This window comes from Pseudomonas sp. H1h (assembly GCF_000633255.1).
GTDB lineage: Bacteria > Pseudomonadota > Gammaproteobacteria > Pseudomonadales > Pseudomonadaceae > Aquipseudomonas.
Window position 1 is genome coordinate 1 of the sequence record NZ_AYMJ01000001.1, and the last position, 57671, is coordinate 57671.

General features: G+C 60.6%; 43 protein-coding genes. 18 read left to right on the forward strand and 25 right to left on the reverse strand.

Annotated features, from left to right (window positions below):
• Positions 1–562: 562 nt before the first annotated feature.
• Together U862_RS30715 and U862_RS0100010 are read right to left on the reverse strand one after the other, a co-directional pair.
• On the reverse strand, positions 563–862 hold the full coding sequence (locus U862_RS30715; RefSeq protein ID WP_157836046.1) for a hypothetical protein: 300 nt from the start codon (positions 860–862) through the stop codon (positions 563–565).
• A gap of 617 nt (positions 863–1479) precedes the next feature.
• Positions 1480–2148: a polysaccharide lyase family 7 protein gene (locus U862_RS0100010; RefSeq protein WP_025108517.1), complete on the reverse strand. Its 669-nt coding sequence runs from the start codon at positions 2146–2148 to the stop codon at positions 1480–1482.
• A gap of 335 nt (positions 2149–2483) precedes the next feature.
• On the opposite strand from U862_RS0100010, the gene U862_RS0100015 reads away from it, so the two are divergent.
• Genes U862_RS0100015 through U862_RS0100025 form a run of 3 tightly spaced genes read left to right on the forward strand, consistent with a single transcriptional unit; the run spans position 2484 to position 5459 of the window.
• Positions 2484–4607, forward strand: a complete 2124-nt coding sequence (locus tag U862_RS0100015; RefSeq protein WP_025108518.1) for a bifunctional diguanylate cyclase/phosphodiesterase — start codon at positions 2484–2486, stop codon at positions 4605–4607.
• Positions 4608–4650: 43 nt separating this feature from the next.
• Positions 4651–5142: a M48 family metallopeptidase gene (locus tag U862_RS0100020; RefSeq protein WP_003229006.1), complete on the forward strand. Its 492-nt coding sequence runs from the start codon at positions 4651–4653 to the stop codon at positions 5140–5142.
• 20 nt (positions 5143–5162) lie between these two features.
• Entirely contained in the window at positions 5163–5459 is a 297-nt protein-coding gene (locus U862_RS0100025) for a helix-turn-helix domain-containing protein (protein ID WP_025108519.1), read from the forward strand.
• Positions 5460–5556: 97 nt separating this feature from the next.
• On the opposite strand, the gene U862_RS0100030 is transcribed toward U862_RS0100025, so the two are convergent.
• Positions 5557–6009: a GNAT family N-acetyltransferase gene (locus tag U862_RS0100030; protein WP_025108520.1), complete on the reverse strand. Its 453-nt coding sequence runs from the start codon at positions 6007–6009 to the stop codon at positions 5557–5559.
• Positions 6010–6266: 257 nt separating this feature from the next.
• Here U862_RS0100030 and U862_RS0100035 point away from each other — a divergent pair, with 257 nt between their 5' ends.
• A complete protein-coding gene (locus tag U862_RS0100035) occupies positions 6267–7004 on the forward strand; it encodes an ABC transporter substrate-binding protein (RefSeq protein WP_025108521.1) in 738 nt (245 codons plus the stop codon).
• A 207-nt stretch (positions 7005–7211) separates the two neighbouring features.
• Here the strand turns inward: U862_RS0100035 and yccS are convergent, their stop codons facing one another.
• The 9 genes from yccS to betI form a co-directional block, all read right to left on the reverse strand.
• A complete protein-coding gene (yccS, locus tag U862_RS0100040; RefSeq protein ID WP_025108522.1) occupies positions 7212–9404 on the reverse strand; it encodes a YccS family putative transporter in 2193 nt (730 codons plus the stop codon).
• 226 nt (positions 9405–9630) lie between these two features.
• On the reverse strand, positions 9631–10809 hold the full coding sequence (locus U862_RS0100045; RefSeq protein WP_025108523.1) for an NAD(P)/FAD-dependent oxidoreductase: 1179 nt from the start codon (positions 10807–10809) through the stop codon (positions 9631–9633).
• Positions 10810–10962: 153 nt separating this feature from the next.
• Entirely contained in the window at positions 10963–12348 is a 1386-nt protein-coding gene (gene dbpA / locus U862_RS0100050) for an ATP-dependent RNA helicase DbpA (RefSeq protein WP_025108524.1), read from the reverse strand.
• Between the two features lie 80 nt (positions 12349–12428).
• Positions 12429–13856: a multidrug transporter subunit MdtD gene (mdtD, locus tag U862_RS0100055; RefSeq protein ID WP_025108525.1), complete on the reverse strand. Its 1428-nt coding sequence runs from the start codon at positions 13854–13856 to the stop codon at positions 12429–12431.
• 157 nt (positions 13857–14013) lie between these two features.
• The gene (locus tag U862_RS0100060; RefSeq protein WP_025108526.1) at positions 14014–15351 is read right to left on the reverse strand and encodes a TldD/PmbA family protein; all 1338 of its coding nucleotides are present in this window, start codon (positions 15349–15351) and stop codon (positions 14014–14016) included.
• Complete coding sequence (locus U862_RS0100065; RefSeq protein WP_025108527.1) at positions 15351–16793, reverse strand: TldD/PmbA family protein; 1443 nt, start codon at positions 16791–16793, stop codon at positions 15351–15353. The genes U862_RS0100060 and U862_RS0100065 overlap by 1 nt, the downstream gene beginning before the upstream one ends.
• Before the next feature lie 406 nt (positions 16794–17199).
• Positions 17200–18903, reverse strand: a complete 1704-nt coding sequence (betA, locus tag U862_RS0100070) for a choline dehydrogenase (protein WP_025108528.1) — start codon at positions 18901–18903, stop codon at positions 17200–17202.
• Positions 18904–19056: 153 nt separating this feature from the next.
• The gene (gene betB, locus U862_RS0100075; protein ID WP_025108529.1) at positions 19057–20529 is read right to left on the reverse strand and encodes a betaine-aldehyde dehydrogenase; all 1473 of its coding nucleotides are present in this window, start codon (positions 20527–20529) and stop codon (positions 19057–19059) included.
• 89 nt (positions 20530–20618) lie between these two features.
• Entirely contained in the window at positions 20619–21212 is a 594-nt protein-coding gene (gene betI, locus U862_RS0100080) for a transcriptional regulator BetI (protein WP_025108530.1), read from the reverse strand.
• Between the two features lie 425 nt (positions 21213–21637).
• On the opposite strand from betI, the gene betT reads away from it, so the two are divergent.
• Complete coding sequence (gene betT, locus U862_RS0100090; RefSeq protein WP_025108531.1) at positions 21638–23635, forward strand: choline BCCT transporter BetT; 1998 nt, start codon at positions 21638–21640, stop codon at positions 23633–23635.
• Between the two features lie 200 nt (positions 23636–23835).
• Here the strand turns inward: betT and choV are convergent, their stop codons facing one another.
• The 3 genes from choV to U862_RS0100105 all read right to left on the reverse strand — a co-directional run bounded on the left by choV (position 23836) and on the right by U862_RS0100105 (position 26870).
• Positions 23836–25014 (reverse strand): choline ABC transporter ATP-binding protein, encoded by a 1179-nt coding sequence (gene choV / locus U862_RS0100095; protein ID WP_025108532.1) that lies wholly within the window; start codon positions 25012–25014, stop codon positions 23836–23838.
• The gene (gene choW, locus U862_RS0100100; protein ID WP_007962645.1) at positions 25011–25856 is read right to left on the reverse strand and encodes a choline ABC transporter permease subunit; all 846 of its coding nucleotides are present in this window, start codon (positions 25854–25856) and stop codon (positions 25011–25013) included. The genes choV and choW overlap by 4 nt, the downstream gene beginning before the upstream one ends.
• A gap of 66 nt (positions 25857–25922) precedes the next feature.
• On the reverse strand, positions 25923–26870 hold the full coding sequence (locus U862_RS0100105) for a choline ABC transporter substrate-binding protein (RefSeq protein WP_025108533.1): 948 nt from the start codon (positions 26868–26870) through the stop codon (positions 25923–25925).
• Between the two features lie 434 nt (positions 26871–27304).
• Between U862_RS0100105 and U862_RS0100110 the strand changes: the two genes are divergently transcribed.
• Positions 27305–28681, forward strand: a complete 1377-nt coding sequence (locus tag U862_RS0100110) for an L-serine ammonia-lyase (protein ID WP_025108534.1) — start codon at positions 27305–27307, stop codon at positions 28679–28681.
• Positions 28682–29203: 522 nt separating this feature from the next.
• Complete coding sequence (locus U862_RS0100115; RefSeq protein ID WP_007949927.1) at positions 29204–30307, forward strand: GlxA family transcriptional regulator; 1104 nt, start codon at positions 29204–29206, stop codon at positions 30305–30307.
• 87 nt (positions 30308–30394) lie between these two features.
• Here U862_RS0100115 and U862_RS0100120 read toward each other — a convergent pair whose 3' ends face one another.
• The 6 genes from U862_RS0100120 to U862_RS0100145 all read right to left on the reverse strand — a co-directional run bounded on the left by U862_RS0100120 (position 30395) and on the right by U862_RS0100145 (position 35835).
• Entirely contained in the window at positions 30395–30658 is a 264-nt protein-coding gene (locus U862_RS0100120) for a hypothetical protein (protein ID WP_007962640.1), read from the reverse strand.
• 371 nt (positions 30659–31029) lie between these two features.
• Positions 31030–32193, reverse strand: coding sequence for a gamma-butyrobetaine dioxygenase (locus U862_RS0100125; protein ID WP_025108535.1), 1164 nt, complete (start codon positions 32191–32193; stop codon positions 31030–31032).
• A gap of 23 nt (positions 32194–32216) precedes the next feature.
• Positions 32217–32693 carry a thioesterase family protein gene (locus U862_RS0100130; protein WP_025108536.1) on the reverse strand — a complete coding sequence of 159 codons (477 nt, stop codon included), beginning with the start codon at positions 32691–32693 and terminating at the stop codon, positions 32217–32219.
• A gap of 128 nt (positions 32694–32821) precedes the next feature.
• Entirely contained in the window at positions 32822–33787 is a 966-nt protein-coding gene (locus U862_RS0100135) for an L-carnitine dehydrogenase (protein WP_025108537.1), read from the reverse strand.
• A 140-nt stretch (positions 33788–33927) separates the two neighbouring features.
• Positions 33928–34815, reverse strand: coding sequence for a 3-keto-5-aminohexanoate cleavage protein (locus U862_RS0100140; protein ID WP_025108538.1), 888 nt, complete (start codon positions 34813–34815; stop codon positions 33928–33930).
• 75 nt (positions 34816–34890) lie between these two features.
• Positions 34891–35835 (reverse strand): choline ABC transporter substrate-binding protein, encoded by a 945-nt coding sequence (locus U862_RS0100145; protein WP_025108539.1) that lies wholly within the window; start codon positions 35833–35835, stop codon positions 34891–34893.
• Between the two features lie 192 nt (positions 35836–36027).
• On the opposite strand from U862_RS0100145, the gene U862_RS0100150 reads away from it, so the two are divergent.
• Positions 36028–36972, forward strand: a complete 945-nt coding sequence (locus tag U862_RS0100150; protein ID WP_025108540.1) for a GlxA family transcriptional regulator — start codon at positions 36028–36030, stop codon at positions 36970–36972.
• 139 nt (positions 36973–37111) lie between these two features.
• Here U862_RS0100150 and U862_RS0100155 read toward each other — a convergent pair whose 3' ends face one another.
• Both U862_RS0100155 and U862_RS0100160 read right to left on the reverse strand, forming a co-directional pair.
• Positions 37112–37528 (reverse strand): DUF3010 family protein, encoded by a 417-nt coding sequence (locus U862_RS0100155; RefSeq protein WP_025108541.1) that lies wholly within the window; start codon positions 37526–37528, stop codon positions 37112–37114.
• Positions 37529–37576: 48 nt separating this feature from the next.
• Positions 37577–37978 (reverse strand): lysozyme inhibitor LprI family protein, encoded by a 402-nt coding sequence (locus U862_RS0100160; RefSeq protein WP_025108542.1) that lies wholly within the window; start codon positions 37976–37978, stop codon positions 37577–37579.
• Positions 37979–38212: 234 nt separating this feature from the next.
• On the opposite strand from U862_RS0100160, the gene U862_RS0100165 reads away from it, so the two are divergent.
• From U862_RS0100165 to U862_RS0100205, 9 genes are all read left to right on the forward strand, one after another.
• Positions 38213–39190 (forward strand): dipeptidase, encoded by a 978-nt coding sequence (locus U862_RS0100165; RefSeq protein ID WP_025108543.1) that lies wholly within the window; start codon positions 38213–38215, stop codon positions 39188–39190.
• Between the two features lie 106 nt (positions 39191–39296).
• Positions 39297–39827, forward strand: coding sequence for a DUF5943 domain-containing protein (locus U862_RS0100170; protein WP_025108544.1), 531 nt, complete (start codon positions 39297–39299; stop codon positions 39825–39827).
• A gap of 15 nt (positions 39828–39842) precedes the next feature.
• The gene (gene dgcA / locus U862_RS0100175; RefSeq protein ID WP_025108545.1) at positions 39843–41903 is read left to right on the forward strand and encodes a dimethylglycine demethylation protein DgcA; all 2061 of its coding nucleotides are present in this window, start codon (positions 39843–39845) and stop codon (positions 41901–41903) included.
• Positions 41904–42057: 154 nt separating this feature from the next.
• Positions 42058–44007, forward strand: a complete 1950-nt coding sequence (gene dgcB, locus U862_RS0100180; protein ID WP_025108546.1) for a dimethylglycine demethylation protein DgcB — start codon at positions 42058–42060, stop codon at positions 44005–44007.
• Positions 44007–45227: an electron transfer flavoprotein subunit alpha/FixB family protein gene (locus U862_RS0100185; RefSeq protein WP_025108547.1), complete on the forward strand. Its 1221-nt coding sequence runs from the start codon at positions 44007–44009 to the stop codon at positions 45225–45227. The genes dgcB and U862_RS0100185 overlap by 1 nt, the downstream gene beginning before the upstream one ends.
• A gap of 15 nt (positions 45228–45242) precedes the next feature.
• A complete protein-coding gene (locus tag U862_RS0100190) occupies positions 45243–46013 on the forward strand; it encodes an electron transfer flavoprotein subunit beta (protein WP_025108548.1) in 771 nt (256 codons plus the stop codon).
• 1069 nt (positions 46014–47082) lie between these two features.
• Entirely contained in the window at positions 47083–50535 is a 3453-nt protein-coding gene (locus U862_RS0100195; protein ID WP_025108549.1) for a GMC oxidoreductase, read from the forward strand.
• Positions 50536–50693: 158 nt separating this feature from the next.
• The gene (locus U862_RS0100200) at positions 50694–52562 is read left to right on the forward strand and encodes a hypothetical protein (protein ID WP_025108550.1); all 1869 of its coding nucleotides are present in this window, start codon (positions 50694–50696) and stop codon (positions 52560–52562) included.
• A gap of 25 nt (positions 52563–52587) precedes the next feature.
• The gene (locus tag U862_RS0100205) at positions 52588–53832 is read left to right on the forward strand and encodes a metallophosphoesterase (RefSeq protein ID WP_025108551.1); all 1245 of its coding nucleotides are present in this window, start codon (positions 52588–52590) and stop codon (positions 53830–53832) included.
• Between the two features lie 103 nt (positions 53833–53935).
• Here the strand turns inward: U862_RS0100205 and gbcA are convergent, their stop codons facing one another.
• A complete protein-coding gene (gene gbcA / locus U862_RS0100210; RefSeq protein ID WP_025108552.1) occupies positions 53936–55231 on the reverse strand; it encodes a glycine-betaine demethylase subunit GbcA in 1296 nt (431 codons plus the stop codon).
• Between the two features lie 295 nt (positions 55232–55526).
• On the opposite strand from gbcA, the gene gbcB reads away from it, so the two are divergent.
• Positions 55527–56627, forward strand: coding sequence for a glycine-betaine demethylase subunit GbcB (gbcB, locus tag U862_RS0100215; RefSeq protein ID WP_025108553.1), 1101 nt, complete (start codon positions 55527–55529; stop codon positions 56625–56627).
• Between the two features lie 121 nt (positions 56628–56748).
• On the opposite strand, the gene U862_RS0100220 is transcribed toward gbcB, so the two are convergent.
• The gene (locus U862_RS0100220) at positions 56749–57573 is read right to left on the reverse strand and encodes an NAD(P)-dependent oxidoreductase (RefSeq protein WP_025108554.1); all 825 of its coding nucleotides are present in this window, start codon (positions 57571–57573) and stop codon (positions 56749–56751) included.
• Positions 57574–57671: the final 98 nt, after the last annotated feature.

Consider the following 57671-nt stretch of genomic DNA (forward strand, 5'->3'; position numbering starts at 1 on the left):
CCGATGCAGTATCCGTAGTCTCGCAATGACCTCAATTTCATCGGTAAACTGCATACTGCCCGTCAGTTGACCAGGCTGAAGCGCATTTCTTGTCAACTTCAGATCCTGTGACGAACTAGCCTGGCCCATCAATTCAATGTGACGATCTCGCGTGCGGCCGGCGTCGGACCGACAGGTGTGCATTTATATCATTTGGAGTTGAATAGATCCGTCACCTTTATTTTTTGAATCACGTTGGTATATGCCGAATTTTTTCCCAGTGAGTAGCCGAGAATAAAGTTTATTAGTTAGTTGGGTTCGCGTTCAAGCCTGATGCCGGTGGCGAGGTGTTGCCGCGGCTTTATTCGTTTTTGAAAGGTAAATCTGCGCTATTTTTTATTGAGTAAGACTCACCATTACAAACCATGTTTTGCAAGGCTTGTAATGGAAGGTTTTAGATTGGGTGTTTTATAGCATCTCGGTTTAAAAATAGGAGTGCCACCTTTCTGTATCCGTGCCGCCACCTCCTGGGCCTTGGCTGCATGTTTGGGGTTGTCGATATAAGAGGGCTCACTTGATAGATCTAATTTTTATCATCGTTGGATTTATATGGCGTTGATGATGTTTCGAGATAACCTGTTTTGTTTAAGTAGTCTTGTGATGATCTAGAATTCTCAAGGGCTTCCTTTTCGACGGCTTCCTGTGCTTCCCTGTTTGCCGTGGCGATCGCAAGTTCTTTAGTATACTCCGTGGGGTTTAAAGGTCCTGCGAAGTAACCGCCGTTGCCGTAGCAGCCGCAAAAAACATAGTTAGGATCTTTATTGCATTGGCAATTTTTAGGGTGCCAAATCGATTCACTTTTCCAAGTGTATGAGCCAGGCATCTCGTTATTCCTTCTGATAATCGTGAAAGGGGACGGATTTTCTTATTGGAAATGTCCCGTTGTTTGGGTTTTCGTGATTGATATTGGGCTAGAGATGTTGGCTCGTCACCTGTAAAAGTTGACAGGTGTTGATGCCGTGTTGCGATATTGAAAGATCATAAAAGGAATAAGGGGCAGTTAAAAAATGGCGGCTGATCGAGTCGAAAATGGAACAAAGACGGGGGTATTGATCTATCGCTTTTTTTATTAAGTTTCACTTCGCAGGTCTATCTCTTGCCCCGATTCAATATCTTCAATCCGGTATCTCCTGGGTTTCACCTGAAGGGCTAATTGAACAACAAGGTCAACAAGCCTGAGCGTAAAGCTGCGTTGATGAAAAAAACGCCGAGAGACGGGTTTTTTATTCGGCGCAACGATCATTTTCAGAACACTTCTGAACCCCTGTAGGAGTGAGCCTGCTCGCGATGGCGGAGTGTCAGGCGTCCATGGTGCTGGATGTCAGAGCGCAATCGCGAGCAGGCTCACTCCTACAATCAGATCGTATACAGCTGCATGTCATCGGGTGGCGGTGAGGACGCCTTCGCTGGCAGGCCAGCTCCCACAGGGTTCTGCCTATGTCACTTGTCGTGATCAATATCCAGCTTGCTGAACGTCACCTGCCCACCTTCGCTGGTGTACCCGGTGTTGTCCTGCACATACACGCCTGCCTTGAAATACAGCGGCTTGTTGCGCCAGGTGGCGCTGATTTGTGAATCCCACTGATAACCCGCCGCGCTCACGCCCAGCGCGCCGCCGGGGCTTAAGTGGATGAGGTAGTTGAATTCGTTGTCCAGTCTGATTCCGGTGGCGAGGGTGATGACGCGGCTTTCCTTGTCGTCGGGGTGCATGCGGACTTTGATCACCAGGTTGCCGTTCCGGGTTTTTTCCTTGTACTGGTATTCAAGCTTGACCAACGGGCGCTGGCTTTCATAGGCGTGGATCTGGCCGATGACGATCTTGCCGGAGCTGGGCACCTTGTTCACTGCGAGGGTCGCACGCAGCAGGTTGTCGGCATCCGGGTAGTACCAGTTACGCAACGTACCGTTGCTGTAGGTTTCGCGCAGTTCGGTGCGCGGGTAGATGGCGTTTTCGGTTTTTGATCCGGTAACCGGCGACCAGAAAAACAAGGTGCCGGTGTCGGAATGGAAGTACTGATCCTTGAAGCCATCCACCAGTTTGGAGGTTTCGACGGTGTACGGCGGACTGCCGACGGGAACGCTGAGGTTCCAGGTTGCGAGATCGATCATGTCGGTTCTTCCACTCAATTCATCCTGAACGCGAGTGCCAGAAGCTCTAGCCCGCGCCTTTTCGGGCGGCCTTTATAAGCGTAGAGGACTTTTTTGTTAACGCCCGTTTGGCAGATGATTGGCGTCAACATCCTGTCGAAATGCCATCTGTCCCGGTTTTCGCGGGCTACAGGGGTTACCGTTAGTCGGTAAATCGCGGCTTTGGCCAAATGATGGCGGCGTGACAGCTTCTGCTTTTACAGATCCGGTACTAGAGTGATGACTCAGTAACTGTACGGTTTTCACGAGAAACCGGCCGATATCCCGAAAAGAGATGTCCCGACAAGAGAAGCAGCATGGAATGCGCGCAACCCCAGCCAGGTGAAGGCAGCTCTGTCCTTTTGATCGTTGATGATTACCCTGAAAACCTGATCAGTATGCGCGCGTTGTTGCAGCGTCAGGATTGGCTCGTCATGACCGCCGCCTCCGGTTTCGAGGCGCTCAATCTTTTGCTCGAACACGATGTCGACCTGGTGCTGCTGGACGTGCAGATGCCGGGCATGGACGGCTTCGAAGTCGCGCGACTGATGCGCGGCAGCCAGCGTACGCGGCTCACTCCAATCATTTTCCTCACCGCCAACGAGCAGTCCCAGGATGCAGTGATCAAGGGCTATGCCAGCGGCGCGGTGGATTATCTGTTCAAGCCGTTCGACCCGCAGATTCTCAAGCCCAAGGTGCAGGCGCTGCTCGAACATCAGCGCAACCGCCGCGCCTTGCAACGCCTGACCCATGACCTGGAAGTCGCTCGCGCCTTCAACGCCTCGGTGCTGGATAACGCGGCGGAGGGGATTCTGGTGCTCGGCGAGGACGGTTTGATCCGATTCGCCAATCCGGCGATTTCGCGCTTGCTCAATGCCCCGGTGAAGGAGCTTGAGGGCAAGGAGTTTCTCGATTTCCTGCAGAAACCGCACATTCCCCTCTGGGCCGATTCCGAGTTGTTTGCCGGTTATCGGCGCGGCGAAACCCTGCGTCTGCACGACGCGCTGCTGCGTACTGCACCAGGGCAACAGGTGCCGGTGGCGTTGTCATGCGCGCCGCTGCCGACCGAGCAACACGCGATGGTGGTGACGGTGCTGGATATGTCGGTGGTGCGCCACCTGCATCAGCAACTGGAGTTTCAGGCGGTGACCGATCCGCTGACCGGCCTGCTCAATCGGCGTGGTTTCTATCAGACGGTAGAGAATCTGCTGCTGCGCGGTGAACGCAGCGACAGTAGTTGGGTGCTGCTGTATCTCGACCTCGATGGTTTCAAGCGGGTCAACGATTCCCTCGGCCACGATGCCGGTGATCGGGTGCTGCGCTGGGTCTCCGAGCAGTTGAAGGCCTGCTTGCGGCCGTTCGACATTCTGGCGCGCATGGGCGGTGACGAGTTCACCGCGTTGCTCGATCTGGAGTTTCCCGAGCAAGCGGCCAAGATTGCCGAGAAGCTCATCGAGCGGGTGTCGATCTGTCAGCAGATCGAAGGGCTGGACATTGCATTGGGCGCGAGTATCGGCATCGCCACCTACCCGGACTGCGGTTCGAACCTCGACGGATTGCTGCGTGCGTCCGACATCGCCATGTACGAAGCCAAGCGTGCCGGGCGGCAGCAGTATCGTTTTTATGATCACGACATGAACGGTCGGGCACGCTCGCGCCTGATGCTCGAAGAAAGCGTGCGCGCAGCGATTGAAAACCGTGATTTCAATCTGGTGTATCAGCCACAGGTAGCGATCGACAGTGGGCAGATTCGTGGCTTCGAGGCCCTGTTGCGCTGGCAGCATCCGAGTGTCGGCGATGTACCGCCGGGGCTGTTTTTGCCGTTGCTGGAAGAGGCGCGGCTGATCAGCCGACTCGGCAGCTGGATCTATCATCGCGGTGCCGGTCAGCGCAAAGCCTGGGAAACCCTGTTTGCCGAAGATCTGGTACTCGGCGTGAGCCTGAGCAACACCCAGTTCGGCCTGCCGAATCTTGCCACTGAATTGCGTCAGGTGCTGGAGCGGCATGCCTTGCAGCCGCGGCAACTGGAAGTCGAAATTACCGAAGAGGCGCTGATGCACAACCCGGATGAAACCCGTAAGCAGTTGCGTCTGCTGCGCAATCTGGGGGTGCGGGTGGCGCTGGATGATTTCGGTTCGGGGCCATGTTCGCTGGCACATCTGCGTGATCTTGAGCTCGATACGCTCAAGCTTGATCGGCACCTGATCGCCCGACTGCCGGATTCGGCCCGGGACGCCTCGCTGGTGAGCACAGTGATCAGTTTGTGCAAACAATATGGTTTGCTGGTGATCGCCGAAGGTGTGGAAACCATTGAGCAGTACCAATGGCTGCAGGCCCATGGTTGCGAATACGTGCAAGGCTTCCTGGTAGCGCGGCCGATGATGGCCGATGCCGTCGCAAGCTTTGCCGAGCCGTTTGACTGGAGCGCGCTGCCCGGTTGAATTCGCTACACTGGCGCTCTTTTCGAACCGTGTTGCCGTGTCCATGACTGCGTTGAAATACCTCCAGGCCTATCCTGCGCAATTGCAGGATCAGGTGCGCCAACTGATCGCCGAACAGCGTCTGGGTGACTACCTGAGCCAACGCTATCCCGGGCGCCACGATGTGCAGAGCGACAAGGCGTTGTACAGCTACGCGCTGGACCTGAAGCAGGAATACCTGCGCAACGCCCCGGCCATCGACAAAGTGCTGTTCGACAACCGCCTCGACCTGACTCATCGCGCTCTGGGCCTGCACACCACGGTGTCGCGGGTACAGGGCGGCAAGCTCAAGGCCAAGAAGGAGATTCGCATTGCTTCGCTGTTCAAGGAAGCGGCGCCCGAGTTTCTGAAGATGATCGTCGTGCATGAGCTGGCGCACTTCAAAGAGTCGGACCACAACAAGGCTTTTTATAAATTGTGTGAACACATGCTGCCGGGGTATCACCAGGTCGAGTTTGACTTGCGGGTGTACCTGACGTGGCGGGATCTGCAATAGCCGCATCAAGGAGCGGGTGGATGGACGTCAGCAAGACCAAAAGCAGTTTCTACCGTCGCCTGTACGTGGCCTACCTGATCGACAGCGGCCTGGCCGCCAGCGTGCCGGCGCTGACCGAGGTCACCGGCATGCCCCGGCGCACGGCGCAGGACACCATCGCCGCGTTGGTGGATCTGGATATCGTCTGTGAATTCGAGCAGGAAGAGGGCGCACGCAACCATGCCGGGCGCTATCGGATTCGCGAGTGGGGGGCGATTGATCGTGGTTGGATCGAGCGCAATTTGCGGCAGATCAAGGCTGTGCTGGAATATCCCTGAGTCCTGCGTTGTCTGAGTTGACGCCTTCGCGAGCAAGCCCGCTCCCACAGGGCATTGCATTCCAGATGTGGGAGCGAGCCTGCTCGCGAAGGAGCCTTCAGGAACGACGCATCCCTATGTGCGGAATGTCATCCTCGAGGTATTCCTCACCCGCCACGACAAAGCCGTACCGGCCGTAATACCCCTGCAAATGCGCCTGCGCCGACAGATAGATCGGTACCTGCGGCCAATGCTTCTCGGCCTGTTTCAGCGCGTGTTCCATCATCGTGTGCCCCAGGCCTTTGCCCCGGCCTTGGGGTGCGATGATCACGCGGCCGATCACCACGTCACCGCCCTGGGACTCTGGGTCAAGCAGGCGCAGATAGGCGATCAACTGCTCATCTTCCCAGCCCATCAAGTGATGGGTGTCGCCGTCCAGATCCTGACCGTCGAGGTCCGGGTAGGCGCATTTCTGTTCGACCACGAACACCTCCGAGCGCAGCTTCAGCAGTGCGTACAACTGCTCTTTGCCCAGATCGCTGTGATGCTTGCAGATCCACTCTATTGTCATCTTGCGGCTCCTTGAACTCCGTCGCCCGATACTAAGCGCACAGGCTTCAGATGTCTGTATGGCGTAAGAGTCTGTGACAAAGGTCAAAATGCCATCATTCCTTTCTCGCGATGGCGGCTGCTTTGTGTAATCTGCTGGTAAGCGCTGTGCACGGGCTTCAATGAGCTACTGTTAGGGCCTGGGTTTCGCCGGTAAGGGGCCTTGGGGTTTTGACTGGAAAACACGCTGGGCAGCCTGCCCGCTAAGGATTTTCAAGCATGCCGCGACTGCATCGAGCCTTTGCTTTGATCGGATTGCTCTTGCTGGCCCAAACCGCCGCAGCGGACAAGTTGCGACTGGTGTTTGATATCTGGCCGCCTTTTACCGACGACACGCTGGTCAACGGCGGTCTGGCCACTGACATCGTCAGCACCGCATTGGCCCGGGCCGGCTACGCCAGCGACTATGAGCAGGTGCCATGGGCGCGGGCGCTGCTGGGGGTTGGCGAGGGGCGTTACGACGTGCTGGTCAATGCCTGGTACAACGACGAACGCACCAAACTCGGCCAGTTCTCTAGTGAATACCTGCTCAATCGCATCCGCTTTCTCAAGCGCAAGGACACACCACTGGACTACAGCAGTCTGGAGCAACTGCACACCTATCCGATCGCGGTGGTGCGCGGCTATGCCTATTCACAGGCGTTCGACGCCGACACCGCACTGCAGAAAGTCCCGGTGCACAACTTCGCCATGGCAGTGCGCATGCTGGCGGCGGATCGGGTCAAGTTGACACTGGAAGATGAATACGTCGCGCGGTATTACCTGGCGCGCGAATCACCCAAGGTGCGCAACGCCGTGGAGTTCCTGCCCAAGCCGCTGAGCGAGAACAGCCTGCACATTCTGGTGAGTCTGAAGAATCCTGAGCATGAGCAGATCGTGGCGGGGTTTGATAAGGCGATTGCGGCGATGAAGGCGGATGGCAGTTATGACCGGTTGATGCGGCAGCATGGGATGTAGGGGCTGATCCGCAAATTGCTGTGTGGCTGGTGGCCCTTTCGCGAGCAACCCGCTCCCACCTTGGAGTGCGTTCCCCTGTGGGGGGCATGGGATGTTGGGGGGGATCTGAAAATTGTTGTGTGGCTGGTGGCCCTTTCGCGAGCAAGCCCGCTCCCACCTTGGAGTGCGTTCCCCTGTGGGAGCGGGCTTGCTCGCGAAGGCGCCCTTTCAGCCAGCGCCAACCTCGCTGGTGTCCTTGATCAAGTGTGCCGCCAACGTACGCAACGGCCCCAGCTGCCGGCAGATCAGCGCCAGTTGTGTCTGCACCAGACGCTGTCCCTCATCGATCTCGTCGGCCATCTGCTCCAGCTCATTGGCCAGTGTTTCCTCTTCATCGCTCTGAATCGCTATCGGCTGCTTGTTCGCCAGGCCTTGGGCGATTTCGTCGATGCTGGCGGCCAGTTTCACCCCGGCGCCGTCGATCAGCTGTTCACGGACTTCCGCCGGCAGCTGGGTCTCGCGGTGCGCGCCCAGCCCGGACAAGTAACTGAGCAGAGTGTGTGAGAGCACCAGGAAGCGGAAACCGACATCCGCTTCCTTACGGAAATGCCCCGGCTCCATCAGCATGTTCGCCAGCGTCGTCGACAGCGCCGCGTCGGCGTTGTGCGCGTTGCGCCGGGCCAGGCGATAGGCGAGGTCGTCACTCTTGCCGGCGGCGTATTGCTGCATGATCTGGCGCAGGTAGATGCTGTTGCAGGTCAGGGTGTTGGCCAGCACCTTGTTCAGGCGCCGACCCTGCCAGTCGGGCAGGAACAAGATCACCGTAAGGCCGGCGATCAGGCTGCCGAGCAAGGTATCGAACAGGCGCGGCAGGAACAGCCCATAGCCATCGCCGATCTGGTTGAAGCAGAACAGCACCATGATCGTGATGGCTGCCGTCGCCACGGTGTAACGCGTAGTACGGTTGGTAAAGAACACCACCCCGGCGGCGATGGCGAAGCACGACTGCACCAGCGGGCTGGGGAACAGATCGAACAGCGCCCACGCCACGGTCAGGCCGATGGCGGTGCCGAGAATCCGCTGGCCGAGCTTGCGCCGGGTCGCGCCGTAGTTCGGCTGGCAGACGAACAGCGTGGTGAGGATGATCCAGTAACCTTGCGAGGGGTGAATCAAGTGCACCATGCCGTAGCCGATACTCAACGCCAACGGCAGGCGCAGGGCATGGCGGAACAGCAGGGAGGTCGGTGTCAGTTGGGTGCGCAGGCGAATCCACACGTCCTTGAGGTTGCGCGGCGAGCGGTCGAGCAGGCTGCTGTCGGTGGCGTCCGCCAGGGCATCCGGGTTGCTCGCGTCGCTGAGCAAGCGGTCGAGGGTGCCGAGGTTGGCCGCCAGTGCGCGCAGCGAGCGCAGCAGGCCGCGCCACGCCGGGTTGCTCTGGATGCGCAGGTGTTCGAGGGAGGCGTCGAGGTCAGTCAGCGCTTCGGCAAAACTGGCGTCGTAGATGAACGGCTGGCGCATCTGGATCGATTCGGCCAGTGCCCGGCAGGCCTTGCCCTGCTGGCGCAGCAAGCGCTGGCAGCGAAAGAGCACGTCGCTGTGGAAGAACGCATCAGCCAGCGCGTTGTACGGATAGTGTGACGAGCTGGCGCGTTCGTGGATGTCCTGAGCGAGGAAGTACAGCTTCAGATAGCGGCTGACTTTCGAGCCCGGGCGCCCGTTGCCGACCCGGTGCAGAATGATTTCCTTGGCGCTGTTCAGCGCCGCTACTACCCGACCGTTCTGCTGCGCCAGCTCCAGCCGCCGCGCTTCGACATCCAGTTGGCGGATCGGCTCGAACAGCGATGCCTTGAGTTTCAAATAGAAGCCCAGCTCGCGGAACAACCGGGCCAGACTCTGCTGCACCGGCTGGTTGGAAAACATCGCCTGCCACAACACCGAGAGCAAGCCGTACCACGCGGCGCCGGCCACCAGCAGCATCGGTTCGTGCCAGAAATCGGTGACGGCGCCACCGCGCTGATCAACACCGATCATGGTGTACACCGACAGAATCAACGTCGCCGACGCGATCGCGCCATAGCGCTCGCCGAGCGCACCGAGCATGGTCAGGCCGAAGCTGGCCAATGCCAGGGCGATGGCAAACACGATGGGGTAGGGGAAGAGCAGTTCCACCGACAGCGCGGCGATACTGAAACACACCAGTGTTACCGCCAGTGCGTTGAGACGGCCCTGCCAACTGTCGTCGGTCTCGGCCAGGGCGCTGGCGATAATTCCCAGGAACAACGGGATCAACAGGCCCATTTCATCCTGATACCAACACAGTGCCATGCTGCCGGTCAGGGCGATGAACACCCGCACGCTGTAGCTGAATTTATCCAGCGCCCACAGGCGCCGCAAAGACTGACGAAACGAGGTCGAGGACATGAAGTGCGAAGGCCTTCCGAGGCGATGCCGCTAAATTGAGCCAGTAATGACGCCGACGCAATGGCGCCGATCACATCTGACAGCAAAAAGTGTTCCTTACTGCATCACGCATAACCACTGTGTGAGGGGGCTGGCTCCCGAAAGCGGGGCCTCATTCAACATTGATGTCGACTGATCCAGCGCATTCGCGAGCAAGCCGGCTCCCACCGTTTTGATTTGCGTGGTATCAGACGTACTGCGCGGCGGCGTAACCCGAGGCCCAGGCCCACTGGAAGTTGAAACCGCCGAGGTGACCAGTGACGTCGAGCACTTCGCCAACGAAATACAGCCCCGGACTTTTCAGCGACTCCATGGTCTTGGACGACACTTCGCGGGTATCGACGCCACCCAGGGTGACCTCGGCGGTGCGATAGCCTTCGGTGCCGGCCGGGACGACTTTCCAGCTGCCCAGCTTGTCGGCGATCTGCGCCAGTTCGGCGTGGGTGTACTGCTTCATCGGTTTGGAAACGAACCAGCTGTCCGCCAGCAGGTTGGCCATCTTCTTGGTAAAGATTTCGCCGAGCAGGGTTTTCAGCTCGCTGTTCGGGCGTTCGGCCACTTGCTGTTGCAGCCATGTCGCCGTGTCGTGGTCTGGCAGCAGGTTGATCTCCACGGTGTCGCCCGGTTCCCAGAACGACGATATCTGCAAAATCGCCGGGCCGCTGAGGCCACGGTGAGTGAACAGGATGTTTTCGCGGAAGCTCTGCTCGTTGCAGCTGACCAGGCAATCAACCGACGTCCCGGACAGCTCGGTGCACAGTTCCTTGAGTTGATCGGTGATGGTGAACGGCACCAGGCCGGCGCGGGTTGGCAGCAGTTCATGGCCGAACTGCTTGGCCACCTGATAACCGAAACCGGTGGCGCCCAGCGTCGGGATCGACAGCCCGCCGGTGGCGATCACCAGCGACTGGCACTGGAGCTGGCCGAGGGTGGTGTCGAGCAGGTAACCGTTTTCGACCTTCTCGATGGTCTGGATCGAGGTGTCCAGGTGCAGTTCGACGCCGACCTGATCGCACTCCTCGAGCAGCATGCCGAGGATGTCGCTGGATTTGTTATCGCAGAACAGCTGGCCGAGTTTCTTCTCGTGGTACGGCACGCCATGCTTGGCGACCATGCCGATGAAATCCCACTGGGTGTAGCGCGCCAGTGCGGATTTGCAGAAATGCGGGTTATGCGAGAGAAAATTGCCCGGCTCGGTGTACATGTTGGTGAAATTGCAGCGGCCACCGCCGGACATCAGGATTTTCTTGCCGGCCTTGTTCGCATGATCAAGCAGCAACACTTCACGCCCACGCCCGGCGGCGGTCAGTGCACACATCAACCCTGCGGCGCCAGCGCCAATGATCACGACTTCGGTAGAGCGCAAAACGGTGTCCTCTTGGTGGATCGCTACAAAACAAACTGTGGGAGCGGGCTTGCTCGCGAAGACGGTGTGTCAGTTGACACAAAAGTCGCCTGAAACACCGCTTTCGCGAGCAAGCCCGCTCCCACAGGGGATCTCCTTTGAATGGAGGATCAGTTACAAAACACGCACGCGCAACGAACGACCCTTGATCTTGCCGTTGTTCAAACGCTGCAGCGCCTGCATGACCACGGTGCGTTCAACCGCCACATAGGACTGGAAGTCGAAGATCGCGATCTTGCCCACCTGGGCGCCCGGGATGCCGGCGTCGCCAGTCAGTGCGCCGAGGATATCGCCCGGACGCACCTTGTCTTTACGCCCGCCGGCGATGCACAGCGTGCTCATCGGTGGTTGCAGCGGGGCGCCGCCCTGGGACTTGAGGTTGTCCACCTGATCCCAGTTCAGCGGGGCTTTTTGCAGTTGTTCGATGGCTTGCGCGCGATGGGCTTCGGACGGTGCAACGAGGCTGACCGCGATGCCTTTCTCGCCAGCGCGACCGGTACGGCCAACGCGGTGAATGTGAATTTCCGAATCGCGAGCCAGTTCGACGTTGATCACCATGTCCAGCGCATCGATGTCCAGGCCACGGGCGGCGACGTCGGTGGCGACCAGTACCGAAGTACTGCGGTTGGCGAACATCGCCAGCACCTGATCGCGGTCACGCTGTTCCAGATCGCCGTGCAGGCCGACGGCGGAAATGCCTTTGGAGGTCAGGTGATCGACGGTTTCCTGCACTTGCTGCTTGGTGAAGCAGAACGCCACGGTGGAGGCCGGACGGAAGTGGTGCAGGACCTTGGTCACGGCGCTCATGCGCTCTTCCGGGGAGATCTCGTAGAAGCGCTGTTCGATCTGCGTGTCGTCGTGGAACGCTTCGGCTTTCACCGTTTGCGGGTCACGCATGAATTTCGAAGCCAGTTGCTTGATGCCCACCGGGTAAGTGGCAGAGAACAGCAAGGTCTGACGGCGCGCCGGGGTCTGCTCGATGATGTCTTCGATGGCATCGTAGAAACCCATGTCGAGCATGCGGTCGGCTTCGTCGAGGATCAGCGTGTTCAAGCCGTCGAGCACCAGCGAACCCTTGCGCAGGTGTTGCTGGATGCGCCCGGGAGTGCCGACGATGATGTGCGCGCCGTGCTCCAGCGAAGCGATCTGCGGGCCGAACGACACGCCGCCGCACAGGGTCAGGACCTTGATGTTGTCTTCGGCGCGGGCCAGACGACGGACTTCCTTGGCGACCTGGTCGGCCAGCTCACGGGTCGGACAGATCACCAGCGCCTGGCAACCGAAGTAGCGTGGGTTGATCGGGTTCAGCAGGCCGATGCCGAACGCGGCGGTCTTGCCGCTGCCGGTCTTGGCCTGGGCGATCAGGTCCATCCCCTTGAGGATCACCGGCAAGCTCTGCGCCTGGATCGGCGTCATCTGGGCATAACCGAGGGATTCGAGGTTAGCCAGCATGGCGGCGGACAGCGGCAGAGTATTAAAAGCGGTGGCGATGGTGGTCACGGGACTGGCCTGCAAAACAAAATGTCGCGCAGTGTAGCAGCCCCGTGCCACTTTCCTCGAAAGTTCTGGACGAACAGTGATTAATGTTCGATGTGTTCTTCCGGGCGCTTGGCTCGACGGCCGTCCTCTTTCGACAGTTGCGAGAAGATCGTCGCGGCCAGCATCGCCATGATCCCGACGGTGACGAAGGTCAGCTGGAACGCGCCCAGCACGGTTTCCACGCCATCATTGCCGATCTCTGCCGTGAAACCGCCGAGCAAGGCACCGGCGCAGGCCACCCCCAGACTTAACGACAATTGCGCCACCACCGACAGCAGGCTGTTGCCGCTGCTGGCGCTGGCGTCATCGAGGTCGATCAGGGTCACGGTGTTCATCGCGGTGAATTGCAGCGAGTTGATCGCGCCCAGAATCGCCAGCAGGCACAGCAACAGCCAGTACGGGGTCTGCTCGCTGACCAGGCCCATGCTCGCCAGCATGATCCCCAGCGCGAGGGTGTTGCCGGTGAGCACGATGCGATAACCGAGGCGTTCGATGAGCGGACGCGCCATCCACTTGGCAAACATCGCCGCAGCGGCCAGCGGCAGCATGCTCATCCCCGCTTGCGACGGCGAATAACCCAGCGCCACTTGCAGCAACAACGGCACCAGGAACGGCAGAGCGCCGCTGCCCAGACGGGCGAACAGGTTGCCGAGAATGCCGACGGCAAAGGTCCGGGTCTTGAACAGCGACGGGGCGAACAGCGGATTTTCGACGTGCCCGGCGCGCAGCCAGTACGCCGCCAGACAGGCCAGGCCGCCGAACAGCAGCAACATCACCCGCAGGTGCGGCAGGTGCAGTTCGCCAAGGCCTTCCATGGCGATGGTGATCAGGATCATCGCCGCGCCAAACAACAGGAAACCGAGGCTGTCGAAACGCGTGCGTTCAGTGCCGCGCAGGTCGGGGATGAATTTCCACACTGCGTAGCAGCCGAGCACGCCAACCGGCAGGTTGATCAGGAAAATCCAGTGCCACGTCAGGTATTGCACCATCCAGCCGCCCATGGTCGGGCCGATCAACGGACCGAGCAGGCCGGGAATGGTGATGAAACCCATAATCCGCACCAGTTCCGAGCGCGGGTAGGCGCGCAGCACCACCAAGCGTCCGACCGGCAGCATCAGCGCACCGCCCAGGCCCTGAATCACCCGCGCGCCGACCAGCATGGTCAGGCTGCTGGACAAGGCGCAGAGTAGCGAGCCGAAACTGAACAGCAGGATCGCGCCGAAGAAGATCTTCTTGGTGCCGAAGCGGTCGGCGATCCAGCCCGAGGCCGGAATCAGCAGCGCCACGGTGAGCATGTAGGCGATGACTACGCCTTGCATGCGCAACGGGTTTTCGGCCAGATCCCGGGCCATGGCCGGCAGGGCGGTGTTGAGGATGGTCCCGTCGAGGGACTGCATGAAGAAAGCGATGGCGACGACCCACGGCAACCAGCGGGCGGTGATGGCGTCGAGAGGCGGGCGAGTGGGCATGGAACCTCTTGTGTCTGGGGTTAATGCACAGGCTTTTGGTGGGAGCGGGCTTGCTCGCGAATGCGGTGAATCAGTCGATGTTGTTGGTGACTGACACGACGCCTTCGCGAGCAAGCCCGCTCCCACAGTAGACCTCCAGGTTCTGGAGATCCTGGTCTTACAGGGTCAAGGTCAAACGGCTCACCAGCGCCCCCGGCAGCAAGGCCGACGAGGTATTGCGCTGGCTGTACGTGCTCGCCGACAACAGCAACTCGCGTTCGGCGGTCAGTGCTTCCAGCTGCGAACCCAGCAGGCTGTAGGCGCTGTCGTCGAAACGCATGGTGCTGACCGGCGCCTGAATCTCGCCGTTCTCGACCCAGAACGTGGCAAACCGGGTCATGCCGGTCAGGCGTGCTGCCGGCTGATCGGAGAAGTTCAGGTACCACAGGTTGCTGATGTACAGCCCGGTGCCCAGCTGCTTGAGAATATCGGCCTGCGACAGACTCCCGGCCGCCATGCTCAGCGCGCTCGGCGATTCGCCACCGCTGGCGCCGTTGGCGGTCAGGCCGTATTCGGCGGCACTGCGTGAGCCGACCAGTTGATCGCCGGCCTTGCCTTCGATGACCAGGCGCAGATCGCTGCGCGGATACCCTTCGCCGGAAAACGCCGGGCTCAGCGAGCCGCTGACTTGCTCATCCAGCGAAACCAGCGGACTGAACGCCTGATCGCCGACATACAGTTTCTGCAGCGGGCTGCTCTTGCTGGCGATCGACTGCGCGGAGAACCCGCCCCAGCTCAGCATGCCCATGATTTCTTCCAGCGCGGCCGGGGCCAGATACGCCCGGTATTGCCCCGGTGCCAGCGTGCGCAGTGGACGACCGAGAAACGCCAGTTGCTCGCGCGCCTGATGGAAGCGTCGGGCGAAGCCTTCGCTGCTCCATTCGTGGCCGGCATAGCTGGCTTTTACCGCTTCGCCGTTCTCGTGGAACAGGCTGAAGTCGAAGTTGAAGCTGTTGGCCTGATGCCAGCCAAACGCCCCTGAGGAGCTGGCGAAACCACGGCTGATGGGGCCTGCGGCATAGAAACCGACCAAGTCCAGACCTTCAGCCGCAGCGCAGATTTCTTCAACCACCTGTTCGGTGTCCGGCAGCGGATGTTCCTGCACGTTGTTGCTCTGCCAGCCGTTGTGGTTGAGCAGCAGGTACGGATCCTGCGGCAACAGCGGCAAGGTTTCGCGCAGTTGTTGCAGGCCTTCGGCGAGGCGTTGCAGGTCGGCTTCCTGATCACCGGAGAGGGTGATGTGCAGGTCGGCGTGGCGGCCGTCATTGATCAGCTTCAGCCCGACATCGGCCTGTTGCACCTGACCGGCCTGACGCACCTTGGCGTGGTTGAACCGCACGAATGCCGAGGATTCGGCGGCATAGCTGAGGGTGAATTGTTCCGGCTCGCGCACACTGTCGCGCAGCCAATTGACCATGACCTTGAAGGCGTCGGACTGACTCTTCGAAATGCTCATCAGGCGTCTCCCCCAAACACATCAACGTTGCTGAATACGCAGGCCGGCGAAGCGTGGCCGACGCGGATCACCTGGTTCGGCTCGCCCTTGCCGCAGTTTGGCGTGCCCAGCACCATACGGGTGCCGGCATCGCCGACCGCGCGCAGACTCTTCCAGAAGTGCGCGGAAATGCCCCGGTAGTTCGGATTTTTCACCACACCTTTAAGTTCACCGTTCTCGATCAACTGACCCCACTCGCAACCGAACTGGAATTTGTTGCGTGCATCGTCAATCGACCACGAGCGGTTGGTGCTCATCAGAATGCCGTGCTCGATGCCGCTGATCAGTTGCGTCAGCGACTGATCGCCCGGCTCGATGTTGAGGTTGGCCATGCGGTCGATCGGCGGCCGGTTCCAGCCACAGGCGCGACTGTTGGCAACACCGTCGAGACCGGCGCGGAACTGCGACAGCGCGCCGCCCAATGGCCGCAGCAGCAAGCCTTCGCGAATCAGGAACTGCTTGCTGGCTTTTGTACCGTCGTCATCGTGGCCGTAACTCGCCAGCTCTTCGGGAATGTCCGGATCGAAGGTCACGTTGAGCAGCTTCGAGCCGTATTGCAGGCTGCCGAAGTCGCTGGTTTTGACGAAGCTGGTGCCGGCGTAATTACGCTCGTCACCGAGGATGCGGTCGAGTTCCAGCGGGTGCCCGATGGACTCGTGGATCTGCAGCATCATCTGGTCAGGCATCAGCAACAGGTCGCGCGGACCTTGCGGGGTGTTCGGTGCGAGCAGCAGTTGCAGAGCCTGATCGGCCACCTGCGGGCCGGCGCCGACCAGGCCGCAACGGCTGATCACGTCCGCGCCACCCTGCTGGCCGAAGTTCTCGCGGCCGAGGCTGCGGGTCTGGCTGTCGTTGCCGTCGTAGGCAGTGACGTCGAGACCCGGGTAGACGAAGCGCTGGGCCTGGCGCAATTCGGCGCCGGCGCTGCTCAGGTAGATCTGCTCGACGTGAGTGATGCCGATGCTCGCTTCCCAATTTACCAGGCGCTCATCCTTTGGCACCGAGGCGGACTCCGCGCCGAGCAGCTCGAAGCATTCGCTCAGGGACGGGAAGGGTTGCGCAAAATTGGGCGAAAAGTAATCAGCGCGGTCGCTCGACACCGGCTGATCACGCAGGTCGAGCAAGGCGTGTGGCTTGAGTCGCCGGGCCTGCTGTTCGGCGCGTTCAAGGGCGGTTTGCAGGCCTTGCTGCGACAGGTCGTTGGTGGCGGCGTAAGCCTCGACACCGTTGACCCGCACGGTGAGCATCGCGCCTTCGTCACGGCTCAGGCTCGGCGGCTCGGCGACGTTCTTGCGCACCGACAGGTACTGGCCGGACTCGCGTACATACCGCAGGGAAAAAAACTCGGCGCCCGTGCGCAAGGCAGCGAAGCGCTGCTTGAGCTGGGGGTGGAAATCGAACATTCGGGAACCTCCTTGTTATGGAGTTGCGGGGTGAGGCGATTCGGCGGGGAGGGGTGAAACGATTGCGCGAGGACTAGAGTAGGCCTGCGTGGGGGTAGGATCAAGTGAAGAGGGGGTGTAGGAGGATTTACTTGAAGCAGAGGGATTTGTGCTGAATGTGAGGTCCCTTCGCGAGCAGGCTCGCTCCCACAATGGATCTCCAGTGAACACAAAATTTGTGAGCACCCAAAAAACAATGTGGGAGCGAGCCTGCTCGCGAAGGCCGCGCCTCGGTATTACTCAAGGGCCTCATCGCGAGCAGGCTCACTCCTACAAGGATCTCCAGTGAACACAACTTCTGTGAACACTGGAGATTAACTGTAGGAGTGAGCCTGCTCGCGATCAGCCTTGACGCGGTGTTGCTGAATTACTGAGCAACAGGCGTGATATCACGCATTGGCTTGCCCTTCACCGGCGCATTGCCAGCGACGTAGTAGGCAGCGTTGCTACGCGGCAGTGGCTTGCGGCCACGGATCTTGTCGGCGATTTTTTCGGCGATCATGATCGTTGGCGCGTTGAGGTTGCCGGTGGTGATGATCGGCATGATCGAGGCATCGACCACACGCAGGCTTTGCATGCCGTGTACGCGACCTTCGCCATCCACTACCGCCATGTCGTCGGTGCCCATCTTGCACGAGCAGGAAGGGTGGAACGCGGTTTCGGCGTGCTCGCGGATGAACTTGTCCAGCTGTTCATCGGTTTGCACTTCGATGCCCGGGCTGATTTCGCGGCCACGGAAGGCGTCCAGTGCCGGCTGTTGCATGATTTCGCGAGTCAGGCGGATGCCGTCACGGAATTCCTGCCAGTCCTGCTCGGTGGCCATGTAGTTGAACAGGATGCTCGGGTGCTGGCGCGGGTCTTTCGACTTGGCCTGGATGCGACCACGGCTTGGCGAACGCATGGAACCCATGTGCGCCTGGAAACCGTGCTCTTTCACACCGTTGCTGCCGTTGTAGTTAATCGCGACCGGCAGGAAGTGGTACTGGATGTTCGGCCATTCGAACTCTTCACGCGTACGGATGAAACCGCCGGCTTCGAACTGGTTGCTGGCGCCGATGCCGGTGCCGTTGAACAGCCACTCGGCACCGATGGCCGGCTGGTTGTACCAGAGCAGCGACGGGTACAGCGAAACGGGCTGGGTGCACGCGTATTGCAGGTACAGCTCAAGGTGGTCCTGCAGGTTTTCACCAACGCCTGGCAGGTCGTGAACCACCGGGATGTCGAGGCTTTCCAGCAGTTTCGCCGGGCCAACGCCGGAGCGTTGCAGAATTTGCGGCGAAGCGATGGCGCCGGAGCACAGCAGCACTTCTTTGCGCGCTTTGACTTCAACGCGCTCCTCTGCCGAGCCGACCAGGTAACGTACGCCGACGGCACGCTTGCCTTCGAACAAAATCTTGTCGGTCAGGGCGTGAGTGACGATGGTCAGGGTCGAACGCTTCTTGGCGGTGTCGAGGTAGCCACGGGCGGTGGATGCACGACGACCTTTCGGTGTCACGGTGCGGTCCATCGGGCCGAAACCTTCCTGCTGGTAGCCGTTCAAGTCTTCTGTGCGCGGGTAACCGGCCTGCACGCCGGCTTCAACCATGGCGTGGAACAGCGGGTTGTTGCCAGCCTTCGGCGTGGTCACGCTGACCGGACCGTCGCCACCGTGGTAGTCGTTCGGGCCGATGTCGCGGGTTTCCGCTTTGCGGAAGTACGGCAGGCAGTCGAGGTACGACCAGTCTTCCAGACCTGGCAGTTTTGCCCAGCCGTCGTAGTCCATTGCGTTGCCGCGGATGTAGCACATGCCGTTGATCAGCGAGGAACCGCCGAGGCCTTTGCCGCGACCGCATTCCATCCGGCGACCGTCCATGTGCGGCTCCGGATCGGTTTCGTACGCCCAGTTGTAGCGACGACCCTGCAGCGGGAACGCCAATGCGGCCGGCATTTGTGTGCGGAAGTCGAAGCGGTAGTCCGGGCCGCCTGCTTCGAGCAGCAGAACGGTGACGCCTTCGTCTTCAGTCAGACGGGTCGCCAGGGTGTTACCGGCCGAGCCGGCACCGATGATGATGTAATCGAATTCTTGGGACATTGAATGCACCCTCTTTAGATGTGGTCAGGTCAGGCCTGCCGAGTGCTTTGCACTCGATTTGCGAGCAGGCTCGCTCCCACAGGAGACATTATTTCAATGTGGGAGCGGGCTTGCTCGCGAAGGCGGCCTCGCGAGCAATACAAACCCCGGGTCTTAGAACACCGAGACGTAATCGCCCAGCTCGACCTGTACCGATTTGATGCGGGTGAAGTTGTTCAGCGAGCTGATGCCGTTCTCACGGCCCACGCCCGACTGTTTGTAACCGCCCACCGGCATTTTTGCGTCGGACTCGCCCCAGGCGTTGATCCAGCAGATACCGGCTTCCAGTTGATGAATCACGCGGTGCGCGCGGTTCAGGTCTTTGGTGACGATACCGGCGGCCAGGCCGAAGTCGGTGTCGTTGGCACGGCGGATCACTTCTTCTTCGGTCTCGTAGGAGAGGATCGCCATGACCGGGCCAAAGATTTCTTCACGGACGATAGTCATGTCGTCGGTGCAGTCGGTGAACACGGTCGGAGCCACAAATGCGCCTTTGGCGAATTCGCCGTCGGTCAGACGCTCGCCGCCGCACAGCACGCGAGCACCTTCTTCTTTACCCTTGGCGATGTAACCCAGCACGCTTTCCATGTGCGGGAAGCTGACCAGCGGGCCGAAGTTGGTGTTTTCGTCTTCCGGGTTGCCGATGCGGATGCGCGCTACGCGCTCGACGATCTTGGCTTCGAAAGCGGCTTTCAGGTGGCTCGGTACGAACACGCGAGTACCGTTGGTGCAGACCTGACCGGAGCTGTAGAAGTTGGCCATCATCGCGGTGTCGGCGGCGCGATCCAGATCGGCGTCGTCGCAGATGATCAGTGGGGACTTGCCGCCCAGTTCCATGGTCACGTCTTTGAGCGACGAGGCCGAAGCGCTGGCCATGACCTTCTTGCCGGTGTCGGTGCCGCCGGTGAAGGAGATTTTTTCGATGCGCGGGTGCTCGGTCAGCCAGGTGCCGACTTCACGGCCGCTGCCGGTCAGCACGTTGAACACGCCGTTTGGCACGCCGGCTTCGGTGTAGATCTCGGCCAGTTTCAGGGTGGTCAGCGAGGTGACTTCGCTTGGCTTGAAGATCATCGCGTTACCGGCGGCCAGGGCTGGCGCGGATTTCCACAGCGCGATCTGGATCGGGTAGTTCCACGCGCCGATACCGGCAACCACGCCCAGCGGCTCGCGACGGGTGTAGACGAAAGCGGTATCACGCAGCGGGATCTGCTCACCTTCGATCGCTGGCACCAGGCCTGCGTAGTATTCCAGCACGTCGGCGCCGGTAACGATGTCGACGTATTTGGTTTCGGAGAAGGCTTTACCGGTGTCCAGGGTTTCCAGAGCCGCCAGTTCATCGTTGCGCTCGCGCAGGATATCGACGGCGCGACGCAGGATGCGCGAACGCTCCATGGCGGTCATCGCAGCCCAGATTTTCTGGCCTTTTTCAGCGCTGACCACAGCACGCTCGACGTCTTCCTTGGTCGCACGTTGCACTTGGGCGAGGACTTCACCGTTCGCCGGGTTGATGGCTTCGAAGGTGGCATCGCTGCCAGCGTCGGAGTACGCGCCATCGATGTAAAGTTTTTGCAGTTCGAAACGGGCCATAGTGTCCTCGCAAGTGCATTAGTGGTTGGCGTTGACCACCGCGGTGGTGCTGCGGTGGCGGTTCAGGGGCCGAGCGTTTTCTGTGTGCTCTAGCTCACCTGCTTGGCCAATTGGAAATCCATGTATTCGTAAGCGATCTGTTGCGCCTGCGCGGTGTCGAAAGCGTCTCCCGACAGCGCGCCGCGCAACCACAAGCCATCAATCAACGCTGCCAGTCCACGCGCTGCGCTGCGCGCATCTTCGAGCGGCAACACACGGCGGAACTCGCAGCACAGGTTGGAATACAGACGGTGATCGTTGATCCGCTGCAACCTGTGCAAAGACGGCTGGTGCATGCTGGTGGCCCAGAAGGCCAGCCAGGTTTTCATTGCCGGGCCATTGACCTGGCTGGCGTCGAAGTTGCCTTCGATGATCACCTGCAGATGCGCCCGTGGGCTGCTGTCTGCCAGCGCCTGACGGCGTGCGGTGACGTTCTCGCTGAGGACGTTCATCAGATACCGCATCGTGGCGGCAATCAGGCCGTTCTTGTCCTGAAAGTAATGACTGATGATGCCATTCGAGACACCGGCCAAACGGGCGATCAGCGCAATGCTGGCGTCCCCCATACCGACCTGATCGACCGCTTGCAGCGTGGCTTCGATCAATTGTTGGCGGCGGATGGGTTGCATACCGACCTTGGGCATCTTGCACATCTCCTTAGGCCTTCCGGCAGACGAAAAACGGCTGTCGGATTGAGGGCCAGTCTATTTTGTTTTGATTGAACGTTCAATCAACAAAGAATAAGATCTGCGACAAATCGTCGCTGCTTACAGATTTTTCCTACATGTAAATGGCGATAAACCGACATCCGAAAATGCTTGAAACCTGCATGGGGCATGGCGCGGTTCGCGGTTCGATGGACGTGTTGAATGGGCAAGACGCTCAGGGCCAGGTTTCGGATGAACGTCCGGACCTCGGCCACGAATGCGATTCGTAGCGCCATTTCGGCAGGTTCGGGCTTTTTTCGGGGTGTCTTTATATCACCCGCCGGTCGGCTGCCAACTAACCGATTGGTCGGGTTCCGTGTTGCCTTGTGTTCTTCTCTCGCACTGCCTGGAGCATTTGTGCCATGAGTTCTGCCTCGCTTATAAAGACCCCGCCCGAGAAGGTGACGGTCAACGGTTGGGTGTTTTACACCTCTACCGCGCTGATTCTGTTGTTGACCGCCATTCTGATTATCGCCCCGCAAGAGGCCGGCAGACTGTTGGGTATCGCTCAGGCCTGGTTGTCGCGCAGCTTCGGCTGGTACTACATGGTGGTGATCGCCGCCTACCTGGTATTTGTCGTCGGCCTGGCGTTTTCCTCGTACGGCAAACTCAAACTGGGCAGCAAGGATGACACCCCGGATTTCAGTTACGGTGCCTGGGCGGGGATGCTGTTCTCGTCGGGTATCGGTATTTCGCTGCTGTACTTCGGTGCCTCCGAGCCGCTGGACCACTACTTCAATCCGCCGGAAGGCGCATCGGCCACCAACATGGCCGCGCGTCAGGCGGTGCAGCTGACATTCCTGCACTGGGGCCTGCACGGCTGGGCGATCTACGCGCTGGTCGGTTTGGCTGTGGCGTACTTTGCCTATCGTCACAACCAACCGCTGGCACTGCGTTCGGCGCTGTATCCGCTGGTTGGCGAGCGTTGGGTCAAAGGCGCTGCCGGTCACGCAGTGGACGGCTTCGGCATGTTCGTGACCCTGCTGGGTCTGGTGACCAACCTGGGGATCGGCTCGCTGCAAGTGTCCTCGGGCCTGGAAAACCTGTTCGGCATGGAACACAGCAACACCAACCTGCTGATCGTGATCATCGTGATGAGCACCGTGGCGACCATCGCTGCGGTGTCCGGTGTGGAAAACGGCATCCGTCGTCTGTCCAACCTGAACATCGTGCTCTTCAGCGGTCTGTTGATTTTCGTGCTGCTGTTCGGTCCGACCCTGCACCTGCTCAACGGCTTCGTGCAGAACATCGGCGACTACCTCAACGGCGTGGTACTGAAGACATTCGATCTGTACGTCTATGAAGGCGACAGCGCCAAGTCGGATCGCTGGTTGGGCCTGTGGACTCTGTTCTACTGGGCGTGGTGGATTTCCTGGGCACCATTCGTAGGCATGTTCATCGCGCGTATTTCCCGTGGTCGTACCGTGCGTGAACTGGTGGCTGGCGTGCTGCTGATTCCGCTGGGCTTCACGTTGGCCTGGCTGTCGATCTTCGGTAACTCGGCACTGGATCTGGTGATGAACCAGGGGGCGGTGGAGCTTGGCAAGACGGCGCTGGAACAGCCGTCGATGGCGATCTATCAATTGCTTGAACACTACCCGGCGTCGAAAGTCGTCATCGGTGTGTCGATCTTTGTTGGCTTCGTGCTGTTCCTGACCCCGGCCGACTCCGGCGCGGTGATGATGGCGAATCTGTCCTGCAAGGGCGGCAACGTTGACGAAGATGCGCCGCACTGGCTGCGGATCTTCTGGTCGGTGGTGATCACGCTGGTGACCATCGGTCTGCTGTTTGCCGGTAACTTCGAAGCCATGCAAACCATGGTGGTGCTGGCCGGTCTGCCGTTCTCGGTGGTGTTGGTGTTCTTCATGTTCGGCCTGCACAAGGCGATGCGCCAGGACGTGCAGATCGAACAGGAGCAGGCGCAACTGGCTGAACGCGGTCGTCGTGGCTTCAGTGAGCGCCTGACTCAGCTGGATCTGCAACCGAGCCAATCGGTGGTGCAGCGTTTCATGGACAAGCAAGTCAGCCCGGCGCTGGAAGATGCGACGGCGCAGATGCGTGCGCAGGGTCTGGAAGTGCAAACGTTGCTGGGTAAATCCAAACGCTGCATGGGCGTGCGCGTCGAGATGGAAGAGGGCAACCCTTTCGTCTACGAAGTCAGCCTGGACGGCTACCTGGCGACCCCGACCGAATCGGCCCAGTCCGATGAAGCGCGTCAGCGTTACTACCGCGCCGAGGTGTACCTGCACAACGGCAGCCAGGATTACGACCTGATGGGCTTCACGCAGGATCAGATCACTCGCGATGTGCTCGATCAGTTTGAAAGCCATCGGCAGCTCCTTGGCCGGGTTTACAGCTGAGTTGTAGGTGGTGCGGTGTTTCTGTCTGAAGCACCGCGCCGCCTTCTTCGCGAGCAAGCCCGCTCCCACCTTGGAATGCATTTCAACTGTGGGAGCGGGCTTGCTCGCGAAGGGGCCATCAGCTACAAAGTTGATGGCCCCGATATCCCGATAAACAAAAACGCCGCGATCCTCTCGCGGCGTTTTTGTATCTGGGGTTCTTACCCCAGGTTCTTGCCCAGCAACGCGTGATACAGCTCGCTGTCGCCCAAGATCCCCACCACATGATTGTTGTCGTGCAGCACCAGTTTGTTGCCGGTCTGGTAGCGAATCTGCAACGCGTCACGCATGCCGATGTTCGAGTCCACCAGAGTCGGTTTACGCTCCAGCCCTTCCACCGCTTGCCCCGGTGCCCAGTTCTGCAGGTTCAGCACCGAACCGTTCTGCCGTGCACCCTTGATGGTGTTGCCTTCAGCCAAGTCCAGCCACGAGTCGCCACCCGGATCCAGACACACCGAACCGTTGATGCGTTTGCAGTTGTCCAGCGTGCGCATCAGGCTGCGGCCGCAAAGTACGTTGAGCGGATTGGTGTGGGCGACGAAGGTGCGCACATAGTCGTCCGCCGGGTTCAGCACGATCTCTTCCGGCACGCTGTACTGGATGATCCGGCCGTCCTTCATGATCGCGATGCGGCTACCCAATTTGAGCGCCTCGTCGAGGTCGTGACTGACGAACACGATGGTCTTGCTCAGCTTGCGTTGCAGCTCCAGCAGTTCGTCCTGCAGGCCCTGGCGGATCAGCGGGTCGAGGGCCGAGAACGGTTCGTCCATCAACAGAATGTCGGCGTCCATCGCCAGCGCCCGGGCCAGGCCCACACGCTGCTGCATGCCGCCGGAGAGTTCATCGGGCTTCTTGTTGCGCCATTGGGTCAGGCCGACCAGTTCGAGCTTGTCGTCGACCAGCTTGCGGCGTTCTTTCTCAGGGCGGCCCTGCATTTCCAGACCGAAACTGATGTTTTCGCGCACCGTCAGCCACGGCATCAGGGCGAACTTCTGAAACACCATGGCGATGCGTTTGGTGCGCATCATCTTCAGTTCGGCCGGGGTGCAGGAGGCGATGTCGATCTGCTTGCCTTCATGCTCGACGAACAGCTTGCCGCGACTCACGGTGTTGAGGCCGTTGATGCAGCGCAGCAGGCTCGACTTGCCGGAGCCGGACAGGCCCATCAGCACGCAGATCTCGCCTTTGTTGATATCCAGGCTGGCCTTTTCCACGCCGACGATCTGCCCGGTCTTTTTCAGGATCTCGTTGCGGGTCATGCCCTGATCCAGCAGCTTGAGTGCCTCGCGTGGATCCTTGGAGAAGATTACGTCGACGTCTTCGAAGCGAATTATGCTCATGCGTCACCCCCTACTTTGGCGTCGGGTTGTTTGCAGATACGGTCGAGCATGATCGCCAGCAGTACGATCGCCAGGCCCGCTTCGAAGCCCAGGGCGATATCAGCAGTGTTCAGTGCGTTGACCACCGGTTTGCCGAGTCCGTCGGCGCCCACCAGTGCCGCGATCACCACCATCGACAGCGACAGCATGATGCACTGGGTGATGCCGGCAGCGATGCTCGGCATGGCGTGAGGCAGTTCGATCCGTGAGAGCAATTGGCGACGCGAGCAGCCGAAGGCCTTGCCGGCGTCCATCAGTTCTTGCGGGACATCGCGGATGCCCAGGTAGGTCAGGCGGATCGGCGCAGCGATGGCGAACACCACCGTGGAGATCAGGCCCGGCACCACACCCAGCCCGAAGAGGGTCAGGGTAGGAATGAGGTAAACGAAGGTCGGTACGGTCTGCATCAGATCGAGTACCGGACGCATTAAAGTGTAGAACATCGGCTTGTGCGCGGCGACGATGCCCAACGGCACGCCGATGACCACGCAGACCAGCGTCGCGAACATGACCTGGGCGAGGGTTTCCATGGTTTCCTGCCAGTACCCCAGGTTGAGGATCAGCAGAAACGAGGCAATCACAAAAACAGTCAGACCCCATTTGCGCTGGATGAAATGCGCGAGCAGGGCAATGAGGCCGATCAAGACGAAAGGGTTGAACCAGGTGAGCGCAAACGTCACGCCGTGGATCATCGTTTCCAGTGTCACGGCGATTGCGTCGAAGGTGCTGGCGCCGTGTTGCGTCAACCATTCAACGAAGCCCGCGATGTACTGGCCTAAAGGGATTTTCTGATCAATCAGCATGGTAGTGAACGTCCGCATGCAAGGAATAAACAGCCCGGGCGAGCGAACTCGCCCGGCGTAAGGCAATTACTGTGCGAGCTTGGCTTTCACGGCCTCCAGGCCAGGTTTACCGTCAATGGTGGTCACGCCAGCGAGCCAGGTATCCAGCACCTGTGGATTCTTTTTCAGCCAGGCCTTGGCCGCCGCTTCAGGCTTCATCTTGTCGTCCAGAATGTTGCCCATCAGGGTGCTTTCCATGTCGACGGTGAACTCCAGGTTCTTCAGCAACTGACCGACGTTGCTGCATTCGGCGACGTAACCCTTGCGGGTGTTGGTCGCCACGGTCGCAGCACCGAAATCGGGGCCGAAGAAGTCATCGCCGCCGGTCAGGTATTGAATCTTGAAGCGCTTGTTCATCGGGTGCGGCGCCCAGCCGAGGAAGACCACGGCGGTGTCGCGTTTCTGCGCACGGTCGACCTGCGAGAGCATCCCCGCCTCGGACGATTCGACGACTTTGAAGCCGGCGGTTTTCAGACCGAAAGCGTCCTTGTCGATCATGCTCTGGATCAGACGGTTGCCGTCGTTGCCAGGCTCGATGCCGTAGATCTTGCCGTCGAGCTCTTTCTTGAATTTGGCGATGTCGGCGAAGTCATGCAGCCCCTTGTCGTACAGGGCTTGCGGTACGGCGAGGGTGTACTTGGCACCCTTGAGGTTGGTGCGCACCACTTCGACGGTGCCGGCATCGCGGTAAGCCTTGATGTCGTTTTCCATGGTCGGCATCCAGTTACCGAGGAACACGTCCATGTTCTTGCCGTCGGCCAGCGACTTGTAGGTCACGGGCACGGAAATCATGGTGGTCTTGGTCTTGTAGCCGAGGGCGTCGAGTACCACCGAGGTGGTGGCGGTGGTAGCAGTGATGTCGGTCCAGCCGACATCGGAGAAGTTCACGGTACTGCACTGAGCGGGTTCTGCAGCTTGAGCCAGTAACGGCAGACTCAGCATGGCGGCCAACAACAACGACGGGGAACCTTTCATGGATGGACTCCTTGGTGTTTTTTTTGGCAGTGTTCCGACTGGACCACCGCACTTATAGGTTGCGGTTGGATGGCGTTCTGGAGACAGCTCTACCACGGCGCCTTGCAATCGAGTCATAACGATCATGTACCAGTGAAAATCTGACGCCTACAGGGTGCGTCGTATCCAGTACAGGGATGGTCGTATCTAGTGTCAGTGACGTCGTTTACAGCTTTTTTCTGCCCCGATCGGCCATCTGGACTGCATAAAAACGGCGAAAAACCGGGGCGAAAACGGCGCGGCGCTGGTGGGCATGAGTGCGTCGGTGTCAGACGCCGGGCGACCTGACAAAAGCCTGATGATGCGGGCATTCCGGCGGATCGCAGCTTGAGCGTAGCAGCTCCGCCAGCGGGCGCTTAAAGCCCGGGAACGGCATCCTCAGGAGCTCTGCAGCAATGGCTATCAGCGTTTTCGACCTGTTCAAAATCGGCATCGGCCCGTCCAGTTCCCACACCGTCGGCCCGATGCGCGCCGCCGCTCTGTTTGTCGAATCGCTGCGCGACAGGCACCTGCTCGAACAGGTGCGTCGCATAGAAGTGCAATTGTTCGGCTCGCTGTCGGCTACCGGTATCGGTCACGGCAGCGACAATGCGGTGATCATGGGCCTGATGGGCGAGTGGCCGGACGCAATCGACCCGTCGCAGATCGGCCCGCGGATTCAGGCCTTGCGTGAAACCCACACCCTGCTGTTGGACGGCCGCCTGTCTGTGCCGTTTGTCTGGGCGCGCGACATGCGCCTGATCGACGAGAACCTGCCGTTCCACCCCAATGCCATGACCCTGATTGCCGAAGGCGATCACGGGGAAATCCATCGCGACACCTACTATTCGGTCGGTGGCGGTTTTGTGGTGGATCAAGCGCAGGCGTCCAGCGGCGTGGTCGATCTGGATCGCACCGAATTGCCTTATGACTTTTCCAGCGCGGTGGAGCTGCTGGAGCTGTGCAAGAAGAACAACTTGCGCGTCGCCGAACTGATGATGGCCAACGAAAAGGTCTGGCGCAGCGAAGAGGAAATCCGCGCCGGGCTGATGAAGCTGTGGCGGGCGATGCAGGATTGCGTCGAGCAGGGCCTCAAGCACGAAGGCATCCTCCCTGGTGGTCTGAACGTGCGCCGGCGTGCGGCCAAGTTGCATCGCAGCCTGCAGGAGTTGAACAAGCCCAACGTGATCGGCTCGACTCTCAGCGCGATGGAGTGGGTCAACCTGTTTGCCCTCGCGGTTAATGAAGAGAACGCGGCCGGGGGGCGCATGGTCACGGCGCCGACCAACGGTGCGGCGGGAATCATCCCCGCGGTGTTGCACTACTTCATGAAGTTCAGCGAAGCGGTCACCGACGCCAACGTCGTCGACTATTTCCTGGGGGCGGCGGCGGTGGGCATTCTGTGCAAGAAGAACGCCTCGATCTCCGGTGCTGAAGTCGGTTGCCAGGGCGAGGTCGGTTCTGCCTGCGCGATGGCGGCTGCAGGGTTGGCGGAAATCCTCGGCGCGTCGCCGGAGCAACTGTGCAACGCGGCCGAGATCGGCCTGGAACATAACCTCGGCCTGACCTGCGATCCGGTCGGCGGCCTGGTGCAGGTGCCGTGCATCGAGCGCAACGCGATTGCCGCGGTGAAGGCGATCAACGCGGCGCAGATGGCTTTGCGTGGCGATGGTCAGCACTTCATTTCGCTGGATCGGGTGATCCGCACCATGCGCGATACCGGCGCCGATATGCATGACAAATATAAAGAGACATCGCGCGGCGGTTTGGCGGTCAGTGCGGTTGAGTGTTGAGTCAGCAATACCGAGTTGAGTTCTTCGCGAGCAGGCTCGCTCCCACAGGAGCGTGTATTTCAAATGTGGGAGCGAGCCTGCTCGCGAAGGGGCCAGACCAGTCAAAACTGCTCACCAAGTGAACACGGTAATCAAATCACGCCACCTTTTAGCGCGTCGCAATCAGATAAGAGTGTTTCCCACCCGCAGTGCGCCATTTGCACCACCTACCGTCCGTCACCCGTGCCTGCGGTGACACTCTGAAACAACCGTGCGCAAGCCCGTTCCCACAAGTGCTACCGATCTGCTCACAGGCAACGGGGCAGGGCTTTCAGCGCCGCTGATGGCACTTCTGACTACCTTTCGTCGGACGGCTCGTATAGACGCGTCGCGACGTCGTTTTCAGGAGTTATTGAACAGCCATTCAATTTTAGGCATGGCAATTGCTCTGTCATAACAAAGCCCGTCTCCCACGCGAGAACGCGGCAATAACAAGAGCCTCCGCCTGAGGCCATCACCCGCTTTGTGTGAGGAGATACCGCGATGACGTCGTTCAACTCCGGGGCCCAACCCCAGAACCGTGCGCCTCAATCCATCGGCTTTCTGCTGCTGGACAATTTCACGCTTATTTCTCTGGCCTCCGCAGTAGAACCTCTACGCATGGCCAACCAATTGTCCGGTCGTGAGCTGTATCGCTGGAGCACCCTCACCGTCGATGGCGGCCAGGTGTGGGCCAGTGACGGTCTGCAAATCACTCCCGATGCCTCCATGCACAAAGCCCCGCCCCTAGACACCGTGATCGTCTGCGGCGGCATTGGTATTCAACGCACCGTGACCCGTGAGCACGTTTCATGGCTGCAAAGCCAGGCGCGTCAGTCCAAGCGTCTCGGCGCCGTGTGCACCGGCAGTTGGGCACTGGCCTGCGCCGGCCTGCTCGACGGTTTTGATTGCAGCGTGCACTGGGAATGTCTGGCGGCGATGCAGGAAGCTTTCCCGCGTGTGGCGATGAGTACGCGTCTGTTCACCCTCGACCGTAACCGTTTCACCAGCTCCGGCGGCACCGCGCCACTGGACATGATGCTGCACCTGATCAGCCGCGATCATGGCCGCGAACTGTCCGCCGCGATCTCGGAAATGTTTGTCTACGAACGCATCCGCAACGAGCAGGATCACCAGCGCGTGCCGCTCAAGCACATGCTCGGCACCAATCAGCCGAAGCTGCAGGAAATCGTTGCGCTGATGGAAGCCAACCTTGAAGAGCCGATCGACCTCGACGAGCTGGCGGTGTACGTCGCCGTGTCGCGTCGACAGCTGGAGCGGCTGTTCCAGAAATACCTGCACTGCTCGCCGTCGCGCTACTACCTGAAGCTACGCTTGATTCGTGCGCGGCAACTGCTCAAGCAGACGCCGATGTCGATCATCGAAGTCGCATCGGTGTGTGGTTTCGTGTCGACGCCGCACTTCTCCAAGTGCTACCGCGAATACTTCGGCATTCCGCCGCGTGACGAGCGCGTAGGCTCCAACACCACGCAGCAAGTGGCGATGCTGCCGCTGCCGCAGGCGATCGTGATGTCGCCGCTGTCGGGGCCGATGTCGGCGTTGAGTCAGGCGCGTAATGAGTCGACGTTTGCCAGCGTAAGGCTGTAGATCGCGTCATCGTGCTTCGCGAGCAGGCTCGCTCCCACATACGAATGCATTCCAATGTGGGAGAGAGCCTGCTCGCGAATGGATTTTTCAGGCGCTGTGGCTTTGCTGGTAATCCGCCAACGCCGGCAGCAACTGCTTGTCGATCGCCTGACGAACCGCAGGCTGAATACTGGCGCCGCTGGTGTACATGTCCTTGACCATTTTGCGCAGTTCAAACGCACGAACATTATCCAGACCGCGCACCGCACACTCACAGGCCTGCTCGGCGGTTGAACCGCTCGGCACTTGAAAACCCAATGCCTTGAGCTGGCCCAACAGGTCTTCCTGATCTATCAAATCGGCGTACATCATGGCGCGAATCCTTCTTCGGTAACGGAGGTCGTGGCTCGATTCTGGTAGGCATGCGCAGTGACGGCAAGGGCGATTTGTCGCAGTGGCCGCGACGGCTATGAACAGGTCGTTTTCGGCTAACTCGGTGCAAAGGGGAGTGGGCACACTGGACTCAGCTCGCTACACGACGGTTTGGTCACCCTCGACTGGCAGCTCCTCAACAGTACCCTCTGCCCCGATCCTGTCACGGCTTGTATCGGGGCTTTTTTTGCTTGTGAATCCGAAAGAGCCGGGTTGTTGGATCTGGCGCTTTCGCGAGCAAGCCCGCTCCCACAGGTGACCGCGTTCATTCATGTGGGAGCGAGCCTGATCGCGAAGAACGATGACGCGCTCTAGCGTTGCAACACCAGAATCCGCGACAACAACTCATCCCGGTCGATGTAGCAGCCCTGGAAATGCCGCGCGCCGGTGGCCGGGTCAAACGCATTGCGCGCATGCAATGTGCGGCGATTATCGAAGCACCACAGCTCACCCGGATTGAGCCGCTGCATCAGGCGAAAGCGTGGTTCGCGGGTCATCGCGATCAAGCGTCGATAGGCGCGATACAGCAGCGGCATCTGCTCTACGGAGGTATCGAACGCCCCGCGCAGAAAGTTCGCCATGCGAATCTCTGCCACTCGCCCTGACGCATCCAGCGCAATGATCGGCGCCAGGCAGCGATAGTCGCTGTGGCGATCCTTGTTGCGGAATTCCACGGGGATTTCGCACAGCGCCTGAAACAGCTCCGGGTCTTCCTGACGCAACGCATCGGCAATCGCGAAGCCATCGACAAAAATACTCTCGCCACCTTCGGCGTCATTCACCAGGCAATGCAGAAATTGCAGCCCCGGTTGCAACTCGCGGGTCGGCAGATCCGTGTGCAGCGGCAGGTTGAAAGCGGTGTAGGCGTTGCTGTCGGCATCGGCCTTGGACTGCACGTTGAACAGCACGCCGAAGTTGCTCTCGCGGATGAACGAAATGCGCTGGGCGATCAGCTTCAGCGAACCCGGTTCGGCAGGTACGCCGCGCACCTGGGTCAGGCCGATGTCGCGCACCGCGATCAGCCATTGCAACAGGGCGCCGTTGTCATCCATCAGCGCGGCGTAGTCGAACACTGGCAACTGCAAATCGCTGCGCCACAAATACGCCTTGGGCTTGGCGCTCAGGCGCTCGGCCCGGGAGGCGTCGTCATAGGCGTGGGCACGTAACCAGCCGGGGTCGAAGCGGCTGCGGTGGCCGTCCTGCCAGTCGACGCGCAGGCAGCCGTCGCTGTCGATCTGGGCACTGGCGGGGGCGAGATCCGGTACGGCATCGACGATCTCGAACACCTGCTCGCGAGTGACGTTGTAGACGCACTGTTGGCACGGGCAGTTATCCCGCAGCCAGGCGTGGTGGAACGGGCTGGTGCGGCCATCGGCCCAGGCAATCGCAAGGCGATCCGCCAGGTTCTGCACGCCGCTCAGCGCGCTGATCAGAGGATACGTACGGAAATCGGCAACAGCGGCAGCGGTGTTCATGGCGGCTCCTTGCGTGGGAGGGGTTACCGGGCGGGTGGCAGGGCAATGACGCGGCCGAGGTAAGCCGGGGCGGGCAGGTCGTTCTGCTCGGCGACGATGGCTTGCAGGCGGCTCAGGGTGTCCGGGGTGAACGGCGCCGAAAGCGGGCCGGCGAGATCGACGTGCAGCAACATCTGTTCGTTGCCGGCCAGTTCCTTGTCCTCGCCGGTCAGGTGCAGGCTGTGATAAAGGTGCAGGCGTTTACTGTCGTGGCCGATGATCTGCGTGCGCACTTCGACCTCGGCGTCGAGCTTCACTTCGTGCAGGTAATTGAGGTGCAGTTCAAGGGTGAACAGCGAATGGCCGCTGGCTTCGCGATTGTTGCTGTCCATGCCGAGGCGATCCATCAGGGCGTCGGTGGCGTAGCTGAAAATCAGCAGGTAGAAGGCGTCGCGCAGATGGCCGTTGTAGTCGACCCAGTCGGGGATGATGCGGGTCTGGTAGGTGGTGAGGCTGGGCATGGTTTCAGATCCAACATTGATGGTGGCTGGGCTGCCGTCTTCGCGAGCAGGCTCGCTCCCACATTGGAATGCATTTCAACTGTGGGAGCGGGCTTGCTCGCGAAGGGGCCGGAGCTGCTGAGCAAGGATTACTCGCTGAAACTCATCCCGTGCTTTTCCTTGGTGGTTTTCACCGCCTCCAGCACCGCCAGCAGGCAATCATCACGATAGCGCTCCAGCGCCGAAATGCTGTGGCGACCGAGCTGGTCGCTGGTGCCATCGACCACATCGTCAATCAGCTTCTCGGTCAGTTCCGGCGCCGGCAGATACGTCCATGGCAACTGCAACGCCGGGCCGAACTGCGACATGAAGTGACGCATCCCGGCATCGCCGCCGGCCAGCGTATACGTCAGGAAGGTGCCCATGAACGACCAGCGCAGACCGGCGCCAAAACGGATCGCATCATCAATCTCGCCAGTAGTCGCCACGCAGTCGTTGACCAGATGCAGCGCCTCACGCCACAGCGCTTCGAGCAAGCGGTCAGCGATGAACCCCGGCACTTCCTTGCGCACGTGCAGCGGGCGCATGCCGAGGGACTCATAGACTTTCATCGCCGCTTGCACAGCTTCGGGTGCGGTGTTCTTGCCGCCCACCACTTCCACCAGCGGCAACAGGTAAACCGGATTGAACGGGTGGCCGACCACGCACCGCTCGGGATGCGTCGAACTCTCGTAGAACTCGCTCGGCAACAGGCCGGAAGTACTCGAGCCGATCAGCGCATCGGGTTTGGCCGCCGCGCTGATCTTGCTGTGCAGATCGAGTTTCAGCTCAAGGCGTTCCGGGGCGCTTTCCTGGATGAAGTCAGCATCGCGCACGCATTCCTCGATGGTCGCGACAAAGCGCAGACGATCCTGCGAGGCGCCGGGCGCCAGACCGTTTTTCTCCAGCGCGCCCCAGGCATTCGCCACGCGTTTGCGCAGCGCGGCTTCAGCGCCAGGCGCCGGGTCCCAGGCCACCACGTCGAGGCCATGGGCGAGGGCACGCGCGACCCAGCCGCTGCCGATGACACCGCTGCCGAGGGCGGCGAAAGTTTTGATGTCGGTGATAAAGCTCATGGTCATGTCCTGAAAAGTTCGCAGAACCCTGTGGGGGCGGGCTTGCTCGCGAAGAGGCCGGAACATCCGACGCATCTTTATGGGCAGAGCCAGCGCCTTCGCGAGCAAGCCCGCTCCCGCAGGGGCAAATGAGTGATTGTTCAGCCGCGCGGGGTCAGGCCCATCTTCTTGCGGCCCTCGGCCGGGGTCAGCACGCGGGCGCCGAGGCGGCTGAGGATCTCGGTAGCGCGCTCGACCAACTGGCCGTTGGTTGCCAGCACGCCCTTGTCCAGCCACAGGTTGTCTTCCAGCCCGACCCGCACGTTGCCGCCGAGCAGCACCGCTTGCGCGGCCATCGGCATCTGCATGCGGCCGATGCCGAATCCGGCCCACACCGCGTCTTCGGGCAGGTTGTCGACCATGGCTTTCATGGTGGTCGTGTCGGCCGGCGCGCCCCACGGGATGCCCAGGCACAGCTGGAACAGCGGGTTGTCGAGCAAGCCTTCCTTGATCATCTGCTTGGCGAACCACAGATGACCGGTGTCGAAAATTTCCAGCTCGGCCTTCACGCCCAGCTCGGTGATGCGCTTGGCGCCGGCGCGCAGCTGCGCCGGAGTGGAGACGTAAATCGTGTCGCCGTCGCCGAAGTTCAGGGTGCCGCAATCGAGGGTGCAGATTTCCGGCAGCAGTTGTTCTACGTGGGCCAGGCGGGTCAGCGGGCCGACCAGGTCGGTGTTCGGGCCGAATTCCATCGGGTTCTCGCCAGCACCGATTTCCAGGTCGCCGCCCATGCCGGCGGTGAGGTTGACGATGATGTCGACGTCGGCCTCGCGGATGCGCTCCATCACTTCGCGGTACAGCGCCACGTCACGGCTGAACTTGCCGGTCTGCGGGTCGCGTACATGGCAGTGCACGACGGTGGCGCCGGCCTTGGCTGCTTCTACTGCAGCCGCTGCGATCTGTTTCGGGGTGACCGGCACGTGCGGGCTCTTGGCGGTCGTGTCGCCAGCACCGGTGAGTGCGCAGGTGATGATGACGTCGTGGTTCATGGTGCGGTTTCCTTCAGGCGTGATGGGTCTGTTCGCAGCCCTGTTGCGGGCTGCGAAGGGTTGAATCGGGGTGGGTTATTTACTGGTCAGTTGCAGGTTTTCAGCGGCCGGTTTGCCGTCGAAGGTGGTCACACCGTCGAGCCAGCGCTGCTTGTCTTCGGGATGATCCTTGAGCCATTGCCTGGCCGATTCGAAGGCGTCCTTGTGATCGAGCAGCGGTTGCATCATGCGGCTCTCGTCTTCGGCGGTGAACGTCAGGTTGCTCAGCAGGCGGCCGACGTTCGGGCACTGGTCGGCATATTTCGGCGCGGTGACGGTCCATACGGTGGCCATGCCTTCATTCGGGCCGAGGGCGTCGTCGCTGCCGGTCAGATAAGTCATCTTGACGTTGACGTTCATCGGGTGCGGCGCCCAGCCGAAGAACACCACGGCCTCCTTGCGGCGCACCGCGCGGTCTACGGCGGCGAGCATGCCGGCCTCGCTGGACTCGACCAACTGGAACTTGCCGAGGCCGAACTGGTTCTTGGCGATCATCGCCTTGATCTGCGTGTTGGCGCCCGAGCCCGGCTCGATCCCGTAGATCTTGCCGCCCAGTTCCTTGTCGAATTTGGCGATGTCGGCGAAAGTCTTCAGGCCCTTGTCCGCCAGATAAGTCGGCACCGCGAGGGTCGCGCGGGCGTCCTTCAGGCTTGGGGCCGGCAGAACCTTGACCTGATTGGCGTCGACGAACGGGGTGATCGTCTGGGTCATCAGCGGGTTCCAGTAACCGAGGAACAGGTCCAGCCGCTGATCACGGATCCCGGCGAAGATGATTTGCTGGGAGGCGCTGGTTTGTTTGGTGTTGTAGCCGAGGCCGTCGAGCAGGACCTGGGTCATGGCACTGGTGGCGATCACGTCGGTCCAGTTCACGACGCCCATGCGTACGTTCTGGCACGACGCGGGTTCGGCTGCCATGACGCTGGCGCTCAAGAAAGCGGTACCGCTGAGTGCAAGAACACAGCTGCTGATCAGTCGTTTCATGTCGGGTTCCTCGGCAGGTCGTTTATTGTGGTTCCCGGCGTCTGACGCGCCGGTGATGCCAAGTTACGCAGCTGCAGGCCCTTGAAAGCGCACTGCGGCGACCGGCTCTTGCACTGTAGCGACCTGCGCGCTTGAACGCTGACGACAATCGGCGTATCAACGATCCACGCTACACGCCAACCGAGGGCGCACATGTCCCAGGATTTCTACTTTCTGCTGATGCCGGGGTTCTCCGCCATCGGCTTCATCTCCGCGATCGAACCGCTGCGCGTGGCCAACCGCTTTCGCGGCGAGTTGTATCGCTGGCATGTGCTCAGTGCCGATGGTGGGGCGGTACTGGCGAGCAATGGCATGTCGGTCAACGCGGATGCGGCGCTGGAGCCGTTGAAGAAAGGTGCGACGTTGCTGGTGGTCGCCGGATTTGAACCGCTGAAGTTCGCCACACCAACGCTTGAACACTGGTTGCGGCGGCTGGACAACGAAGGCGTCACCCTCGGCGCGATCGACACTGGCAGTTTTGTCCTCGCCGAGGCGGGCCTGCTCGACGGCCATCGGCTGACCCTGCACTGGGAGGCCATCGACGCCTTCAAGGAATCTTATCCACAGCTCAGCGTGACGCAGGAGCTGTTCGAAATCGACCGTCGGCGTATCACATCGGCCGGTGGCACCGCTTCCATCGATCTGATGCTCGACCTGATCGCCCAAGCCCACGGCCCACAACTGGCGATCCAGGTCAGCGAGCAATTCGTCCTCGGGCGTATCCGCCCGCGCAAAGACCACCAGCGCATGGAAGTCGCCACGCGCTACGGCATCAGCAACAAGAAGCTGGTGCAGGTGATTGGCGAGATGGAACAACACAGCGAGCCACCGCTGACCACGTTGCAACTGGCGGAGTCGATCAAGGTGACGCGGCGGCAACTGGAGCGCTTGTTTCGGCTGCACTTGAACGACACGCCGAGCAACTTCTACCTGCGTCTACGGCTGGAAAAGGCCCGGCAGCTACTGCGCCAGACCGACATGAGCGTGCTCGAAGTCAGCATCGCCTGCGGGTTTGAATCGCCGTCGTACTTCACCCGTAGTTATCGAGCGAAGTTCGCCCGCTGCCCCCGCGAAGACCGGCGTACCGCCCAAGCCTGATGGGGGTACGCAAAACCAAATGTGGGAGCGGGCTTGCTCGCGAATGCGGGGTGTCAGTCGAAACATGAGTTGACTGATCCACCGCATTCGCGAGCAAGCCCGCTCCCACATTTTGATCTTCTGTGTCTGGACGATCGGCTTACTTCTTCACCAGCGCCGAACACGCCGCCTTGTACGCCTCATGCTGATATTTGTTCAGCGTCCCCGGCAGCTCGAAATTGTGCTTCTTGGCTTGCGCATTGATCGTCTGCGGCGACAACAGCGTCACCTCACACCCGTCCAGCAACTGAAACACACCTTCGATCTTGAACGTCGTCGGCCCACCGGCAAACTCACCCTTCTTGCTGCGCTTCTTGATCGCAATCCGGTCAATCGAATGCTCGCGCACAAACGAAGCGACCTGCGCCGCAAAGCGTTTGACGTTGGCCGCCTCATCGTCATCGTCGAGGGCGATTTTCTTTGTACTGAGCGCCACATGGCTCAGGGCCGAACCGTCGAGAGCGGCCACGGCGATGATCGCTTCGCTGCCTTTGATTTCGATGCCGCAGATGTTCATGTGTGTCCCTTGATTGGCTATATGAAGTGCAGCTTACAGCGCAGATCCTCACTCCTGCCCAATCGACTCCAAAAACTCCGACCGTTCGTCACTCATCCGTGCAACACAGTCATTCTGCGCAATCTTGAACGCCTTGCTGCCTTCGGTGGCGGGGAACGCTTCCACCGCGCAATCGGCGTCGCGGGTTTTCAGCCATTGTTGCTGGGCGGTTTTGAGTTTGGCGGTGATGTCGGCCAGTTGCGTCGCGTTCTTGCCGTAGGTGGCCTGCATGCGCTCGTTGAGGCTGGCGTAGTTGTCCTTGAGCAGGTCTTCGGCGGTGGTGCGGCTGTAGGTCGAACATTCCAGGGTCTGGACGTCGTTTTCGACTGCGTCGCACGGGTTGTTGTCGGACTCTTCGGCGGCGTGTACGCCGGTCGCAATCAGTGCCAAAGCCAGGAAGATCGATTTCATTGATGTCGCCGCTCTAATCCAGTGGTGTATCCAAGATGCGCAAGATTCTGGCTCAAGCGCGCGGGCTTGAACAGGTAGCTGATCGGAGCGTCTGGCGACCCTTTGTCGCGGATTGACGCTTTCGGCAATTCCCCTGTCGTTTTTGCACCCGGTCGCCCCGGCACCGAGGCATATGCTGGCCCCAAAGCGCCGGCAGACGATTCGGCGCATGAATCGCCAATAAGGGGACGCCTGATGAGCCCAGCCGAATTACACGCCGACAGCATCGTTATCGACGGTCTGATCATTGCCAAATGGAACCGCGAGCTGTTCGAAGACATGCGCAAGGGCGGTCTGACGGCAGCCAACTGCACTGTCTCGGTGTGGGAAGGCTTTCAGGCGACCGTGAACAATATTGCCGCCAGCCAGAAGCTGATCCGCGAAAACAGCGACCTGGTGATGCCCGTGCGCACCACCGCCGACATCCGTCGCGCCAAGGAGCAGGGCAAGACCGGCATCCTCTTCGGCTTCCAGAACGCCCACGCGTTCGAAGACCAGATCGGCTATGTCGAGGTGTTCAAACAGCTCGGCGTCGGCATCGTGCAGATGTGCTACAACACCCAGAACCTCGTCGGCACCGGTTGCTACGAGCGAGACGGCGGGCTGTCGGGCTTCGGTCGCGAAATCGTTGCCGAGATGAACCGCGTCGGCGTCATGTGCGACCTGTCCCACGTCGGCTCCAAGACTTCCGAGGAAGTCATCCTCGAATCGAAAAAACCGGTCTGCTATTCCCACTGCCTGCCGTCGGGCCTGAAAGAACACCCGCGCAACAAGTCCGATGCAGAACTGAAGTTCATTGCCGACCACGGCGGTTTCGTCGGCGTGACCATGTTCGCGCCGTTCCTCGCCAAGGGTATCGATTCGACCATCGACGACTACGCCGAAGCCATCGAATACACCATGAACATTGTCGGCGAAGACGCCATCGGCATCGGCACCGACTTCACCCAAGGGCACGGCCAGGACTTCTTCGAATACCTGACCCACGACAAGGGCTACGCCCGTCGTCTGACCAGCTTCGGCAAGATCATCAACCCGCTGGGCATCCGCACCGTCGGCGAATTCCCGAACCTGACCGAAACCCTGCTCAAGCGCGGCCATTGCGAGCGCGTAGTGCGCAAGATCATGGGCGAAAACTGGGTGAACGTTCTCAAAGACGTCTGGGGCGAGTAACGCTTTCTCAAGACCGCCGCCGATCTGCTCCCTCTCCCTCTGGCAGAGGGCTGGGGTGAGGGCCGCGGCCAACACTGAATCTAAAATTTTCTGGAGTTAAGTTTCCATGGCCAAGATCGCCCCGCAATTGCCAATCGAAGTCGACAGCGAGACCGGTGTCTGGACCTCCGACGCCCTGCCGATGCTGTACGTGCCACGGCATTTCTTCGTCAACAACCACATGGGCATCGAGGAAGTGCTGGGCGCTGAAGCCTACGCCGAGATCCTCTACAAGGCCGGCTACAAGTCCGCCTGGCACTGGTGTGAAAAAGAAGCCGAATGCCACGGCCTGGAAGGCGTTGCGGTGTTCGAGCATTACATGAAGCGCCTGTCGCAACGCGGTTGGGGCCTGTTCAAGATCCAGGACATCGACCTCGACAAAGGCACCGCCAGCGTCAAGCTCGAACACTCGGCGTTCGTCTACGTCTACGGCAAGGTCGGGCGCAAGGTCGACTACATGTTCACCGGCTGGTTTGCCGGTGCGATGGATCAGATTCTTGCCGCTCGCGGCAGTCAGATTCGCACCGTGGCCGAGCAAGTCTACGGTGGCTCCGAAGAGGGTCACGAAGACGGCTTGTTCACCGTCAAGCCGTTGTAAGTCGAGGAACCCGCCATGGCTTTCGAAGCAATGTTCCAGCCGATCCAGATCGGCAAACTGACCATCCGCAACCGCGTGCTCAGCACCGCGCACGCCGAGGTCTACGCGACTGACGGCGGCATGACCACCGACCGCTACGTCAAATATTACGAAGAGAAAGCCAAGGGCGGAATCGGCCTGGCGATTTGCGGCGGTTCTTCCAGCGTGGCCATCGACAGTCCGCAAGGCTGGTGGAAATCGGTGAACCTGGCGGACGACCGGATCATTCCGCACTTCCAGAATCTGGCTGACGCCATGCACAAGCATGGCGCCAAGATCATGATCCAGATTACCCACATGGGCCGCCGCTCGCGCTGGGATGGCGAGCACTGGCCGACCCTGTTGTCGCCTTCGGGCATCCGTGAGCCGGTGCACCGCGCAACCTGCAAAACCATCGAGCCGGAAGAGATCTGGCGGGTGATCGGCAACTACGCCACTGCGGCCGCGCGGGCCAAGGCCGGCGGACTGGACGGTGTCGAACTGTCCGCCGTGCACCAGCACATGATCGACCAGTTCTGGAGCCCTCGGGTCAACAAGCGTACCGACGAGTGGGGTGGCAGCTTCGAGAACCGCATGCGTTTCGGCCTCGAAGTGCTCAAGGCGGTGCGCAAGGAAGTCGGCGACGATTTCTGCGTCGGCATCCGTCTGTGCGGTGACGAATTCCACCCGGACGGCCTGTCCCACGAGGACATGAAGCAGATCGCCAAGTATTACGACGACACCGGCATGCTCGATTTCATCGGCGTGGTCGGTTCGGGTTGCGACACCCACAACACCTTGGCCAACGTTATCCCCAACATGAGTTATCCACCGGAGCCGTTTCTGCACTTGGCGGCCGGTATCAAAGAGGTCGTGAAGGCACCGGTTCTGCACGCACAGAACATCAAGGATCCGAATCAGGCCACGCGCATTCTCGAAGGCGGTTACGTCGACATGGTCGGCATGACCCGCGCGCACATTGCCGACCCGCACTTGATCGCCAAGATCAAGATGGGCCAGGTCGATCAGATCAAGCAGTGCGTCGGCGCCAACTATTGCATCGACCGGCAGTACCAGGGTCTGGATGTGCTGTGCATTCAGAACGCCGCGACCTCCCGTGAATACATGGGCGTACCGCACATCATCGAGAAATCCACCGGGCCGAAACGCAAGGTCGTGGTGGTCGGTGCCGGCCCGGCCGGGATGGAAGCCGCACGCGTGGCAGCCGAACGTGGCCACGACGTGACCCTGTTCGAGAAGAAGGAATTCATCGGCGGGCAGATCACCACGGCGTCGAAAGCGCCGCAGCGTGACCAGATCGCCGGCATCACCCGCTGGTTCCAGCTGGAACTGGCGCGGCTGAAAGTCGACCTGCGTCTGGGGACTGCCGCCGATGCGGCGACCATTCTCGATCTGCGTCCGGACGTGGTCGTGCTGGCGGTGGGCGGTCATCCGTTCCTTGAGCAGAACGAACACTGGGGCGCCGCCGAAGGGCTGGTGGTCAGCAGTTGGGACGTGCTCGACGGCAAGGTCGCGCCGGGCAAGAACGTGCTGGTCTACGACACCATCTGCGAGTTCACCGGGATGTCGGTCGCCGACTTCCTCGCCGATAAGGGCAGCCAGGTCGAGATCGTCACCGACGACATCAAGCCGGGCGTGGCCATTGGCGGCACGTCGTTCCCGACCTACTACCGCAGCATGTACCCGAAAGAAGTGATCATGACCGGCGACATGATGCTGGAGAAGGTCTACCGCGAAGGCGACAAACTGGTGGCGGTGCTGGAGAACGAATACACCGGCGCCAAAGAGGAGCGGGTGGTCGATCAGGTGGTGGTGGAAAACGGCGTGCGTCCGGACGAAGAACTGTATTACGGGCTCAAGGACGGTTCGCGCAACAAGGGCCAGATCGACATCGATGCCTTGTTTGCGATCAAGCCGCAGCCTTCGTTGAGCACCACCGGTGACGGCTACTTGCTGTTCCGCATCGGCGATTGCGTGGCGCAGCGTAATACCCATGCGGCGATCTATGACGCGTTGCGGTTGTGCAAGGACTTCTAAGGACTTGCACATGACCTCTGTGGGAGCGGGCTTGCCCGCGAATGCATTCTGTCAGCTCTGCATGAGCTGACTGATCCAGCGCTTTCGCGAGCAAGCCCGCTCCCACAGTAATGCAGACCGTGTTTCTCCAGGCTGTACTGGTGGGAGCTTCACCATGTTGAACACCCTTCTTCCAATCCTGTTGTTCGCCGCCTTGGCCCTTGCGGTGCTGGGCGCGTTGCGGCGGGTGGCCATGTGGCGTCGGGGCCGGGCCTCGAAGGTCGACCTGATCGGCGGCCTGTTCGCCATGCCCAAGCGTTATATGGTCGATCTGCACCACGTGGTGGCGCGCGACAAATACATCGCCAACACCCACGTCGCCACGGCGGGCGGTGCGGTGGCGTCGATTGTGCTGGCGATTCTGGTGCACGGGTTCGGCCTGCATAACCGCCTTCTCGGTTATGCGCTGCTACTGATGACGGCAGTGATGTTCGTCGGTGCGATCTTCGTGTATCGGCGCCGGCTCAACCCGCCAGCGCGCCTGTCGAAAGGCCCGTGGATGCGCCTGCCGAAAAGCCTGCTGGCGTTCTCTGCCTCGTTTTTCCTGGTGACCCTGCCGGTGGCCGGAATTCTTCCGGAGAACTTCGGCGGCTGGCTGCTCGCGGTCATTCTTGGCATCGGCGTGTTGTGGGGCGTGTCGGAACTGTTCTTCGGCATGACCTGGGGCGGGCCGATGAAGCACGCCTTCGCCGGTGCCTTGCACCTGGCCTGGCACCGTCGCGCCGAGCGCTTTGGCGGCGGCCGTTCGACCGGTTTGAAACCGCTGGATCTGAATGATCCAAGTGCACCGCTGGGCGTTGAGAAACCCAAGGATTTCACCTGGAACCAACTGCTCGGTTTCGACGCCTGCGTGCAGTGCGGTAAATGCGAAGCCGCGTGCCCGGCGTTCGCTGCCGGCCAGCCACTGAACCCGAAAAAGCTGATTCAGGACATGGTTGTCGGCCTCGCTGGCGGCACCGATGCCAAGTTTGCGGGCAGCCCTTATCCGGGCAAACCTGTGGGCGAGCACAGCGGCAACCCGCACCAACCGATCGTTAACGGTCTGGTCGATGCCGAGACCCTGTGGTCGTGCACCACCTGCCGCGCCTGCGTTGAGGAATGCCCGATGATGATCGAGCACGTCGACGCCATCGTCGACATGCGCCGCCATCTGACCCTGGAAAAAGGCGCGACCCCGAACAAGGGCGCCGAGGTTCTGGAAAACCTGATCGCCACTGATAACCCTGGCGGTTTTGCTCCCGGCGGGCGGATGAACTGGGCAGCGGATCTGAACCTCACTCTGCTGAGTGAGAAGAAGTCCACCGACGTGCTGTTCTGGGTCGGCGACGGGGCGTTCGACATGCGCAACCAGCGCACCTTGCGCGCGTTCGTCAAAGTGCTGAAAGCGGCCAAAGTCGACTTCGCCGTACTCGGCCTGGAAGAACGCGACAGCGGTGACGTGGCCCGTCGTCTGGGCGACGAAGCGACCTTCCAGGTACTCGCCAAACGCAATATCCAGACCCTGGCCAAATACAGCTTCAACCGCATCGTCACCTGCGATCCGCACAGCTTCCATGTGCTGAAAAACGAGTACGGCGCCTTCGACGGTAACTACCTGGTGCAGCACCACAGCACCTACATGGCGGAAATCATTCAGGCTGGCGCGCTGAACCTCGGTCAACACAAAGGCAACAGCGTGACCTATCACGACCCGTGCTACCTCGGCCGTTACAACGGCGAGTACGAGGCGCCGCGTGAAGTGCTGCGTGCCCTCGGCATCGAGGTCAAGGAGATGCAGCGTTCCGGCTTCCGTTCGCGCTGCTGCGGCGGTGGTGGCGGCGCGCCGATCACCGACATTCCGGGCAAGCAGCGGATACCCGACATGCGCATGGAGGACATCCGCGAGACCGGCGCCGAACTGGTGGCCGTGGGTTGTCCACAGTGCACGGCGATGCTTGAAGGTGTGGTCGAACCACGCCCGCTGATCAAGGACATCGCCGAACTGGTGGCCGACGCGCTGCTCGAAGACGCCGCGCCGAACAAGCCTGCCGCCCCGGCCAAACGTGAACCTGCGGAGGCCCACTGATGAGCGAAATTATCCGCCGCGATCCACGCGCCGAATGGATTGCCCGTAACCGTCTGCACCCGCTGCACGCGGCCATGCAGCCGGCGCAACACAGCTGGATGGGCCCCAACGGCATCATCCGCAAGAACCTGCACGGCATCGGTTTCATCGGCCCCAACGGCATCAAACGGATCGACCGCAGCGGCGCACAACAGGGCGGGGCGGTCAAACGCTCGGCCACGGTTGAGGTGCAATTGCCGTTGCATCAGGTGCCCGCCCCGGCGTTCTACATCAGCGTGGTGCCGGACATGGTCGGTGGCCGCCTGAGCAGCCATGACCGCGACCTGCTGGGCCTCGCTCATCAACTGGCTGGCCTGGACGGCGCAGTGCTGGCCGTGGTATTCGGCGAGCACAAGGAGACCGCTTTTGCCACGGCTGGCGTTGATCGTTTGCTGGTGCTGGAAGGCGATGAGTTCAGCGGTTATGCACCGGAGCAACGGGTGCAGGGCCTGCGGGCTGTGGATAACCAATTCAATCCGCGCCACTGGTTGCTGCCGGACAGCCGCAGCGGTGGCGGCGAACTGGGTCGACGCTTTGCTGCTGCACTGGGCGAACGCCCGGCGACGCGGGTCTGGCAGGTCAAGGATCAGGAATGCATCGGCCGCGCCGGTGCGGGCCTGCAAGACCTGGCACGCCCGGTCGCGCGCTTGATTCTGGCCTCGGCCGAATGCGCAGAACCGGTCAGCGAAACCCGTCACGAAGTCCTCTCGGTGGAGTTATCCACAACGGTGGCGCGCAGCTTGTCGCGGATCGAGGATCTCGGTGCGGTGGCGGTGGATCCGGCGGCGATTCCGATGGCCGAAGCCGAGTTCATTTTCTCCGGCGGCAACGGGGTCAAGGACTGGCCGTTGTTTCATGAAACGGCTGCGGCGCTTGGCGCCACCGAAGGCGCCTCGCGGGTGGCGGTGGACGATGGCTTCATGGCCCGTGATCGCCAGGTCGGCGCGTCCGGCACCTGGGTTACTGCGAGGGTCTACGTGGCTGTGGGTATCTCCGGGGCGATCCAGCACCTGCAGGGCATCGGTGCCTGCGACAAGGTGGTGGCGATCAACCTCGACCCGGGTTGCGACATGATCAAACGCGCCGACCTGTCGGTGATCGGCGAGAGCGCGGAGATTCTTCAAGCCTTGATCGCGGCGGTGGCGGCTTACCGCAACGACGCCAAGCGCGATGCGGCTTAAGGGAAGGACACAGTTATGAACACCAATGTCATCAGCCTGGTTTCCATCGGCGCGCACCCGACCTCGGGCCGGCCACGCCGCGCCGAACAGGACGCGCGTGCCGTTGAGCTGGGCCTGCAACTGGCGGGGGATAACCTGCAAGTGCTGCATGCCGGCGATGTCGCCGAGCCGGCGCTGCGTGCCTATCTGGGCATGGGCCTGGAACAGATGCATGTGCTGGAGCAACCGGCTGGCGCCGATGCCTTGCCGGCGCTGACTGCCTATCTGCGTGAGGCCGGTGCACAGGTGGTGCTGACCGGCAGTCAGGCGGAAACCGGCGAAGGCTCGGGCATGCTGCCGTTTCTGCTCGCCGAAGGGCTGGGCTGGCCGCTGGTGGTGGGGCTGGCGCAGGTCGAGTCGATCAACGACGGTTCGGCGCTGGTGCTGCAAGCCTTGCCGCGCGGGCAGCGGCGGCGGTTGAAGGTGAAGCTGCCTTTCCTGGCGACTGTGGATAACGCCGCACCCAAGCCCCGGCAGAGTGCCTATGGCCCGGCACGGCGCGGTGTGTTGAACGCCGAAGACGTCGAAGTGCTGGACGATGAACTGCTGGCGGTTGCCACGCTGCAACCGGCCAAGCCACGGCCCAAACGCTTGAAAGTGATCAAGGCCAAGAGCGGTGCGGACCGGATGAAGGCGGCGACGGCCAAGGCCAGTGGTGGCGGTGGGCAAGTGTTGAAAGGTGTCACGGCGCAGGCGGGCGCTGACGCGATCCTCAAACTCCTTATCGAAGAAGGCGTCGTGCGCTAGCCATATTCTTCCAGGCGCTGAACAACCCCTGTGGGAGCGGGCTTGCTCGCGAATGCAATCGATCAGCCGCTTACGGTGACTGACACACCGCTTTCACGAGCAAGCCCGCTCCTACATTGGATAGGGGATTAGCAAGTTTCAATGTGTTTACCCACAATCCCTGTTGGCGGATCTGTGGATAACGTGTTTGCCTATGCCTGCGGACCACGCCAATCAAGCCCTGCAGCCATCCGATCAAAAAACAACCAGCCTAAGTTGCGGTTTTTTCTGGCTTTTTATCCTGAATAACTCAGCAAGTTGCCCCCAATCTCTGTTGGCGCTTCTGTGGATAAGATGTTCGCTATACGCTGCGAGCCTTATAAAACGTGGCTTACAACGACTTGTTTAAAAAACCATCAAATGTCCATCTAAGGCCTGCGAACCTCCCTCCAGCGCCCGGGTTTCCAGAGCCTTTAGCGCTTTTCCACAGAGGAACAAAACTTACCCCCGTTCTCTGTTGGCGCTTCTGTGGATAAGGTGTTTGTCATCCTCTGAAAGCCACGCGGAACGGGTGATACAGGCTGCTGATCAAATAATGATCGATCGTTCGGGCAAAGCTTGATTCTGGATAAGTCACGCTTTTTCTTCACAAATCAGTCCGTTATTTTCTGCTTCATCCACAGTTACCCCCATTTGCTGTGGGTGGCTATGTGGATAACTTGTTCGTCGAACCCCGCAGGCCCCGCCAGTCATAGTCCAAACGGCAATTGATCAGATTTCATACAGTTCTAAACCGTTGCCTTGACTTCGATTCCTGCGCTGTCTTCACTGCAATGGCACAAGGACAGCCGTTACTTATCCACATCAGGTTCTGGGAGAACGCATGATGGATAGCCGCCCACACCGCCATCCCCCCTCGCCACGCAAGCGCACGTTACGTCGTGCCGCCAATCAACACGCTCGTCTGTAGCGACCTCTGCTGCAACCGCTGTGCTGTCGCCGGGCTCGTCCCGGAGGCCAGGTGCCCGTTCGTCCATTGATTGCAGGCAACCGCAGAGTTGCCCCATCTGCCTGAGAGAGGAACACCTTCATGACACGCATCGCAACGCCCATCAGCGAGATCAAGGAACACTACGACGTGATCGTCATCGGCTCCGGTTATGGCGGCGGCATTGCTGCGTCGCGCCTGTCCCGAGCCGGCAAGCAGGTGTGCCTGCTTGAACGCGGGCGGGAAATCCAGCCCGGCGAATACCCCAACACCATGATTGCCGCGACCGAAGAGCTACAGGTTCACGACCCGGACGGCCATATCGGCTCGCGCACCGGGCTGTTCGATCTGCACGTCAACGCCCAGCAGAACGTGGTGGTCGGTTGCGGCCTCGGCGGCACCTCGCTGATCAACGCCAACGTTGCCCTGGAGCCGGAACCCGGGGTGTTCGATGACCCGCGCTGGCCGCAGGCGGTGCGTGAACACCGCGATACGCTGCTCAAGGACGGTTACGCCCGCGCCCGGGAAATGCTCAAGCCCAACCCGTACCCGAACACCGCGCCGAATCTGCCCAAGCTCGACGCCAACAAAAAGTCTGCGGACTACCTCAAGCAGGGCGCGCACTTCTACAAGCCGCCGATCAACGTGACCTTCGACAGACTGCCGAACAACCTCAACCATGTCGGCGTCGAGCAACTGCCGTGCAACCAGTGCGGCGACTGCGTCTCGGGCTGTAACAACAAGGCCAAGAACACCACGTTGATGAACTATCTGCCGGACGCCTGGAACCACGGCGCGGAGATTTTCTGCCAGGCCGAGGTGCGTTACCTGGAGCGTGATGGCGATGGCTGGATCGTGCACTTCCAGTATCTGGACAGTGGGCGTGAGATGTTCTCGGCGCCGACGCTGTTTGTGAAGGCCGACATCGTCGTGGTCTCCGCCGGCACCCTCGGCTCTACCGAAATTCTCCTGCGCTCGCGGGACAAGGGCCTGGTGATGTCCGGCCAGCTAGGCGAGAACATGAGCGGCAACGGGGACATCCTCGGCTTCGGCCACAACTGCGAGCAGACCATCAACGGCATCGGCTTCGGCGCGCATTCGGCGAAGGAGCTGCAACCGGTCGGCCCGTGCATCACCTCGGTCATCGACATGCGCACCGAAGGTGACTGGCGCAGCCGCATGGTCATCGAGGAAGGTTCGATTCCCGGCGCTCTCGGCCGGCCGATGGTGCCGGCCATGGCCGGGTTCGCCGAGATGATCGGCAAGGCCACCGATGACAGTTTCAGCGGCAAGCTCGGCTACAAGGAGCGCGAAGCCGAAAGCTTCCTGCGCGGCCCCTATCACGGCGCGCTGCACAACATGCAGACCTACCTGATCATGAGTCACGACAGCGGCCAGGGCCGGATGATTCTCGACAACAAAGACCAGTTGCGCATCGACTGGCCGGGTGTCGGCGAGCAGGAAAACTTCAAGCTCGGCAACGAACGCCTGTATCAGAGCACCAAGGCATTGGGCGGGGTCTGGGTGGAGAATCCGATCTGGACCCAATTGCTCAAGCACAGCATTGTTTCGGTGCATCCGCTGGGCGGTTGCGTGATGGGCGAAGACGCCGCGCAAGGCGTGGTCAATCACAAGGGCCAGGTGTTCAGCGGCGCTGCCGGCACGGATGTCTACGCCAGCCTGTACGTGACCGACGGCGCGGTGATCCCGACGTCGCTGGCGGTCAATCCGTTGCTGACCATCTCCGCTGTGAGCGAGCGCAACATGGGCCTGCTGGCCGCCGACCGCGGTTGGCACATCGACTACACGCTGCCCTCGGCACCGCGCAAACAAGTGGCGCCGCCGACCCTCGGGGTGCAGTTCACCGAAACCATGAAGGGCTATTTCTCCCGGGCGTTCACTGCCGCGCAAAGCACCGACCTGAAAGTCTACGAAGCGGCAGCTAAACGCGGCGAGGCGGACAATTCGCCGATCGACTTCACCCTGACCATTACCGCCAACGACCTCAACCGGATGATCAAGGAGCCGGAACACGCCGCGACCATCGTCGGCACAGTGATCGCCCCGGCGCTGTCACCACAGCCACTGACGGCCAGCAATGGCGTGTTCAACCTGTTCGAGCAATTCGAGCAGCAGGTCGATACGCGGCACATGAAGTACGACATGAAACTGACCGCCGAGGACGGCAACGACTATTTCTTCAGCGCCTTCAAAACCGTGCCGGAAGACAACGGCGTGCTGAACATCTGGCACGACACCAGCACCCTCTATGTGACGCTGTATCGCGGGCCGGACAAGTCGGGCGAGGTGATCGGCTCCGGGGTGATGCACATTCATCCGACCGATTTCGCCAAGCAGATGACCACCATGAAAGTGCTCAATGCGCGTAACGAGCGTGAGCGCATCGAAGGGCTGGCGCGGTTCGGCAAGTTCTTCGCCGGGATTCTCTGGGAAAGTTACGGCGGGGTCTTCGCGGGCGATATCTACTTCAACCCCGATGCGCCGCCACGGCTGAAGCGGCCGCTGGATGCGCCCACCCCAGTGGTGCATTTCTTCCCCACCGAGGATGGCGTCGAGCTGCGCCTGACCCGTTATCAGGCCGGCAGCAAAGGCCCGGTGATGCTGGTGCATGGCCTCGGTGTGGGTTCGAACATCTTTTCTACCGACACCATCCAGACCAACCTGCTGGAGTACCTGTGCAAGCACGATTACGACGTGTGGTTGCTGGATTTCCGTGTGAGCATTCTGTTGCCAGCGAGCAAGAAGGAATGGAACGGCGACCAGATCGCCCAGTACGACTTCAAGGCTGCCATCGCGCAAATTCAGCAAGCGACTCACGCCAAAGATGTGCAGTGCGTGGTGCACTGCTACGGCGCGACGACGTTCTTCATGTCGATGCTGGCGGGGCTGCAAGGTGTGCGTTCGGTGGTCTGCTCGCAGATTGCCGCTGACACCGTGGTCGCCACTGCGACGGGACTTAAGGCCGGTCTGCACCTGCCGGGGATGCTCGATGCCATCGGTATCAAGTCGATGACCGCCTATGCCGACAGCAAGGAGAACTGGTTCAACCGGCTCTACGACAAAGCCCTCAACGGCTACGCGCGGATCGAGGCGCAGGGCTATTGCACCAACCCGGTGTGCCATCGCATCACCTTCATGTACGCCTCGCTGTATCGCCACGACACCCTCAACGAAACCCTGCACGACAACCTGCATGAGTTGTTCGGCGAGTCGAACATCGAGACCTTCGAGCACCTGGCACTGATCGTGCGCAAAGGGCATCTGGTGGATTTCAAAGGCAACGATGTGTACATGCCGCACTTCGATCGGCTGAGCATGCCGATCTGCTTCATCAGCGGCGCGGAGAACCAGTGTTATCTGCCTGAAAGTACGCTGAAAACCTACCAGCGAGTGTGCGAAGTCCACGGGCCGGAGCGCTACAGCCGGCATGTGGTGCCAGGCTATGGCCACATCGACTGCATGTTCGGCAAGAATGCGGTGGTGGATGTGTATCCGATCATCCTTGAGCACCTGGAGAAAACTGCCCTCGGTTGACGTTGGACCGAGTCGACCGCTTCGCGAGCAAGCTCGCTCCCACAGGGTTTTTGTGTCAGTCGGTGGGAGATCCCCAATCCAGTGTGGGAGCGGGCTTGCTCGCGAAAGCGCTGTGTCTGGCGATGCATCTCTTGGGTCTGCACAAGGAAATGGATGACATGGATACCTGTATTCGCTGGTTTCAACGCTTCATCTGGATCGGCATTGCGATGAACATGGTGTTCGCGATTCCTGCGCTGTTTGCGCCGGGGTTGCTGACATCGGTGGTCGGTCTGCCGCCGCAACTTTCCGACCCATGGCTGGAAAACGCCGGGATGCTGCTGGTGGGCATCAGCGTGTTTTACATGCCGTCGGGCTTCAACGCGCCGCGCTATGTGGTGCATTCCTGGCTGTGCGTACTGACACGGCTGATTGCCGTGGTGTTCTGGATCTACCTGATCAATACCAGCATCCAGGGCTCGGTGTTCGTACCGATGCTGATGGGCGATCTGAGCTTCTTTCTGATCCTCGGCATTTTGCTGTACCTCGGCACCACGCCGCAGAACCGGCCATGGGCGCTGCTGTGCGATGGCTGGCGTGAATGGCGCGCGGCGTGGAAGCGGCAATGGCAGAGCCACGGCTTCAAGGTCGGAACACTGGTGGTGCTGGCAGTGCTCGGTTTCATCGGTTACGAGACCTGGTACCAGATGCTGCGGGTGGTGCCGGAGCAGGAATACGCCTCGGACGAGGATCACTACAAATACGCCGCCATCGGCCTGGGCATCGAAGCGCGAATCCCGTATTACCTGTTTGCCGTGCTGCCGCAGATGTGCCCGGAAAAAATGCCCAAGCCCGGCGGCTGGGAAGTCTTCGGCTTTCTCTATGAGAACGGCAAGGACCTTCCGATCGGCATGGCCAAGCGGCAGATCGGCTACCCGACGGTAGAGCCGAACTGCGCGCTGTGCCACACCGGTTCCTACCGCGCCAGTGCCAGCGACGTCGCGGTCAACGTGCCGAGCGCGCCGGCCAACACCCTGCAACTGCAGGCCTTCCAGTGGTACGCCTACGATTGCGCCAGCGATCCGAAATTCACCACCGACGCGGTGATGGCGGCGATCAACAGCAAATTCCAGCTGGGCTTCTTCGAGAAACTCTACAACCGTTACCTGATCATCCCGATGGCGAAAAGCGCCTTGCTCAAGCAGAAGCAGGCCTACGCCTGGCAGAAGCTGCGGCCGCAACAGGGGCCGGGGCGCACCGACACCTTCAACCCGACGAAAATGGTGGTGTTCGGCTTCCCGGATGACTCGACCATCGGCACTGTCGACCTGCCGCAAGTGTGGAACCAGAAACCGCGGGAATCGATGTACCTGCACTGGGACGGCAATAACAACAAAATCCATGAACGCAACTACGCCGCCGCCATGGCCGTGGGCGCAACACCGGAATCGGTGCTCCCGCCCAGTTTCAACCGCGTGACCAACTGGCTGCTCGGGCACAAGGCACCGGCGTGGCCGTGGGCACTGGATCAGGCCAAAGTCGCCCAGGGCAAACCGATCTGGGAGGCCAATTGCGCCGCTTGTCACGACTTCGGTCGTGCCGATACCGGGCAGGTCACCACCCACATCGATCAACTGGGCACTGATCCACATCGGTTGGACTCGTTCACCACCGGTCTGGTGGCGGCGTTCCATACCTTCAAGAAACCGCCGTTCGACTTCGGTGCGTATCGCAAGACCCAAAGCTACAGCAACACGCCGACTGACGGCGTCTGGTTGCGTGCGCCTTACCTGCACAACGGTTCGGTGCCGACTTTGTGGGACCTGCTGCAACCGCCGGAAAAACGTCCGGTCGTGTTCATTACCGGCTCCGACGTGTACGACCCGGTCAACGTCGGTTTCGTCACCACGGGAGCCCAGGCCAAGGCCTCGGCGGACTTCAACTACGACACCCGGCTGGAGGGCAACCACAACACCGGTCACCTGTATGGCACGCAGTTGTCGGACGACGACAAGCGTGCGCTGATCGAATTCATGAAAACCCTGTGAGCCCTTACGGATAGAGGATTTCGTCATGTCAGCAGTCGCTCATCTCAAGCATGAAATCGACAAGGTCAAAGTACGTCTGCACGGTCTGTTCACGCGGGTGGAAATGGCCTGGATGAAGCTCATCAGCGAACTGGAACCCGAGGAGTTTCAGGCCATCATCAAGTTGCTCCAGCGCGGTCACGATCAGGCGCAGTACGTGCTCAAGTACGGCGAGTTGCCGGACGACGAGCCGGCCGTGCCGTGGGAGTTGTCCCACGGTTTGTCGATCCTGCGGATCGGCAACGCGACACCCTTGCCGCAATCACCCGACCAACTGCAAACCAAAGTGCTCAAGGACGGCACGCTGTTGGGATGTCGCAAGTGGGAACTGCTGGATCTGCTGTGGAGCGAAGCACTGCTCAAGTGGATCGAAAACCTGCGTCATCACGCGACCTTCGGTACTGACCCGGCGCTGGTGCAAATGGATCGCGAGGTGACGCTGGCGATTGCCGGGGACTGGGGCACGGGGCCGTTCAACAGCCATGCGCCGGCGGTGTCGGTGGCCAACCAGATGCAGCTGGCCAACGCCGATTTCACCATTCACCTGGGGGATGTCTATTACGCCGGTACGCATTCTCAGGAAGACACCGACATGGCCGGCTGGCCGATGGGCACCCACGGTTCGTTCACCCTCAATTCCAATCACGAGATGTACAGCGGCGCCCACGGTTATTTCAAGGAGCTGGCCGCGCGTTTTCCGGGGCAGCAGGGCACCAGCTACTTTGCCCTGATCAACGACGACTGGCTGATTGTCGGACTGGACACGGCGTACGCCTCGGATGTCATGAATCTGTACATGGACGGTACGCTGAACAAGCCGCAGATCGAGTGGATGAAAGGCTTGCCGAAACGCAAGAAACTCATGGTGCTGAGCCACCATCAGGGCTTCGATATCACCGGGCAAAACAAGACCGCGCTGTACCAGCCGGTGTGCGATGCATTGGGGCGCGAGCCGGATTACTGGTACTGGGGACATCTGCACAACGGCATCGTCTACGCGACCCAGGGCGGTTTGCACGCGCGCTGCGCCGGGCACGGAGCGATTCCCTATGGCACCACCAGCGAGCTGAACGGGCATTCGCGGATATTGTTTTCGGAGACTCAGGATGCAAAAGACCCAGACTATCCGCTGCGGGTGTTGAACGGGTACGCGAAAATCAGGTTGGTGGGGGAGGAGATTTTTGAGGAGTTTATTGGCGAGGATGGCAGTGTGAGGTGGTCATCCAAATAATTGGGTGAATGTGAGGACGCCATCGCGAGCAGGCTCACTCCTACAGTTGGAATGCGTTCCCCTGTAGGAGTGAGCCTGCTCGCGAAGCTTTTTGCCTTTGCTTTTAGCCCTGGACGGGGACGCCTTTGAGGTACGGCGCAGGCTCGGCCCCAAGGTTGCTCAACAGACGCTCGCTGTACCAGTCGACGAAGTTGACCACGCCAAACTCATAGGTCTTGGAGTACGGCCCCGGCTGGTAAGCCGTCGAGTTGATCCCGCGCTGGTTCTCTTCAGCCAGACGACGGTCCTGATCGTTGGTCGCATCCCACACCTGACGCATGCGCTCGACGTCGTAGTCCACGCCTTCGACCGCGTCCTTGTGCACCAGCCATTTGGTGGTGACCATGGTTTCCTGCGCGCTGATCGGCCACACGGTGAAGACGATGATGTGGTCGCCCATGCAGTGGTTCCACGAGTGCGGCAGGTGCAGGATGCGCATCGAGCCGAGGTCCGGATTCTTGATGCGGCCCATCAGTTTCGCGCAGCCCTGTTTGCCATCGAGGGTCATCGACACGGTGCCCTTGAGCAGCGGCATGCGCACGATGCGGTTACGCAGGCCGAAACTGGCGTGGGCGTAAGGGATCTTCTCGGCTTCCCAGGCGGCAGCAGAGGCGGCGACGTGATCCTTGAATGCCTGATCGGCGCGCGGGTCGGTGACGTCGTCCCACTCCAGCAGGGTTTTCAGCAGTTCCGGGTGCGACGCGTTGCAGTGGTAGCACTCGCGGTTGTTTTCCAGCACCAGTTTCCAGTTGGCCTTTTCCATCAAGGTGGTGGTAATCGCCACCTTGGTGTTCTCCATGTCGTACGGTTCCATGTAGTGGTTCAGCGTCGACAGGAAGTCATCGATGGCCGGCGGATTTTCCGCCAGGCTGATGAAGATGTAGCCGCCGGCGGTCTTCACGTTCACTGGTTTGAGGCCGTACTGCTTCATGTCGAAGTCGGCGCCCATTTCGGTGCCGGCGAACAGCAGGCGACCGTCCAGCTCGTATGTCCACTGGTGGTAGTGGCAGACCAGTTTGGCGACCTTGCCCTTGTCGCTGGTGCACAGGCGCGAACCGCGGTGCCGGCAGACGTTGTGAAACGCATGCACCACGCCTTCGGCACCACGGATGACGATGATCGGGTTTTTGCCGATCTGCAGCGTCAGGTAGTTGCCTTTGGCCGGGATCTCGCAGGTCATGCCGGCGATCAGCCATTCTTTCTGGAAGATCTCCTGCATGTCGATATCGAACAGCCGCTCGTCGCTGTAGAACGGTTGCGGCAGCGAAAAGGTGCGCTCGCGCTCCTGGAGCATTTGTGCGGTGGCCTTGCGTGCGGGTTCCAGCGGATCGCCCAGGCTGATTTTTGCGGTGACGTCCATCGATGTGATCCTCATGGCCATCTGCGTGGCCGGCGAAAGTGGCTAATCAGGTGTGCTGCTAACGGTTGCTACGCAAGGTGTAAAGAATCTGTCTTGGTGTGAGGCGAGTGTGGGGCCGGCGCTGCCCGGAACCTTATCCATGGGCGACATGGTGCAATCTGTTCCCGACGCGCAACCCCCGGTGGTTGGGGGCTGGTCGCGATAAGTATGCCGATGTCGCGGATAGGTAAACGGGCGGTCTGCGCTATACGCAGAATCGCCACATGAAGGCCGACAGTCGGCCGTGGAGAACAGCATGTCCAACAGCTTCCTGAATCCGGTCACCACCCAGACCTGGGCCAATGGCCGACACATCGTCCGTTGCGTCAAAGTCATCCAGGAAACCTGGGACGTGCGCACCTTCTGCTTCATGGCGGATCAGCCGATCCTGTTCTTCTTCAAGCCCGGCCAGTTCGTGACCCTGGAGCTGGAAATCGAAGGCCAGCCGATCATGCGCTCGTACACGATTTCCAGTTCGCCGTCGGTGCCGTACAGCTTTTCGGTGACCATCAAGCGTGTGCCGGGCGGCAAGGTGTCCAACTGGCTGCACGACACCCTTCATGAAGGGCAGGAACTGGCGGTGCACGGGCCGGTAGGACTGTTCAACGCCATCGACTTCCCGAGCCCGAAAGTGCTTTATCTGAGCGGCGGCGTGGGGATCACCCCGTGCATGTCGATGGCGCGCTGGTTCTACGACACCAACGCCAACGTCGACATGACCTTTATCCACAGCGCGCGCTCGCCGAAAGACATCATTTACCACCGCGAGCTGGAACACATGGCGTCGCGGATCGACAACTTCAGCCTGCACCTGATCTGCGAGAAACACGGGCTGGGCGAGCCATGGGCCGGCTACCGTGGCTACCTCAATCACAAGATGCTCGAACTGATGGTGCCCGACTTCCTTGAGCGCGAAGTGTTCTGCTGCGGCCCGACGCCGTACATGAACGCGGTCAAGCGCCTGCTGGAAGTCGCCGGTTACGACATGAGCCGTTACCACGAGGAATCTTTCGGTGCTACGCCACCGGAAGCCCGTGCCGATGCGGTGGAGCAGGCCGAGCAGGCAGCCGATGCCCCGGAAATCGATGCGGCGGATCTGCATCAGGTCGAATTCACCGCGTCCGGCAAGAGCATCCGCGTAGCCCCGGGCGAGACCGTGCATGCGGCGGCTGCCAAGCTCGGCCTGATGATTCCGAAAGCCTGCGGCATGGGGATTTGCGGGACGTGCAAGGTACTGAAGCTGGGCGGCGAAGTGGAGATGGAGCACAACGGCGGGATTACCGAGGACGACGAGGCTGAAGGGTTTATCTTGTCGTGCTGCAGTGTGCCGAAGGGCGACGTCAGAATCGAATTCTAAGGTTTTGCACAAACCCAATGTGGGAGCGGGCTTGCTCGCGAAAGCGGTGTGTCATTCAACGTTGATATTGACTGATCCGACGCCTTCGCGAGCAAGCCCGCTCCCACAGGGGGATGTGTTTTCAATCGATAAACAGGTCGGGCATCAGGGTTGCAGTGCTGCCCGGTTCAAAGCGGTAGTGATCGAATTCAGTCACGCCGTGCTCGCGCAAAATTTCTTCGTCGATAAGCAACCGCCCGGTGATCTGCCGTTGGCGGCTAGTCAAAATCACATGCGCCGCGTCCGCCATGATCGAAGGCGAACGTGCATGCTTGAATGAATCGCGATTGCCCAGCTGAAACTCGATAGCCGCCGTGGCAATCATCGTCTGCGGCCACAGTGAGTTGACGCTGATCCCGTAACTGGCGAATTCCTCGCTCATGCCCACCGTCAGCATGCTCATGCCGTACTTGGTCACCGTATACGGGCTGTACTGCGCGAACCACTTGCTCGCCAGATTCAGCGGCGGCGACAGGTTGAGGATGTGCCCGGCGGATTTCTTCAGGTAGGGCAGGGCGGCCTGGCTGCACAGCAGCACCGCGCGGGTGTTGATCTGGTGCATCAGGTCGAAACGCTTGAGTTCGATGTGTTGCACGCCGGTGAGCTTGATCGCTCCGGCGTTGTTCACCAATGCGTCGATACCGCCGAAATGTTCGTTGGCTTGCGCGAGTGCCTGGCGCACGGCGTCTTCATCACGCACGTCCAGTTGCAATGCCAACGCTTTGCCGCCCGCCGCTTCGACTTCGGCGGCGACGCTGTGGATGGTGCCGGGGAGTTTGGCGTGGGGTTCGGCGCTCTTGGCTGCGATGACGATATTGGCCCCGTCCTTTGCGGCCCGCAGCGCAATCTCACGGCCAATGCCACGGCTGGCGCCGGTGATGAACAGGGTTTTGCCTTGTAACGACATGCCGATGCTCCTGCTTATTGTTATGTGAGCGGAGGGCTCGACAGACAATGTAGACGAAGTCTTCAGGTGCGAACGAGGAGGGGCGATTGGATTGGGCG

What these genes read in the sequence shown, in the direction of transcription:
- U862_RS30715 (WP_157836046.1), bottom strand. Translation starts at nt 862, where the DNA reads ATGCCTGGCTCATACACTTGGAAAAGTGAATCGATTTGGCACCCTAAA.
- U862_RS0100010 (WP_025108517.1), bottom strand. Translation starts at nt 2,148, where the DNA reads ATGATCGATCTCGCAACCTGGAACCTCAGCGTTCCCGTCGGCAGTCCG.
- U862_RS0100015 (WP_025108518.1), top strand. Translation starts at nt 2,484, where the DNA reads ATGGAATGCGCGCAACCCCAGCCAGGTGAAGGCAGCTCTGTCCTTTTG.
- U862_RS0100020 (WP_003229006.1), top strand. Translation starts at nt 4,651, where the DNA reads ATGACTGCGTTGAAATACCTCCAGGCCTATCCTGCGCAATTGCAGGAT.
- U862_RS0100025 (WP_025108519.1), top strand. Translation starts at nt 5,163, where the DNA reads ATGGACGTCAGCAAGACCAAAAGCAGTTTCTACCGTCGCCTGTACGTG.
- U862_RS0100030 (WP_025108520.1), bottom strand. Translation starts at nt 6,009, where the DNA reads ATGACAATAGAGTGGATCTGCAAGCATCACAGCGATCTGGGCAAAGAG.
- U862_RS0100035 (WP_025108521.1), top strand. Translation starts at nt 6,267, where the DNA reads ATGCCGCGACTGCATCGAGCCTTTGCTTTGATCGGATTGCTCTTGCTG.
- yccS (WP_025108522.1), bottom strand. Translation starts at nt 9,404, where the DNA reads ATGTCCTCGACCTCGTTTCGTCAGTCTTTGCGGCGCCTGTGGGCGCTG.
- mdtD (WP_025108525.1), bottom strand. Translation starts at nt 13,856, where the DNA reads ATGCCCACTCGCCCGCCTCTCGACGCCATCACCGCCCGCTGGTTGCCG.
- U862_RS0100060 (WP_025108526.1), bottom strand. Translation starts at nt 15,351, where the DNA reads ATGAGCATTTCGAAGAGTCAGTCCGACGCCTTCAAGGTCATGGTCAAT.
- U862_RS0100065 (WP_025108527.1), bottom strand. Translation starts at nt 16,793, where the DNA reads ATGTTCGATTTCCACCCCCAGCTCAAGCAGCGCTTCGCTGCCTTGCGC.
- betA (WP_025108528.1), bottom strand. Translation starts at nt 18,903, where the DNA reads ATGTCCCAAGAATTCGATTACATCATCATCGGTGCCGGCTCGGCCGGT.
- betB (WP_025108529.1), bottom strand. Translation starts at nt 20,529, where the DNA reads ATGGCCCGTTTCGAACTGCAAAAACTTTACATCGATGGCGCGTACTCC.
- betI (WP_025108530.1), bottom strand. Translation starts at nt 21,212, where the DNA reads ATGCCCAAGGTCGGTATGCAACCCATCCGCCGCCAACAATTGATCGAA.
- betT (WP_025108531.1), top strand. Translation starts at nt 21,638, where the DNA reads ATGAGTTCTGCCTCGCTTATAAAGACCCCGCCCGAGAAGGTGACGGTC.
- choV (WP_025108532.1), bottom strand. Translation starts at nt 25,014, where the DNA reads ATGAGCATAATTCGCTTCGAAGACGTCGACGTAATCTTCTCCAAGGAT.
- choW (WP_007962645.1), bottom strand. Translation starts at nt 25,856, where the DNA reads ATGCTGATTGATCAGAAAATCCCTTTAGGCCAGTACATCGCGGGCTTC.
- U862_RS0100105 (WP_025108533.1), bottom strand. Translation starts at nt 26,870, where the DNA reads ATGAAAGGTTCCCCGTCGTTGTTGTTGGCCGCCATGCTGAGTCTGCCG.
- U862_RS0100110 (WP_025108534.1), top strand. Translation starts at nt 27,305, where the DNA reads ATGGCTATCAGCGTTTTCGACCTGTTCAAAATCGGCATCGGCCCGTCC.
- U862_RS0100115 (WP_007949927.1), top strand. Translation starts at nt 29,204, where the DNA reads ATGACGTCGTTCAACTCCGGGGCCCAACCCCAGAACCGTGCGCCTCAA.
- U862_RS0100120 (WP_007962640.1), bottom strand. Translation starts at nt 30,658, where the DNA reads ATGATGTACGCCGATTTGATAGATCAGGAAGACCTGTTGGGCCAGCTC.
- U862_RS0100125 (WP_025108535.1), bottom strand. Translation starts at nt 32,193, where the DNA reads ATGAACACCGCTGCCGCTGTTGCCGATTTCCGTACGTATCCTCTGATC.
- U862_RS0100130 (WP_025108536.1), bottom strand. Translation starts at nt 32,693, where the DNA reads ATGCCCAGCCTCACCACCTACCAGACCCGCATCATCCCCGACTGGGTC.
- U862_RS0100135 (WP_025108537.1), bottom strand. Translation starts at nt 33,787, where the DNA reads ATGAGCTTTATCACCGACATCAAAACTTTCGCCGCCCTCGGCAGCGGT.
- U862_RS0100140 (WP_025108538.1), bottom strand. Translation starts at nt 34,815, where the DNA reads ATGAACCACGACGTCATCATCACCTGCGCACTCACCGGTGCTGGCGAC.
- U862_RS0100145 (WP_025108539.1), bottom strand. Translation starts at nt 35,835, where the DNA reads ATGAAACGACTGATCAGCAGCTGTGTTCTTGCACTCAGCGGTACCGCT.
- U862_RS0100150 (WP_025108540.1), top strand. Translation starts at nt 36,028, where the DNA reads ATGTCCCAGGATTTCTACTTTCTGCTGATGCCGGGGTTCTCCGCCATC.
- U862_RS0100155 (WP_025108541.1), bottom strand. Translation starts at nt 37,528, where the DNA reads ATGAACATCTGCGGCATCGAAATCAAAGGCAGCGAAGCGATCATCGCC.
- U862_RS0100160 (WP_025108542.1), bottom strand. Translation starts at nt 37,978, where the DNA reads ATGAAATCGATCTTCCTGGCTTTGGCACTGATTGCGACCGGCGTACAC.
- U862_RS0100165 (WP_025108543.1), top strand. Translation starts at nt 38,213, where the DNA reads ATGAGCCCAGCCGAATTACACGCCGACAGCATCGTTATCGACGGTCTG.
- U862_RS0100170 (WP_025108544.1), top strand. Translation starts at nt 39,297, where the DNA reads ATGGCCAAGATCGCCCCGCAATTGCCAATCGAAGTCGACAGCGAGACC.
- dgcA (WP_025108545.1), top strand. Translation starts at nt 39,843, where the DNA reads ATGGCTTTCGAAGCAATGTTCCAGCCGATCCAGATCGGCAAACTGACC.
- dgcB (WP_025108546.1), top strand. Translation starts at nt 42,058, where the DNA reads ATGTTGAACACCCTTCTTCCAATCCTGTTGTTCGCCGCCTTGGCCCTT.
- U862_RS0100185 (WP_025108547.1), top strand. Translation starts at nt 44,007, where the DNA reads ATGAGCGAAATTATCCGCCGCGATCCACGCGCCGAATGGATTGCCCGT.
- U862_RS0100190 (WP_025108548.1), top strand. Translation starts at nt 45,243, where the DNA reads ATGAACACCAATGTCATCAGCCTGGTTTCCATCGGCGCGCACCCGACC.
- U862_RS0100195 (WP_025108549.1), top strand. Translation starts at nt 47,083, where the DNA reads ATGACACGCATCGCAACGCCCATCAGCGAGATCAAGGAACACTACGAC.
- U862_RS0100200 (WP_025108550.1), top strand. Translation starts at nt 50,694, where the DNA reads ATGGATACCTGTATTCGCTGGTTTCAACGCTTCATCTGGATCGGCATT.
- U862_RS0100205 (WP_025108551.1), top strand. Translation starts at nt 52,588, where the DNA reads ATGTCAGCAGTCGCTCATCTCAAGCATGAAATCGACAAGGTCAAAGTA.
- gbcA (WP_025108552.1), bottom strand. Translation starts at nt 55,231, where the DNA reads ATGGACGTCACCGCAAAAATCAGCCTGGGCGATCCGCTGGAACCCGCA.
- gbcB (WP_025108553.1), top strand. Translation starts at nt 55,527, where the DNA reads ATGTCCAACAGCTTCCTGAATCCGGTCACCACCCAGACCTGGGCCAAT.
- U862_RS0100220 (WP_025108554.1), bottom strand. Translation starts at nt 57,573, where the DNA reads ATGTCGTTACAAGGCAAAACCCTGTTCATCACCGGCGCCAGCCGTGGC.